Annotated in this window: 56 protein-coding genes and 1 pseudogene (1 of these 57 cut by a window edge); 31 read left to right on the top strand and 26 right to left on the bottom strand. The window is 72.7% G+C overall.

What is annotated here, in order from left to right:
• The 5 genes from OC439_RS25400 to OC439_RS25380 all read right to left on the bottom strand — a co-directional run.
• Positions 1 to 642 carry the 5' portion of a hypothetical protein gene (locus OC439_RS25400; RefSeq protein ID WP_262015680.1) on the bottom strand. It extends 507 nt beyond the left edge of the window, so the window shows 642 of its 1149 coding nt (coding positions 1–642); the start codon lies at positions 640 to 642; its stop codon lies beyond the left edge, outside the window.
• Between the two features lie 142 nt (positions 643 to 784).
• On the bottom strand, positions 785 to 1534 hold the full coding sequence (locus OC439_RS25395; RefSeq protein WP_194802106.1) for a ZIP family metal transporter: 750 nt from the start codon (positions 1532 to 1534) through the stop codon (positions 785 to 787).
• A 39-nt stretch (positions 1535 to 1573) separates the two neighbouring features.
• Positions 1574 to 2773, bottom strand: a complete 1200-nt coding sequence (eis, locus tag OC439_RS25390) for an enhanced intracellular survival protein Eis (RefSeq protein ID WP_262015635.1) — start codon at positions 2771 to 2773, stop codon at positions 1574 to 1576.
• A gap of 52 nt (positions 2774 to 2825) precedes the next feature.
• Positions 2826 to 3545 carry a PP2C family protein-serine/threonine phosphatase gene (locus tag OC439_RS25385; RefSeq protein WP_262015634.1) on the bottom strand — a complete coding sequence of 240 codons (720 nt, stop codon included), beginning with the start codon at positions 3543 to 3545 and terminating at the stop codon, positions 2826 to 2828.
• Positions 3546 to 3638: 93 nt separating this feature from the next.
• Complete coding sequence (locus tag OC439_RS25380) at positions 3639 to 4202, bottom strand: helix-turn-helix domain-containing protein (protein ID WP_262015633.1); 564 nt, start codon at positions 4200 to 4202, stop codon at positions 3639 to 3641.
• A 58-nt stretch (positions 4203 to 4260) separates the two neighbouring features.
• On the opposite strand from OC439_RS25380, the gene OC439_RS25375 reads away from it, so the two are divergent.
• Positions 4261 to 5472 carry a benzoate/H(+) symporter BenE family transporter gene (locus OC439_RS25375; RefSeq protein WP_262015632.1) on the top strand — a complete coding sequence of 404 codons (1212 nt, stop codon included), beginning with the start codon at positions 4261 to 4263 and terminating at the stop codon, positions 5470 to 5472.
• A gap of 101 nt (positions 5473 to 5573) precedes the next feature.
• On the opposite strand, the gene OC439_RS25370 is transcribed toward OC439_RS25375, so the two are convergent.
• The 7 genes from OC439_RS25370 to OC439_RS25340 form a co-directional block, all read right to left on the bottom strand.
• Positions 5574 to 7478, bottom strand: a complete 1905-nt coding sequence (locus tag OC439_RS25370; RefSeq protein WP_262015631.1) for an EAL domain-containing protein — start codon at positions 7476 to 7478, stop codon at positions 5574 to 5576.
• Positions 7465 to 8088 carry an RNA polymerase sigma factor gene (locus tag OC439_RS25365; RefSeq protein ID WP_262015630.1) on the bottom strand — a complete coding sequence of 208 codons (624 nt, stop codon included), beginning with the start codon at positions 8086 to 8088 and terminating at the stop codon, positions 7465 to 7467. The genes OC439_RS25370 and OC439_RS25365 overlap by 14 nt, the downstream gene beginning before the upstream one ends.
• Entirely contained in the window at positions 8085 to 8378 is a 294-nt protein-coding gene (locus tag OC439_RS25360) for a hypothetical protein (protein ID WP_262015629.1), read from the bottom strand. Before OC439_RS25360 ends, OC439_RS25365 begins: the two co-directional genes overlap by 4 nt.
• A gap of 236 nt (positions 8379 to 8614) precedes the next feature.
• The gene (locus OC439_RS25355) at positions 8615 to 8980 is read right to left on the bottom strand and encodes a hypothetical protein (protein WP_262015628.1); all 366 of its coding nucleotides are present in this window, start codon (positions 8978 to 8980) and stop codon (positions 8615 to 8617) included.
• A gap of 29 nt (positions 8981 to 9009) precedes the next feature.
• On the bottom strand, positions 9010 to 9258 hold the full coding sequence (locus tag OC439_RS25350) for a hypothetical protein (protein WP_026268772.1): 249 nt from the start codon (positions 9256 to 9258) through the stop codon (positions 9010 to 9012).
• A gap of 77 nt (positions 9259 to 9335) precedes the next feature.
• Positions 9336 to 9806 (bottom strand): large conductance mechanosensitive channel protein MscL, encoded by a 471-nt coding sequence (mscL, locus tag OC439_RS25345; protein ID WP_262015627.1) that lies wholly within the window; start codon positions 9804 to 9806, stop codon positions 9336 to 9338.
• 40 nt (positions 9807 to 9846) lie between these two features.
• Positions 9847 to 10530 carry a FadR/GntR family transcriptional regulator gene (locus OC439_RS25340; RefSeq protein WP_262015626.1) on the bottom strand — a complete coding sequence of 228 codons (684 nt, stop codon included), beginning with the start codon at positions 10528 to 10530 and terminating at the stop codon, positions 9847 to 9849.
• A gap of 49 nt (positions 10531 to 10579) precedes the next feature.
• Between OC439_RS25340 and OC439_RS25335 the strand changes: the two genes are divergently transcribed.
• On the top strand, positions 10580 to 11848 hold the full coding sequence (locus OC439_RS25335; RefSeq protein ID WP_262015625.1) for an MFS transporter: 1269 nt from the start codon (positions 10580 to 10582) through the stop codon (positions 11846 to 11848).
• A gap of 10 nt (positions 11849 to 11858) precedes the next feature.
• Here the strand turns inward: OC439_RS25335 and OC439_RS25330 are convergent, their stop codons facing one another.
• A complete protein-coding gene (locus tag OC439_RS25330; protein WP_135242831.1) occupies positions 11859 to 12215 on the bottom strand; it encodes an STAS domain-containing protein in 357 nt (118 codons plus the stop codon).
• A gap of 159 nt (positions 12216 to 12374) precedes the next feature.
• Between OC439_RS25330 and OC439_RS25325 the strand changes: the two genes are divergently transcribed.
• The 6 genes from OC439_RS25325 to OC439_RS25300 are packed head-to-tail and all read left to right on the top strand — an operon-like array spanning position 12375 to position 17955.
• The gene (locus OC439_RS25325; RefSeq protein WP_262015624.1) at positions 12375 to 13235 is read left to right on the top strand and encodes an STAS domain-containing protein; all 861 of its coding nucleotides are present in this window, start codon (positions 12375 to 12377) and stop codon (positions 13233 to 13235) included.
• The gene (locus tag OC439_RS25320; RefSeq protein WP_262015623.1) at positions 13235 to 13645 is read left to right on the top strand and encodes an STAS domain-containing protein; all 411 of its coding nucleotides are present in this window, start codon (positions 13235 to 13237) and stop codon (positions 13643 to 13645) included. Before OC439_RS25325 ends, OC439_RS25320 begins: the two co-directional genes overlap by 1 nt.
• Positions 13642 to 14061, top strand: a complete 420-nt coding sequence (locus OC439_RS25315; RefSeq protein WP_252451931.1) for an ATP-binding protein — start codon at positions 13642 to 13644, stop codon at positions 14059 to 14061. The genes OC439_RS25320 and OC439_RS25315 overlap by 4 nt, the downstream gene beginning before the upstream one ends.
• Positions 14058 to 15071, top strand: coding sequence for a SpoIIE family protein phosphatase (locus OC439_RS25310; RefSeq protein WP_262015679.1), 1014 nt, complete (start codon positions 14058 to 14060; stop codon positions 15069 to 15071). Before OC439_RS25315 ends, OC439_RS25310 begins: the two co-directional genes overlap by 4 nt.
• Positions 15068 to 16414, top strand: coding sequence for a sensor histidine kinase (locus OC439_RS25305; protein WP_262015622.1), 1347 nt, complete (start codon positions 15068 to 15070; stop codon positions 16412 to 16414). The genes OC439_RS25310 and OC439_RS25305 overlap by 4 nt, the downstream gene beginning before the upstream one ends.
• Positions 16415 to 16416: 2 nt before the next feature.
• A complete protein-coding gene (locus tag OC439_RS25300; protein ID WP_262015621.1) occupies positions 16417 to 17955 on the top strand; it encodes a SpoIIE family protein phosphatase in 1539 nt (512 codons plus the stop codon).
• 26 nt (positions 17956 to 17981) lie between these two features.
• On the opposite strand, the gene OC439_RS25295 is transcribed toward OC439_RS25300, so the two are convergent.
• Complete coding sequence (locus OC439_RS25295) at positions 17982 to 18770, bottom strand: helix-turn-helix domain-containing protein (RefSeq protein WP_262015620.1); 789 nt, start codon at positions 18768 to 18770, stop codon at positions 17982 to 17984.
• 31 nt (positions 18771 to 18801) lie between these two features.
• Between OC439_RS25295 and OC439_RS25290 the strand changes: the two genes are divergently transcribed.
• The 4 genes from OC439_RS25290 to OC439_RS25275 all read left to right on the top strand — a co-directional run bounded on the left by OC439_RS25290 (position 18802) and on the right by OC439_RS25275 (position 22182).
• Positions 18802 to 19368, top strand: coding sequence for a TIGR03086 family metal-binding protein (locus tag OC439_RS25290; RefSeq protein ID WP_262015619.1), 567 nt, complete (start codon positions 18802 to 18804; stop codon positions 19366 to 19368).
• Between the two features lie 71 nt (positions 19369 to 19439).
• Positions 19440 to 19976, top strand: coding sequence for a PadR family transcriptional regulator (locus OC439_RS25285; RefSeq protein ID WP_262015618.1), 537 nt, complete (start codon positions 19440 to 19442; stop codon positions 19974 to 19976).
• Entirely contained in the window at positions 19973 to 20674 is a 702-nt protein-coding gene (locus OC439_RS25280) for an ABC transporter ATP-binding protein (RefSeq protein ID WP_262015617.1), read from the top strand. Before OC439_RS25285 ends, OC439_RS25280 begins: the two co-directional genes overlap by 4 nt.
• Positions 20671 to 22182 carry an FtsX-like permease family protein gene (locus OC439_RS25275; RefSeq protein WP_262015616.1) on the top strand — a complete coding sequence of 504 codons (1512 nt, stop codon included), beginning with the start codon at positions 20671 to 20673 and terminating at the stop codon, positions 22180 to 22182. The genes OC439_RS25280 and OC439_RS25275 overlap by 4 nt, the downstream gene beginning before the upstream one ends.
• Positions 22183 to 22186: 4 nt before the next feature.
• Here the strand turns inward: OC439_RS25275 and OC439_RS25270 are convergent, their stop codons facing one another.
• A complete protein-coding gene (locus tag OC439_RS25270; RefSeq protein ID WP_262015615.1) occupies positions 22187 to 22330 on the bottom strand; it encodes a hypothetical protein in 144 nt (47 codons plus the stop codon).
• Positions 22331 to 22352: 22 nt separating this feature from the next.
• Between OC439_RS25270 and OC439_RS25265 the strand changes: the two genes are divergently transcribed.
• On the top strand, positions 22353 to 23300 hold the full coding sequence (locus tag OC439_RS25265; protein ID WP_262015614.1) for a threonine/serine dehydratase: 948 nt from the start codon (positions 22353 to 22355) through the stop codon (positions 23298 to 23300).
• Between the two features lie 14 nt (positions 23301 to 23314).
• On the opposite strand, the gene OC439_RS25260 is transcribed toward OC439_RS25265, so the two are convergent.
• Entirely contained in the window at positions 23315 to 25411 is a 2097-nt protein-coding gene (locus OC439_RS25260; protein WP_262015613.1) for a S9 family peptidase, read from the bottom strand.
• 100 nt (positions 25412 to 25511) lie between these two features.
• On the opposite strand from OC439_RS25260, the gene OC439_RS25255 reads away from it, so the two are divergent.
• Positions 25512 to 26942, top strand: a complete 1431-nt coding sequence (locus OC439_RS25255) for an FAD-binding oxidoreductase (RefSeq protein WP_262015612.1) — start codon at positions 25512 to 25514, stop codon at positions 26940 to 26942.
• 185 nt (positions 26943 to 27127) lie between these two features.
• On the opposite strand, the gene OC439_RS25250 is transcribed toward OC439_RS25255, so the two are convergent.
• Positions 27128 to 29188 carry a SpoIIE family protein phosphatase gene (locus OC439_RS25250; RefSeq protein ID WP_262015611.1) on the bottom strand — a complete coding sequence of 687 codons (2061 nt, stop codon included), beginning with the start codon at positions 29186 to 29188 and terminating at the stop codon, positions 27128 to 27130.
• 170 nt (positions 29189 to 29358) lie between these two features.
• Here OC439_RS25250 and OC439_RS25245 point away from each other — a divergent pair, with 170 nt between their 5' ends.
• Both OC439_RS25245 and OC439_RS25240 read left to right on the top strand, forming a co-directional pair.
• Positions 29359 to 33723 carry a HAMP domain-containing protein gene (locus OC439_RS25245; RefSeq protein ID WP_262015610.1) on the top strand — a complete coding sequence of 1455 codons (4365 nt, stop codon included), beginning with the start codon at positions 29359 to 29361 and terminating at the stop codon, positions 33721 to 33723.
• The gene (locus OC439_RS25240; RefSeq protein WP_013283536.1) at positions 33720 to 34277 is read left to right on the top strand and encodes a two-component system response regulator; all 558 of its coding nucleotides are present in this window, start codon (positions 33720 to 33722) and stop codon (positions 34275 to 34277) included. Before OC439_RS25245 ends, OC439_RS25240 begins: the two co-directional genes overlap by 4 nt.
• Before the next feature lie 4 nt (positions 34278 to 34281).
• Here OC439_RS25240 and OC439_RS25235 read toward each other — a convergent pair whose 3' ends face one another.
• Positions 34282 to 34806 (bottom strand): GbsR/MarR family transcriptional regulator, encoded by a 525-nt coding sequence (locus OC439_RS25235; RefSeq protein WP_262015609.1) that lies wholly within the window; start codon positions 34804 to 34806, stop codon positions 34282 to 34284.
• A gap of 53 nt (positions 34807 to 34859) precedes the next feature.
• Between OC439_RS25235 and OC439_RS25230 the strand changes: the two genes are divergently transcribed.
• Both OC439_RS25230 and OC439_RS25225 read left to right on the top strand, forming a co-directional pair.
• Entirely contained in the window at positions 34860 to 35801 is a 942-nt protein-coding gene (locus tag OC439_RS25230) for an ABC transporter ATP-binding protein (protein WP_262015608.1), read from the top strand.
• Entirely contained in the window at positions 35798 to 37390 is a 1593-nt protein-coding gene (locus tag OC439_RS25225; RefSeq protein ID WP_262015607.1) for an ABC transporter permease, read from the top strand. Before OC439_RS25230 ends, OC439_RS25225 begins: the two co-directional genes overlap by 4 nt.
• 93 nt (positions 37391 to 37483) lie before the next feature.
• On the opposite strand, the gene OC439_RS25220 is transcribed toward OC439_RS25225, so the two are convergent.
• Positions 37484 to 37816 (bottom strand): STAS domain-containing protein, encoded by a 333-nt coding sequence (locus tag OC439_RS25220; protein WP_262015606.1) that lies wholly within the window; start codon positions 37814 to 37816, stop codon positions 37484 to 37486.
• Between the two features lie 146 nt (positions 37817 to 37962).
• Here OC439_RS25220 and hemL point away from each other — a divergent pair, with 146 nt between their 5' ends.
• The 6 genes from hemL to ccsB are packed head-to-tail and all read left to right on the top strand — an operon-like array spanning position 37963 to position 43954.
• Entirely contained in the window at positions 37963 to 39300 is a 1338-nt protein-coding gene (gene hemL / locus OC439_RS25215; RefSeq protein WP_262015605.1) for a glutamate-1-semialdehyde 2,1-aminomutase, read from the top strand.
• 2 nt (positions 39301 to 39302) lie between these two features.
• Positions 39303 to 39950 carry a histidine phosphatase family protein gene (locus OC439_RS25210; protein ID WP_116503393.1) on the top strand — a complete coding sequence of 216 codons (648 nt, stop codon included), beginning with the start codon at positions 39303 to 39305 and terminating at the stop codon, positions 39948 to 39950.
• Positions 39950 to 40525, top strand: coding sequence for a TlpA family protein disulfide reductase (locus OC439_RS25205; RefSeq protein WP_262015604.1), 576 nt, complete (start codon positions 39950 to 39952; stop codon positions 40523 to 40525). Before OC439_RS25210 ends, OC439_RS25205 begins: the two co-directional genes overlap by 1 nt.
• Positions 40525 to 41361, top strand: a complete 837-nt coding sequence (locus OC439_RS25200) for a cytochrome c biogenesis CcdA family protein (protein ID WP_194802080.1) — start codon at positions 40525 to 40527, stop codon at positions 41359 to 41361. Before OC439_RS25205 ends, OC439_RS25200 begins: the two co-directional genes overlap by 1 nt.
• On the top strand, positions 41361 to 42980 hold the full coding sequence (locus OC439_RS25195) for a cytochrome c biogenesis protein ResB (protein ID WP_262015603.1): 1620 nt from the start codon (positions 41361 to 41363) through the stop codon (positions 42978 to 42980). Before OC439_RS25200 ends, OC439_RS25195 begins: the two co-directional genes overlap by 1 nt.
• A complete protein-coding gene (gene ccsB / locus OC439_RS25190) occupies positions 42980 to 43954 on the top strand; it encodes a c-type cytochrome biogenesis protein CcsB (protein ID WP_262015602.1) in 975 nt (324 codons plus the stop codon). Before OC439_RS25195 ends, ccsB begins: the two co-directional genes overlap by 1 nt.
• On the opposite strand, the gene OC439_RS25185 is transcribed toward ccsB, so the two are convergent.
• Together OC439_RS25185 and OC439_RS25180 are read right to left on the bottom strand one after the other, a co-directional pair.
• Entirely contained in the window at positions 43923 to 44147 is a 225-nt protein-coding gene (locus OC439_RS25185; protein WP_262015601.1) for a hypothetical protein, read from the bottom strand. The genes ccsB and OC439_RS25185 overlap by 32 nt on opposite strands.
• Before the next feature lie 44 nt (positions 44148 to 44191).
• Positions 44192 to 44662 (bottom strand): MarR family winged helix-turn-helix transcriptional regulator, encoded by a 471-nt coding sequence (locus OC439_RS25180; protein ID WP_262015600.1) that lies wholly within the window; start codon positions 44660 to 44662, stop codon positions 44192 to 44194.
• A 63-nt stretch (positions 44663 to 44725) separates the two neighbouring features.
• Between OC439_RS25180 and OC439_RS25175 the strand changes: the two genes are divergently transcribed.
• From OC439_RS25175 to mqnP, 3 genes are read left to right on the top strand one after another with little or no spacing between them, the layout of a single operon-like run.
• The gene (locus OC439_RS25175) at positions 44726 to 45283 is read left to right on the top strand and encodes a carboxymuconolactone decarboxylase family protein (protein ID WP_262015599.1); all 558 of its coding nucleotides are present in this window, start codon (positions 44726 to 44728) and stop codon (positions 45281 to 45283) included.
• Between the two features lie 47 nt (positions 45284 to 45330).
• Positions 45331 to 46791, top strand: coding sequence for a menaquinone biosynthesis decarboxylase (locus tag OC439_RS25170; RefSeq protein ID WP_194802076.1), 1461 nt, complete (start codon positions 45331 to 45333; stop codon positions 46789 to 46791).
• Positions 46767 to 47693: a menaquinone biosynthesis prenyltransferase MqnP gene (mqnP, locus tag OC439_RS25165; protein ID WP_410054959.1), complete on the top strand. Its 927-nt coding sequence runs from the start codon at positions 46767 to 46769 to the stop codon at positions 47691 to 47693. Before OC439_RS25170 ends, mqnP begins: the two co-directional genes overlap by 25 nt.
• Before the next feature lie 20 nt (positions 47694 to 47713).
• Here the strand turns inward: mqnP and OC439_RS25160 are convergent, their stop codons facing one another.
• Positions 47714 to 48724: a terpene synthase family protein gene (locus OC439_RS25160; RefSeq protein ID WP_410054957.1), complete on the bottom strand. Its 1011-nt coding sequence runs from the start codon at positions 48722 to 48724 to the stop codon at positions 47714 to 47716.
• 97 nt (positions 48725 to 48821) lie between these two features.
• Here OC439_RS25160 and OC439_RS25155 point away from each other — a divergent pair, with 97 nt between their 5' ends.
• On the top strand, positions 48822 to 49466 hold the full coding sequence (locus OC439_RS25155) for a UbiX family flavin prenyltransferase (protein ID WP_262015597.1): 645 nt from the start codon (positions 48822 to 48824) through the stop codon (positions 49464 to 49466).
• Between the two features lie 57 nt (positions 49467 to 49523).
• Here OC439_RS25155 and OC439_RS25150 read toward each other — a convergent pair whose 3' ends face one another.
• The gene (locus OC439_RS25150) at positions 49524 to 49790 is read right to left on the bottom strand and encodes a BldC family transcriptional regulator (protein ID WP_013473529.1); all 267 of its coding nucleotides are present in this window, start codon (positions 49788 to 49790) and stop codon (positions 49524 to 49526) included.
• 257 nt (positions 49791 to 50047) lie between these two features.
• On the opposite strand from OC439_RS25150, the gene OC439_RS25145 reads away from it, so the two are divergent.
• The 3 genes from OC439_RS25145 to OC439_RS25135 are packed head-to-tail and all read left to right on the top strand — an operon-like array spanning position 50048 to position 52496.
• Entirely contained in the window at positions 50048 to 50506 is a 459-nt protein-coding gene (locus tag OC439_RS25145) for an Lrp/AsnC family transcriptional regulator (protein WP_030500728.1), read from the top strand.
• Between the two features lie 42 nt (positions 50507 to 50548).
• On the top strand, positions 50549 to 51391 hold the full coding sequence (locus tag OC439_RS25140; RefSeq protein WP_262015596.1) for an SDR family NAD(P)-dependent oxidoreductase: 843 nt from the start codon (positions 50549 to 50551) through the stop codon (positions 51389 to 51391).
• Between the two features lie 10 nt (positions 51392 to 51401).
• Entirely contained in the window at positions 51402 to 52496 is a 1095-nt protein-coding gene (locus tag OC439_RS25135) for a PLP-dependent cysteine synthase family protein (RefSeq protein ID WP_262015595.1), read from the top strand.
• Between the two features lie 16 nt (positions 52497 to 52512).
• On the opposite strand, the gene OC439_RS25130 is transcribed toward OC439_RS25135, so the two are convergent.
• The 3 genes and pseudogenes from OC439_RS25130 to OC439_RS25120 form a co-directional block, all read right to left on the bottom strand.
• Positions 52513 to 53133, bottom strand: a complete 621-nt coding sequence (locus tag OC439_RS25130; RefSeq protein WP_262015594.1) for a putative glycolipid-binding domain-containing protein — start codon at positions 53131 to 53133, stop codon at positions 52513 to 52515.
• Positions 53134 to 53228: 95 nt separating this feature from the next.
• On the bottom strand, positions 53229 to 55136 hold the full coding sequence (locus tag OC439_RS25125) for a DEAD/DEAH box helicase (protein ID WP_262015593.1): 1908 nt from the start codon (positions 55134 to 55136) through the stop codon (positions 53229 to 53231).
• Between the two features lie 190 nt (positions 55137 to 55326).
• Positions 55327 to 55768 (bottom strand): annotated as a pseudogene (locus OC439_RS25120) (hypothetical protein); the annotation flags it as partial.

Here is a 55768-nt window from a genome sequence, read left to right as displayed (position 1 = left end):
TACGAAGATCGCGCCGCCCCCACCGCCCTCGGTGCGATCACCCGTGGCGTCCGCGTCGGCGAACGTCAGGTTCTGCACGGTGAGCCGCGGGTGGTCCTGGTTCTGGCAGTGCGAGGTGGTCCAGCCCTGCGCCTCGTCGCACGTGTTCATGTAGAGGATCCGGCGTTTGCCGCCGCCGCTCAGCGTGACGGTGCCGCCGCCGTCCAGCACGACGCGCGGGCCGTGCGAGTTCACCACCTTCGCGGTGGCCTTCATCGTGATGGTGACCGGCGCGGGCCCGCAGTCGAACGTGATGACGCCGCCGGCCGCGACGGCCTTCACCACCGCCTCAGAGGTGCAGCTCGCCGGGGTGCCGCTGCCGACGGTACGGGTCGGGCGCGAGGTGTCCACCGGACGCGCCTCGGCCGGTACGGCGGCCCGGCCAGCCGGGTTGCCGGCGCGGAACGTGACGGTGGCCGCGCTGGGGCTCGGCCGGGCGCTGCCGAGACCGGCCCGCCCGCTCGACGAGGCCGCCGGGGCGGCTGCCGGACTGGCCGACGAGCCGGCGCCGGCGGCGGGCGCGACAGCCGGATCGTCGTCGCCGCAGGCGGGGAGCGTCGCCGTCGCCAGGGTGAGGACGAGCAGAGTGACAGCCGACTTCACGCGCACCGCCCGATGCTAGGAGGACCGCCCGCCCCGGCACGACTCCACAGCCGATCCTTACCCCGCCGCTAAGCCGGCGGCCGGCGACCGGGCGGAGGCAGCGCGGAAGCAACGCGGCGGCACCGGCGACCGAGCACGCCGGTCAGGCGTGCGAGAGCGCGAACGCGACCAGGAAACCGAGCACTGTGATCAGCCCGACCAGCAGGTGCGCGTCGGCGAACGCCTCCGGGACCATGGTGTCGGTGATCATCGCGAGGATCGCGCCCGCGGCGAGCGCGGTGATCGTCGCCAGCACCTCGGGCGGCGCGCCGCCCAGCAGCGTGTACCCGGCCAGCGCCGCCGCGCCGGAGATCAGCGCGATGGCCGTCCACAGCCCGAACACGTAGCGCCGGGTACGCCCGGCCTGCCGCATGCCCGCCGCGCTGGACAGCCCCTCCGGCACGTTGCTGAGGAACACCGCGATGACGGTGACCAGGCTGACCGGGCCGCCGGCGAGCAGGCTCGCGCCGATCACCACCGATTCGGGTACGCCGTCGAGCAGCGCGCCGACAGCGATGGCCGTACCCGAGCCGGGCTGCTCCTGCTCGGAGGGCTGCTCGTCGCCGGAACGCTTGCGGTGCCGCGCGCCGTGCCGGGCCAGCAGCACGTTCGCCCCGGTGTACGCGAGCGCGCCGATCGCCGCGCCGATCACCACCGGCCGCAGGCCGCCCTGCTCGTGCGCCTCGTCGATCAGCTCGAACGAGACGGCGGAGAGCAGCACGCCCGCCCCGAACGCCATCACCGAGGCGGTCATCCGGCGCGGTACGCGCGCGAAGAACCCGACGGCCGCCCCGATCAGCAGGGCCGACCCGGCGAGCAGGCCCCAGAATCCCGCTTCCAGCCACTCCGGCACGCGCTGGACCCTACCCCCGGACGCGTGCCGCCAACCGGGTCAGAAGTCGGCGAACAGGTGCGGAAGTTCGCGGGGGAAGAGGCGGCGCAGCTCACCGGCCGCGTCCACGGGCACCTCGCCCAGTCCGCGTACCACCACCTCGGCCGGGTCGAGCACCCCGTACGCCAGGGCGGACAGCCCGGCGGCGGTGAGCCGCGCGGTCGGCACGCTGCCCTCGGCGGCGGTCTGCGCCGGCAGCACCGTGAGCTTGCCCGTGCTGCCGTCGAGCAGGTGGCGACCGGCGAGCCACCGGTCGCCTACCACCTCGACCAGTACCCGGCCGACCCCGACCGGCTGCTCGGCGAGCGCGTCCAGGCTGAGCAGCCGGGCCATCGGCGCGGTCGGGTCGGGCCGGGCCACCCGCGCCTCCACCTGCACGTCGAGGTCGGTGAGCCACAGCTCGGGCAGTTCGTCGGGGGTCACCTGGACGCTGATCCGGGCCACCTGGTCGACGTGCCGGGCGAAGAACTGGAGCACCGACGCGCGGGCGTACGCGTCGTCGACCAGCAGGTCGTCGGCGAACAGCGTGCCGGCGTGGTCGTCGATGCGGTAGGTCACCGCGCCGACCGTCTCGCCGCCGCGCACCACGCTGACCAGCCAGCGGTCGTCGCGGTCGCGCAGCCCGACCGCCCGGAAGTCCGGGAAGACCGCGAAGCCGTGGCGTTCGCGCAGGCACCGCTCGGTGTACGCGCGCCACCGCGGATACCCCGCGCCGATCCGCTCCCAGACCAGCTCGTCGGGCAGCTCGGCGCGCAGCAGCGGCGCCAGGTCCGCCGGGTTGAAGATCGCGGTACGCCGCCGGGGCAGCCCGATGTAGCCGAAGCGCTCGTAGAACGAGGCGCGGAACGGGTGCAGCGCGGTGAGCTGGTGGCCCTCCTCGCGCACGCCGTCGAGGAGCTGCTGCATGAGCGTGCGGACGTGGCCGCGCCGGCGGGCCAGCGGATGAGTGGCCACGCCGGCGACACCGGCCATCGGCAGCACCGCGCCGCGCAGGTTCTGCCGCATCGGTATCGCCGACACGGCCGCCGCGGTGACCCCGTCCTCCTCGGCCACCAGCGTCGTGTTCCCGGCGTTGTACGGCAGGTACGCGCGGAACTGGTCGGTCCGGGTGGCGCCCATCGGCGAGGCCTCGAACGCGTACGCCTGGAGCGGGAAGCTGGTGGTCAGTCGTTCATCGGCGGCCAGCCGGCGAATGTGCATCCGTTCATCCCAACCGCACCCGCCGTGGTCCGCAACCGGAAAGGGCGCCCGCTCACGCCTGGGTGACGTCCGAGATGACCACAGTCACGTTGTCCGGCGCGCCGGCCTGGTGGGCCAGTTTCACCAGTTGCTCGCCGCACTGCTGGCGGTCCCCGTAGGTGGCGAGTGCCGCCGCGATGGCGGCGTCCTCCACGTAGTCGGAGAGGCCGTCGCTGCACAGCAGCAGCCGGTCGCCGGGGAAGACGGTGAGCGCGCCGACGGCGGGCGGCGCGTCGGAGCCCTGCACCGCGCGGGTGACGAGCGAGCGCTGCGGGTGGTGCCGGGCCTGGTCGCGGGAGAGCGCGCCCTGGTCGACGAGCGCCTGCACGAACGTGTCGTCGCGGGTGAGCTGGGTCAGCTCGTGGTCGCGCAGCAGGTAGCAGCGGGAGTCGCCGACCTGGGCCAGGACCAGGGTGTCGCCGGCGAGCAGGGCGGCGGTGAGCGTCGTACCCATGCCGTCGCGGGCCGGGTCCACCGTGATGGCCGCGCGGATGCGCTGGTTCGCGGTGCTGACGACGGCGCGCAGCGCGTCGGCCGCCTCGTCGGCGCCGGTGGGCGGCGTCAGCTCGTCCAGGATCCGGATGACGATCTCGCTGGCCACCTCGCCGGCGGGGAGCCCGCCCATGCCGTCGGCCACCGCCACGAGGCGGTCACCGGCGAGGGCGGAGTCCTCGTTGTTGGTCCGGACGAGGCCGACGTCGTTGAGGATGGCCGAGCGGAGGATGAGCGTCATGACGACAAGCTTGCCAAGAAGAACGGGTCCGCGTCTGCACGCGCTGGCGGGTCTGCTGAAAGAAATGTCATCAGCTTGCATCCTGGGTATGCGTCAACTGTCCGGTGTGGACGGACGAGGATAGCGCAGCAGGAGGCTCGCGTGGACCTCCTCCTCGCCCACCGCCGCGTAGGTGTGCGGCACGTCGGAGGACCACCGCAGGTAGCCCCCGGGACCGGCGGTCAGCGGGGCGTCGGCCGGGCCGGCGCGGAGCACGCCGGAGAAGACCGTCACGTGTTCGGTCACGCCGTCGGAGTGGGCGGGGGAGAGCTGCGCCGGTCCCGGCGCGACCCGCATCCGGTACAGCTCGTATGTCGCCTCCCGGTCGTCGAACACCTCCAGCAGCGTGGCGCCGACCGCGGCCCCGCGTACGGTCGGCGCCTGGTCGGGCGCGGAGAGCACGGCGGTCAGCGGTACGCCGAGCTGCGCGGTGATCGCGTACAGGGTCTCCAGCCGGGGGTTGCGCACACCGTTCTCCAGGCCGGAGAGCGTGGCCTTGCCGACGCCCGCGAGGCGGGCCAGCTCGGACAGGGAGATGCCCCGCTCGGTGCGGAGCGAGCGGATGCGCCGGCCCACCTCCAGGGCGCCCCGGTCGTCGGCTGGTGCGGCGGCTGTCATGGGGGCTATCGTGCTACACCGTGCCGTTCCGTAAACGGAACGGTCGGAGGAGGAGAGCATGGGTGGTCGGCTCCAACCCGTCCTGGCCGGCGTGGTGACCGCCCTGGTCGGCTTCGCCAGCTCGTTCACAGTCGTCCTGGCCGGGCTGCGCGCGGTCGGCGCCGAACCGGACCAGGCCGCCTCCGGCCTGCTCGCGCTCTGCGTCGCCAGCGGCGCCTGCGCGGTCTGGCTCGGCCTGCGGCACCGGTTGCCGCTCGCCATCGCCTGGTCCACGCCGGGCGCGGCGCTGCTCGTCGCCACCGGACCGGTCCCCGGCGGCTGGCCCGCAGCGGTCGGCGCCTTCCTGGTCGCCGGATTGCTGATCATCGCGGCCGGGCTGATCCCCGCGCTCGGCCGCGCGGTCGCCGCGATCCCGGCCCCGATCGCCTCCGCCATGCTCGCCGGGGTGCTGCTGCCGCTGTGTACGGCGCCGGTACGCGCCCTGGTCGAGGTGCCCCGGCTCGCCGGGCCGGTGGTGCTGGTCTGGCTGCTGCTGCACCGGTTCGCCCGCCGCTGGGCGGTACCCGGCGCGCTCGCCGTGGCGGTGGTCGCGATCGCGCTCACCACCACCGGGCCGGCCCGGCTGGACGCCGCACCCGTCGTCGCGCTGACCGCACCGGCCTGGACGCTGCCCGCCGTCGTCGGGCTCGCGCTGCCGCTGTTCCTGGTCACCATGGCCGCCCAGAACGTGCCCGGCACCGCAGTGCTCGCCGGGTACGGCTACCGGGCCCCGCTGGGCTCCGCGCTGCGGGTGACCGGGCTCGCCACCGTGCTCGGCGCCCCGGCAGGCGGCCACGCGGTCAACCTGGCCGCGATCACCGCCGCGCTGGCCGCCGGCCCGGACGCCCACCCGGACCCGGAGCGGCGCTGGATCGCCTCGGTCACCGCCGGGATCGGCCTGGCCCTGCTCGGTCTGGGCGCGGGCGTGGCGACCGCCCTGGTGCTGCTCTCCCCGCCGGTGCTCGTCGAGGCCGTCGCCGGGCTCGCCCTGCTCGGCGCGCTCGCCGGAGCGGTCACGGCGGCGGTCGCCCAGCCGGACGCGCGGGAGGCGGCGGTGGTGACGTTCGTGGTCACCGCCTCCGGGGTGAGCCTGCTCGGGGTGGGCGGCGCGTTCTGGGGACTGGTCGCGGGCTGGCTGATGCTGCTGCTGTTCCGCCGCCGGGCCGCACCCCCGCCGGTCGAGCCGGCCGAGCCGGAACCCGCCCCGTCGGTTCCCGCCCGCTCAGGGTGACAACTGTTAGCGTGACGTACGCAGGAGGCCCGCGAGGGTTCCCGCAACCGCCTCAGGGCCCGCTCTCACGCGGGCCCTTTGTGCCTCACCCACCCGGTTGCTCAGCCCATCGCTGTCTGCTGAGGCGGAAACCGCAGTTCGAGTTCGACCGTCTGAACATTCTCCTGACTCACTGTTATCGGTGCTGGCCGCCCGATGTGGTAGCCCTGAGCGAAGTCGACCTCGGCCGCGTGCAGAAGGTCCATCGTCTCCTTGTCCTGGACGTACTCGGCGGCGACACGGATGCCGAGCGTGTGACACAGTTCGACAAGCGCCGACACCACAGCCTGGTCTGCCGGGGATCGGCAGAGGTCGACGATGAACGCTCCGTCGATTTTGACGAGGTCCACCGGCAGGTACTTCAGTTGAGCGAGAGCGCCGTAGCCGGTGCCGAAGTCGTCGAGCGCGAGGTGGCACCCGATTTCCCTGATTCCCGTGGCGAAGGTCAGGGCCTCGTTCCGATTCTCGATCAGCGCGGTTTCGGTGATTTCGAATGTCAGGCACTCCGGCTTGACGCTGTGCCGATTGATCGCCTCGGTCACGAAGGTGAGTAGACCCGGGTCGGCGAGCGATTTTCCGGAGACGTTCACTTGATAGTGGGAGGTCTGGGCTCCGCGGCCGATCAGTTCCAGAGCATGATCGATGACCCATTTGTCGACGGACAGGATCTCACCCACACGCTCGGCCATGTCGAGGAAGGCCCACGGCGCGACCGGTTCGCCGGTGTCACTCCGTATCCGCAGCAGAATCTCGTGACGGGCGATCTGGTTGAGTGCGAGATCGGTGATGGGCTGGGCGTACAGGGCGAAACGGTTCGTCGAGACAGCGCCGAGAATCCGCGAACGGCAGCGCTCCGTCCGCTCCCTCTCGGCGGCCGGATGCTCCAGGACCTTGACGTCGGTCGCGCTCCGGCGTGCGTCGCGGGCCGCGTGCTCGCCGTCGATGAGAAGGTCGAAGCCGGTGTCCGGGATGTCGCTGCCGAAATGGACCACACCGGCTGAGATGTTGAGCCGCAGTGGCTTCTGGCGGACGCTGAAGAGATGATTCCGGAACTTGTCGACGATCCGCGCAGCCAGGCTCTCAGCCGCCCCCGCTTGTTCCTGTCGGGCAAGTAGCAAGCCCCACGAGCCGGAGCCCACCAGGCCGCTGGTCACGTCATGCCCGACGACTGTGCGCAGGGTCCGGGCGATGTCAGCCGTCAGTTGGTCCCGGTCCTCGTCGGTGAGCGCGTCAGGCATGCGGGTGGCGGGCTCGGTCGTGACGACGATCAGGGCGCCGCCGGTCGTGCGACGCGCCCTGTCGACCTCGTCGATGACATAGCCCCGGGTCTGTAGTCCGGTGAGCACGTCCCGTACGGCCAGATCGGCGCCGAGCATCTGACGGCGGATGGCGAGCCGACGCTGCTCCTGGCGAGCGAGCTCGAGCGCGGTGACGTCCTCGCCCGTGGCGATGACGCCGACCGGCCGGCCCGCCTCGGTCAGGATCTCGAGGTGGCAGGACACGTGGCGGATGCTGCCTCCGGGTTGGACCACCCGGAAGCCGATCTCGTCGGGACGGCTCTGCTCCCACGCCGTCCTCACCACGTCGAGGACACGCTCGACATCAGCGGGATGGACGAGTTCGAAGAGCGTCCGCGGGGTGAGGCGGAGCGTTCCGGGCGCGTGGCCGACGATCATCGCCATCTCGTCGGACCAGGAGAGCCGCTCGGAATGCTCCGTCTGGCCGGCGCCGAGCAGCCAGGTGACCGTGCCCCGCTTCGCGAGCTGGGCGGCGCGCGCCACCCGGGTGGCCTCGTCGGCGTCCCACGTCAGCGGGTCGACGAGGTCGGCATCCACGATGATCTTGTAGCCCTCTGTCAGGGAGAGGTCGTACTGACTCTGCACCGTCCGTGCGACACGTCGGGCGCGGGCGAGTTCGAGAGGGCTGGGCCTGGTCTCGGCCAAGGTCAGGATGTCATCGAGGTCCACGGCCCGCCCCCTGACGCCGGTCGCGCTCCGAACGGGTGAAGCCTGCTTCCTCGGCCAGTTCGCCCAGCCTCTTCTTGGCGGCGGTCTTGTAGGAGCGGACACTGTTCTCGGTCAGCCCGAGAATGCTTGCGATCTCCTGGTTGGAGAAGCCCTCCCGCGACATCTGGAACACTTCGGCGTGCCGTGCCGGTAGCTGGTGCAGCCAGCCTCGCAGCGTCTCCTGCGCCTCCCACACGTCCGCGATGTCCGAGTGGGACGACGGTGGCAGGTCTTCCGGTGCCACCGCGGCTTCCCGCTGGCGCCGATCGTGGTCCTTCAGCATCTTGAAACGGGCCGTGCTGATGATCCAGCCGGCCGGTTTGACGTGCTCGCGAAGCTTGGGCCACTCGACTCGGCCGTGCAGATACGCTTCCTGAAGGGCGTCGTCCACCGCTTGACGGTCTCGACACGTCGCCCTGAGGATCCGTTCGACCCGGTAGTAGGAGCCCTCGGCGAATTCGGCGAACTCCCGGTCGTGGAGCGCTTTCAGGCGGGCTGCCTCCGCCTCGCGCAGAGCGTCGCTGTCGGCGGGGCCCGGTGTCAGAGCGGCCGTGCCCTTGATGTCGGTCACGCCGCCTCCTCGACGGCCTCGGGCTTCGACGCGCTGCGTCCGCCCAGCTCGACCTCTCGATGCCCGTCGCGGTCGCGTTCCACGATCCGCACGACGTCATGGTCGGCCTCCGCGAGCCGAATCAGCCATGTCACCCGGGCTGTGGTGCGTGTCGTCGCCTCGCGTTCCTCGTTTATCCGGGCCCGGTATGCCACATAGGCTCGCACCAGGCCGGCGACCACTCCGGCGACTGCTGCAGCCACGGCCACCACCTGGTATCCGGTGAGCGGTTCCGCCAGCGCTTCGTTCATCGTTCCCCCTCGACCCCCTTGGTTCGCCAAATAACTATCCGTGGCGGAGGGTCGATGTAGATACGTGAGCGCGCGCAATGTTTTTGAAGATCAATGATCAAGGCATTCATCTGCGATTAGAGCGCAAAGTCACGCCATTGGGACTCTGTGCAAGCGGATTGGTGAGCGCCTTTTCGGGGCAACTTGCATTGATCATTGATTACCGTGGGTGATAAATGCATCACCTCTGCCGGGGCTCACTCCTCGGCGGGTAGCTCCGTGACCGGGACGGTGAGGCGTACCGCGCCGTCGCTCACCGCGGCGATCCGGTCGGCCAGCACGTAGACCGCGCCGGTGCGGACCAGTTCGGTGGAGACCTTGAGGTAGCCGTCGCGCAGCAGCCGGGCGGCCAGGTCGGCCGGTACGTCGGGCTCCTCGACCGCCGCCGACTCGATCAGCTCGTCCAGGCTGCTGCCCGGGTCGACCGGGGCGGGCGCCTGCACTGTCACCGCGGCCGGGTCGCCACGCTGCACGAGATCGACTGTGCCCACCTCGACGCCTGCGGAGTCGACCACCCGCATGCCGGTGGTGACCCGGGAGACGGTGTCCTGCTGCTGGCTCATGCAGAAGCGGTTCCCGGGGCGCGCGGGCGCTAAACGGACGGGGCCCAGCCGCCCGGCGGGCGGGGGGACAGCTCGCGCCAGGTGTCGGTGCCGTCCAGCAGCGCGCGGACCGTCTCCTCGGCCTCCTCGACGCTGGCGTGCTCGTAGAACCGGGAGACCCCCTCGGCGCCGCCGGCCCGCTGCTCCACGTGCCAGCGGTCGCCGTCCACCCGGAGGAAGACGTCACGCCGGGCGAGGCGTCCCCATTTCCCGTTCCACCAGTGCCTACGCTGCTCCATGCCCGGACTCTATCGAACATGTGTTCGATAGACGTCGGCCCCCGCGGGATTCCCGCGAGGGCCGATCGGCTATGGCGTCAGCGCGGCGCGGGCGGCTCCTGCCGGCGGCCGAGCGCGTCGTCCAGGGCGCTGCGCTGGCCGGGGGTGCCGTGGTTGCCGGCGAGCAACGCGTCCCGGATCTCGGTGAGCAGCTTGACCTCCTCGCTCGGGGCCGACGGCGGCGGCTCCTCGCCGCGCTTGCGCCGCTCGGCGAGCCTGTTCATCGGGTAGACGACGAGGAAGTACAGCGCCGCCGCGGTGAGCAGGAACGTGATCGCCGCGTTGACGAAGGCCACCCAGTCGAACGGGATCTCACGGAACGTCGGCGTCGAGCCGGTGAGCCCGTTCTTGCTGCCGGTGATCAGCGCGATGAACACCCGCACCAGCGGTTCCAGGAACGACTTGGTGAGCTGGGTCACCACGCCGGTGAACGCGGCACCGATGACGACACCGACCGCCAGGTCGACGACGTTGCCGCGCATGATGAAGTCTTTGAAGCCCTTGAGCATCCGTACTCCCGTGCCCTGATGAGTCTGCGTCGGGGACAACCTATGCCTCGGCGGGCCCTTCGAGAAAAGCACCGGCCTCGATCGCCGCCCGCTGCGGGTCGCCGTCCCGGATCGCCTCGACCAGCCGCCCGTGGTCCACGTACCGCTCCGGGGTCAGCGCCTCGCCCATCGCCTGGGCCACGGTGCTGCGCAGTGCGGCGCCGACCGACGCGTACAGCTCGGCGAGCATGGCGTTGTGCGCGGCGGCCACCACGACCGTGTGCAGCGCGGCGTCCGCCTCGACGAACTCGTCCACCCGGCCGCCGCGCCACGCGGCCTCGCGGGCCGCGAGCGCGCCGTCGAGCGCCGCCAGGTCCTCGGGGGTACGCCTCAGCGCGGCGAGCCGGGCGGCCTCCACCTCGAACGCGCGCCGGACCTCGATCACCTCGGTCATCCGGTCGTCGGTGAGCCGGCGGGCCACCACCGGCGCCAGTTCGTCGGTCGACACCACGTAGGTGCCGGAGCCCTGCCGGCACTCCAGCACCCCGGCGTGCACGAGCGCCCGGACCGCCTCACGAACGGTGTTCCGCCCCACACCGAGCGCGGCGACCAGTTGCGGCTCGGTGGGGATGCGCCCGCCGACCGGCCACTCGCCGCCGAGGATCCGTTCCCGGAGCTGCTCGATCGTCTGCCGGACCCGGTGACCGCGCGGAGGCACGGCGACGGAATCCCGGGCGGGTGTCACCGGTTACACCTCGTGCCGAAATTCATCCCATGATTGTAGGTTCGAGATCATGACTCCGCCACCTGCGCCCGCCGCGACAGTGCCCGCCCCGGGCGTCACCGCCGCGTCGGGCCGATCCCCGGCGGCCGGCCCGGTCCGGGGCGGTCTGCTCGTCCTGGCCGGGATGCTGCTCGTCGCGCTGAACCTGCGGGCCGCGGTGACCAGCCTCGGTGCCCTGCTCGACGAGATCCGGGTCGGGCTGGGGCTGTCCGGCGCGATGGCCGGCCTGGTCACCACACTGCCCACCATCGCGTTCGCCGGACTGGGCGCGCTCACCCCGTGGCTGGTCCGCCGCTGGGCCGCGCCCCGGGTGCTGGTGCTGGCCATGCTGGCGCTCACCGCCGGGCAGGTGCTGCGCGCGGTCACCGGCTCGGCTGCGGTCTTCGTGCTCACCAGCGCGCTCGCGCTCGCCGGCATCGCGGTGGCGAACATCCTGCTGCCGATGCTCGTCAAGCAGCACTTCCCGCACCGCACCGGACTGGTCACCGGGGCGTACACGATGGCCCTGACGGTGGGCACGACGGTGGCCGCTGCGGCAGCCGTGCCGGTGGCGCACGCGTTCGGCTCCTGGCGGGCCGGACTCGGCATCTGGGCCGGGCTGGCCGCGCTGGCCGTAGTCCCGTGGGTGCCGCTCGCGCTGCGGGCCCGCGCCGCGCGACGGAACGCGCCCCCGGCGGTGGCCGTCGCCACCCCGGCCCGGGTGCAGCCCGCCCGGACCCGGCTCGGCTGGGCCATGGCGGTGTACTTCGGGGCGCAGTCGCTCAGCGGGTACGCGATCATGGGCTGGCTGGCCCAGCTCTTCCGGGACGCCGGCTACCGGCCGGAGGCGGCCGGGCTGCTGCTCGCCGGCGTGACCGCGCTGGGCGTGCCGGTGGCGCTGATGATGCCGACGCTCGCCGGCCGGCTGGCCACGCTGCGTCCGTTGGTGCTGTCGCTGACCGTGTTCTCCGCCGCCGCGTACACCGGTCTGGCGCTCGCCCCGCACGGCCTCGCGCCGCTGTGGGTGCTGCTGCTGGCGCTCGGCCAGGGCGCGTTCCCGCTCATCCTGACCACGATCGGGCTGCGCGCCCGGACCGCCGAGGGCACCGTGGCGCTGTCCGCGTTCGCGCAGAGCACCGGGTACGTGATCGCGGCGCTCGGGCCGCTGCTGGTGGGCATCCTCTACGAGGCGACCGGCGGCTGGACCGCCCCGCTCGGTTTCCTGCTGGTGGCGCTGGCCGTGCAGACGGCGGCGGGCATGGTGATCGCTCGTCCCCGCTTCATCGAGGACGAGCGCTGAGCGGGATCGGTCAGGAGGAGGCTGGGGTGGGATCGCCCGCGACGGCCTGCTCGACCGTCGGGTACGTGTGCAGCACCTCGACCAGACCGCTGACCTCGAGGATGCGCAGCACGCCGCGCTGCGGTGCGGCCAGCCGGACCACGCCGCCGACCTCGTCACAGTTGTTCTTCGCCCGGACGAACACCGACAGGCCGGTGGAGTCGCAGAACGACACCTCGGCCAGGTCGAAGACGAGGCGGCTGCGCCCCTTGTCCAGCAGATCCGTGATCTGGTCCTGGAGCTGCGGTGCCGTGGCCATGTCCAGCTCGCCCGCGACCGACACGACGACCACGTCGCCGCGCTGTTCCGTGTGCACCGTCAAGGACATTCGTCGACCTCCTGTGTTCGGGGGAAACGGTATCCCACGATGGGCGCGCCGCGCAGAACGGGAGCGGTCACGGGTGCGGTCGATCATTCTTTGCTCCGCGACAAGTACCGCGTCAGCCTCCGGTGATAGAGTCCGCCCGTCCAAATCAGGGAGGTCAGCATGGCGTTGAGCGCCGAACAGGGTGGTCGGCTCGCCCACCTGCTCAGTCAGCACGCGGACCGGCTGACCAACCGCTGGACGGAGATCGTCGCCAGTTCGCTGCGCGGTCGCCTGAGCCGGGCCGAGCTGGCCCGGCAGGTCCAGGAACTGCACCGCGCGCTGATCGACGCCGGTCGCCAGGGCGTCTCCGACCTGGCCGGCGAGCACGGCGGTGAGCTGCGGGCGGTGCTGTCCGAGCTGTCCACCAACCGGGCCCGCCAGGGATTCTCCGCCACCGAGACCGCGATCAGCGTGTTCGCGTTCAAGGACGCCCTGCTGGAGCTGATGGAGGAGGAGAAGGGCGACGAGACCCTGCGCGACTTCGTCTCCATCTCCGCGCTCGTCGACCAGATGGGCCTGTTCACCTTCGAGACGTTCGTCCGCGCCCGGGAGAGCCTGATCGCCGACCAGGCGGAGCAGCTGCTGGAGCTGTCCACCCCGGTGGTCAAGCTCTGGGAGGGCGTCGTCGCCGTCCCGCTGGTCGGGACGCTGGACTCGGCCCGCGCCCAGGTGGTGATGGAGCGGCTGCTGCAGACGCTCGTCGACACCGGCTCGCCGTACGCGATCATCGACATCACCGGCGTGCCGGCGGTCGACACGCAGGTCGCGCAGCACATCCTCAAGACCGTGGTGGCCGCCCGGCTGATGGGCGCCGACTGCATCATCTCCGGCATCCGCCCGCAGATCGCCCAGACGATCGTCGCCCTCGGCATCGAGTTCGGCGACATCGCCACCAAGGCGAGTCTCGCCGACGCGCTGCGCCACGTGCTGCGCCTGACCGGGGTCGAGACCACCGCTCGCCGCCCGCGGCGGGAGTCCTGATGGAACGGGTGCCGATCCTCAAGATCGGCGACATCCTGCTGGTCTCCATCCAGGTCGACATGTCCGACCAGACGGCGATCCAGTTGCAGGAGGACCTCGCCGAGCGGATCGTCGCCACCGGCTGCCACGGCGTGATCATCGACATCACGGCGCTGGACATCGTCGACTCCTTCGTCGGCCGGATGCTGTCCACCATCGCGTCCATCTCGAAGGTGCTGGACGCCGAGACGGTGGTGGTCGGCATGCGCCCGGCCGTCGCCATCACCCTTGTCGAGCTGGGGCTGTCGCTCAACGGCATCCGTACCGCGCTGAACGTCGAACGCGGCATGGAGCTGATCGCGGTCAGCCGCGCCGACGAGTGGGACCAGGCGGCCGACGACGAGGACACCGAGACGACGGCGACGGCATGACCACGGGCGTCGACCTGGGTGTGCCGGCGACCCAGGCGATCCGCAGCGACGAGGACGTGGTGCGGGTCCGGCAGTTGGTGCGTACCACAGCCGTCGCGGCCCGGCTCTCCCTGGTCGACCAGACGAAGCTCGTCACCGCCGCCAGCGAGCTGGCCCGCAACACGCTGATCTACGGCGGTGGAGGCAGCGCCGAGGTGAGCACCGTCTCCGACGGCCGCCGGCGCGGCGTGCGGATCGTCTTCGCCGACGAGGGACCGGGCATCCCCGACCTCGACCTGGCGCTCACCGACGGCTACACCACCGGCGGCGGGCTGGGCCTGGGACTGAGCGGCGCCCGCCGGCTCGTCGACGACTTCGACATCCGCACGGCTGTCGGCGAGGGGACGCGGATCACCGTCACCAAGTGGTCGCGATGATCGCCGACGTGGTACCCGACCACGGCATCTGGTTTCGGGTCGACACCGGCGCGACAGCCGGCAGCGTACGCCGGGCGGCCGAACGTCTCGGCCGGCAGCTCGAACTGAGCGCGCCGCGCGTCGCGGACCTGGCCATCGTCACCGCCGAGCTCACCAGCAACCTGGTCAAGCACGCCCGCGAGGGCACGCTCCTGATGCGCCCCGCGCGCCGGGGCGGGCAGGCCGGGGTGGAGCTGGTGGCCATCGACTCCGGTCCCGGCATGGCCGACCTGACGCTCTCCTCCGTCGACGGCCACTCCACCGCAGGCACGCTCGGCATCGGGCTCGGCGCGATCACCCGGCAGTCGAGCCGGTTCGACGGCTACTCGACGCCCGGCCGGGGCACTGTCCTCGTCGTCCAGGTCTGGGACGCCGCACCGCCGGAGCCGGACTGGGCAGCCGGACTGGCCCGGCCGATCACCGGCGAGCAGACCAGCGGCGACGGGTACGCGGTCCGCCAGGTCGACGGCCGGCGGCAGGTGCTGGTCTCCGACGGGCTGGGCCACGGACCGCTCGCCGCCGCCGCCACAGGTGCCGCCGTGTCCGCGTTCCGCTCCGCGCCGGACGGTCCGCCGGACGTCGTGGTACGGCACCTGCACGCCGCCATGTCGCACACCCGGGGCGCGGCGCTCGCGGTGGCCGAGCCGGATCCGGCTGCCGGACTGCTCCGCTACGCCGGGCTCGGCAACATCGCCGCGATGATCGTCGCGCCGGGCGAGCGGCGCCGCGGCCTGGTCTCGCTGCCGGGCATCGCCGGGCACCAGCGTCCGGCGATCCGCGGGTACGACTACCCCTTCTCGCGCGACGCCACCCTGGTCATGCACAGTGACGGGGTGGTGGATCGCTGGGACCTGGACGACTATCCCGGGCTCGCCGGGCGCAACCCGCTGCTGGCCGCCGCGACGCTGCTGCGTGACGCCGGCGTCCGCCGCGACGACGCCTGCGTCCTGGTGGCCCGGGGGGCGGCATGACCGGACCCCTCCTGCACCTCGCGCTCCGGGTGGAGCAGGACATCTTCCTGGTCCGGCAGCGGGGCCGGGAGGTGGCCGCGGCGGTCGGGCTGGAACATCAGGACCAGGTCCGGATCGCCACCGCGCTGAGCGAGGTGGCCCGGGAACTGCTGCACGGGGCAGACGGCGCGGACGTCACGTTCGCCCTCGACCGCGACGCGGTGGGCCGCCCGGTCCTCCAGGTGGACCTGTCGCCGCTGCGTCCGCTCCCCGGTGGACGGTACGAGCCGCAGTCCGGCGCCGTCGCGCGTCTGGTGGACACGTTGCGGGTGGTGGCCGTCGATGGCGATACGGTCGTGAGGATGTCCCGACGAGTGCCCGACCACGCCGAGGAGCTGACGGCTGATCGCGCCGCCGAGCTTCGCGCCGAGCTGGCCGAGCGCGCGCCGGGTTCCGCGCTGGACGAGTTGGCCGCCCAGAACGCGCAGCTCATCGCCGCCCTCGACGAGGTACGCAGCCAGCGCGACGAGCTGGCGGTGCTCAACTCCGAACTCCAGGAGACCAACCGGGGCGTGATGGCGCTCTACAACCAGCTCACCGAGGAGCTGGAGGAGACCAACCGCGGTGTGGTGGCGCTCTACGCCGAGCTGGACGAGAAGTCCGCCCAGCTACGGGCCGCCAGCGAGTCGAAGAGCCGGTTCCTGGCGAACGTCAGCCACGAACTGCGCGCCCCGGTCACCGCGATCATCGGCCTGGCCCGGCTGCTCGCCGACTCCGCCTCCGATCCGCTCACCGGTGAGCAGGCCCGCCAGGTGGGGCTGATCCGCTCCTCGGCGGGTGACCTGCTGGGGCTGGTCAACGAGCTGCTCGACCTGGCCAAGGCGGAGTCGGGCCGGATCGAGCCGGACTGGTCCGAAGTCGACCTGCGCGCCGTGTTCGGGCAGTTGCGCGGCACGCTGCGGGCACTCGCCACCCGCCCCGAGGTGGAACTGGTGGTCGAGGAACCGCCGACGCCGGCCACCGTGCGCTCGGACGAGGTGCTGCTCGCCCAGGTGCTGCGCAACCTGCTGCACAACGGGCTGAAGTTCACCGAGCGCGGCGAGGTACGCCTGCGCGCCGAGCGCCGCGGCGACCAGTGGACGCTGTCGGTCACCGACACCGGCGTGGGCATCCCGCCGGAGCTGCACGAACGGGTCTTCGAGGAGTTCTACCAGGTGCCCGGCACGACCCGGGTCGGCGGCACCGGGCTCGGCCTGCCGTACGCGCGACGGCTGGTCACGCTGCTCGGCGGGACGCTGGTGCTGACCAGCGAAGCCGGCCGGGGCAGCACGTTCACAGTGGCCCTCCCCGTGGGCGGAGCGTGACGGTGGACGGCGGGCCGGTGACCGTGCTTGTGGTCGACGACAGCGGCCCCAAGCGATATCTGCTGGTCAACTGGCTGACCCGGGCCGGCTTCGTCACCGTCGAGGCGGAGACCGGCACGGCGGCGCTGGACCGGGTGGCCCGGGAACACATTGACCTCGTGGTGCTCGACGTCCGGCTGCCCGACATGAGCGGCTTCGAGGTGTGCGAGCGGATCAAGGAGGCGTACCCGTCGATCCCCGTCATCCACGTCTCCGCGCACGCCGTCGACGTGGTGGACCGGGCGCAGGGCCTCACCCGCGGCGCGGACGCCTACCTGGCCGAGCCGATCGAGCCGGAGGAACTGGTCGCCACCGCCCACGCGGTGCTGCGCTACTACCAGGCCCGGCGCCGGGCCGAGCAGCTCGCCGAACGGCTCGCCGCGCTCGCCGACGCCACAGTCGAGATGCACGCGACACCGAACTTCGTCCGGCTGCTGGAGGCGGCCGCGAGCGGCGCGGCACGGATCTTCAACGCCCCCGCGGCGGTCGTCGCGGAGACGTTCGACGGGGACTGCCTGGCCGGAGTGGCGGTCGACCCGCACACGCCGGCCACCATCGTGCCGTGGGTGGTGGACGACACCGGAGTGCCGATCGGCACCCGGGTACGCGTCGACGAGCCGGCCAACTGGGCGCTGGCCGGCTGGCCGGACGGCGACACCGTGACGGTTGCCGCGTCCCGGCTGCGCGAGGACCGGGCCCCGCTCTACGTGGTGGTGCCGACCGCCACCCAGACCGTACGCACGCCGGTGCTGGTGCAGCTCGCCCAGGCGGTCGCCTCGGCGGTGGAGGCGCAGCGGTCCTTCGACGAGGAGCACCGGATCGCTGTGACGTTGCAGCGCAGCCTGCTGCCGCAGCGGCTGCCGGACGTGAACGGCCTGGACCTGGCCGTCCGGTACGAGCCGGCGAGCGCCCAGACCGAGGTGGGCGGCGACTTCTACGAGCTGGTGATGCTCGACGGGCACCTGCTGGTGGCGATCGGTGACGTGGCCGGGCACTCGCTGCACGCCGCCACCGTGATGGCCGAGCTGCGGCACGCGGTGCGGGCGTACGCGGTCGAGGGGCACCAGCCGGGCGTGATCCTGGACCGGGTCAACGAGCTGATGCGCACCCTGCTGCCGACCGAGCTAGCCACCATCTGCGTCCTGCTGCTCCACCCGCCGACCGGGCTGGTCCGGCTGGCCAGCGCCGGGCACCTGCCGGCACTGCTGAGCCGGGACGGGCGGGTCGAGTTCGTGACGCAGTCCGCGCCGCTGCTCGGCGTACGCGCGCCGCGCCCGCCCGACCTCGAGTTCGTGCTGCCCGCCGGGGCCACGCTCGTGCTCTACACCGACGGGCTGATCGAACGGCGGGACGCCACGATCGACGACGGCATGGCGGCGCTCGGCGTGGCCGCCACCCGGGTGGACGACGACCTGGACGAGTTCTGCCGGCGGCTGCTCGTCGAGCTGGCACCGCCGGAGATCCACGACGACGTGGCGGTGGTGGCGGTCCGCCGCCGCTGACCCGCATCGGCGCGGCCCGCCCCGCGTCACTGTCGCAGGGCGGCCAGCGAGCGGGCGTACGCCGCGGGTGACACCCCGGCGACGGCGGTGAACTCGCGGACCAGGTGGGCCTGGTCGGCGTACCCCAGATCGGCGGCGACCCGCGACCAGTCGAGCGGCCCGGCGGCGGCCTGTTCGATCGCCTCCTGGAGCCGGTAGCGGCGGATCACCCACTTCGGACCGACGCCGACGTGGTCCAGGAAGAGGCGCTGGAGCCGGCGGACGGAGACGGCCCGCCGCCGGGCGAAGTCGGTCACCCGCAGCACGGTCCGGTCGGCGCGGATCTCCTCGACCAGGGCGGTGGCCTCCGCGTTGAGCGGATCAGCGACCGGCGACCACGAGGTCAGCAGGGCGTCCAGGCTCGCGCAGCGCTCGTCGTCGGTGCCCGGGCAGACCGGCCCGTCCGGGATCGGTACGCGCCGGCCGGTCAGCTCGGCGACCGGGCGCCGCCAGAACGGCCGGAAACCGCCCGGGCGGAACTGGACGCCGGAGACCCGGCCGGCGCCGTGCAGCGTGACGGCGAACAGGCCGGTGTCGACGCCGGCGATCTCGCCCTGTTCGGGCGCGCCCTCCTGCGCCTGGAACACCACGTTCACGGCGGGATGCGGCACCACCCGTTGCTCGAACGGCTCGTCCAGGTCCCAGTCGATCAGCCAGTAGTGCTCCACCCACTGGCGCAACGCCGGGGCGGCCATCCGGCGCCGGAACCGGACCTGCTGCCGAAGCCGGACGGGATCGAGGATGCCCCGGTTGTCACGCCGCGGTTCGTGTCGCATTTCTTCAAGACCGCCCTCATACGCTGCCACTATGAGCACGAAGACTAGTGAGCTGCTCGCCGTCGCGGCGCCGCGTACGGCGGCGGTGGTACGGGGCATTTCGGACGACCAGCTCGCCCTGCCCACGCCCTGCCCCGACTACACAGTGCGCGACCTGCTCAATCACCTGTTCGACGTGGTGGTCAACTTCCAGGCGCTGGCGCGTCGGGAGGAGGTCGACTGGTCCGGCAAGACCGATCATCTGACCGACGGATGGCGGGACCGGTTCGCGACCGAGACGATCCGGCTCACCGAGGCGTGGTCCGATCCGGCCACGCAGGAGGGCGTCTCGCCCGGCATGGGGTTGCCGCAGGAGACGGTCGGCTCGATGGCGCTGATCGACCTCACCGTTCACGGATGGGATCTGGCGCGGGCCACCGGCCAGGAGTTGACAGTGGACCCCGCGGTGGTTGCGGCGGGGCACGAGTTCATGGACCGGATGGGCGACACGGGCCAGAAGATGGGCGCGTTCGGCCCGCCGGTGCCCACCGACGCGGCACCGGACGGCATGGACGCGCTGCTCGGCCGGGCCGGACGTGATCCGGCCTGGACCCGCTGATCCGAACGGCCCGCGTTGTCCCGCGCGGGCCGTTCTTGACAGCGCTATTCACTCAGCGAATAGTAAGGGAGGTGTCCACTCAGCACGTCCTGCTCGGGCTGCTCGCCGCCGGGCCACGCCACGGCTACGAGCTGAAGCGCGCGCACGACGAGCGCCTGCCCCGGGCCCGGCCGCTCGCCTTCGGGCAGGTCTACGCGACGCTGGCCCGCCTGCACCGGGACGGCCTGGTCGTGCCGGCCGGCCAGGAACGCGACGGCGGTCCGGACCGGACCGCCTACGCGCTCACCGACGACGGGCGGGCGGCGCTCGACCACTGGCTGGGCACCGTCGAACCACCCATGCCGTACGTGGCGAGCACGCTGTTCGCCAAGGTGGTCGTCGCGCTCCTGGTGGCAGACGCCGCCCAGGCCCGCGGCTACCTGATCGCCCAGCGCCGGGCGCACACGCAGCGGCTGCGTGAGCTGACAGCGCTCAAGACCGCCCCCGGTGCCCGCCTCGACGAGGTGGTCGCCGCCGATTTCGCCGTCGCCCACCTCGACGCCGACCTCCGGTGGCTGCACACCACCCTGGACCGGGTCGTCGACTGGCACCGGGAGGTGCACTCGTGACGTTCCTGCAAGCGCGCGGCGTGGTCCGCGCGTACGGCCACACGCCCGCGCTGCGTGGCGTGACGCTCGACGTGGCCGAAGGCGAGATCCTCGCGGTCACCGGGCCGAGCGGATGCGGCAAGTCCACCTTGCTGCACTGCCTGGCCGGCATCCTGCGTCCCGACGCCGGTCAGGTCACCTGGCGCGGTGAACGGATCGACACGTGGCCGGAGGCGGCCCGCTCCCGGCTGCGCCGTACCGAATTCGGGGTGTTGTTCCAGTTCGGCCAGCTCGTCGCCGAGCTGACCGCGGCGGAGAACGTCGCCCTTCCGTTGTTGCTCGCCGGCACGGGGCGGCGAGCGGCACGGACGGCGGCACTCTCCTGGCTGGACCGGCTCGGTGTGGCCGACGTCGCCGACGTCCGGCCCGGCGAGATGTCCGGCGGGCAGCAGCAACGGTGCGCGCTGTCCCGCGCCCTGGTCACCGAACCACGGGTGATCTTCGCCGACGAACCGACCGGCGCGCTCGACACGCTGGCCGGTGAGCAGGTGCTCACCCAGATCGTCCGGCTGGCCCGCGAGCAGCGCACCACAGTCGTGCTGGTGACCCACGAGCCGCGCATCGCCGCGTACGCGGACCGGGAGGTGAGCCTGCGCGACGGCAGGGTCGACCACACCGGCCTCGGGCTCGACCCGGCGCTGCCGGGCGGATCACGGTGAGGCCGGGCACGCTGCTGCGGCTCGCGCTGGCCGGCACCCGCACCGACATCGCCCGGGTGGTGCTGACCGCGGTGAGCGCCGCGCTGGCGACGCTGGCCGGGCTGGCCGCGCTGACAGTGCTGGCGGTGGTGAAGCCGCCCGGCGATGCCTGGACGCAGTCCGACCAGTACACGAACGCCCTGCTGCGGGAACCCGGCCTGCGTCCCGGCGTCGCGTTCGCGGTGCTGCTGCTCTGCGTACCGGTGCTGGGACTGGCCGGGCAGTGCGCCCGCCTCGGTGCGCCCGGCCGGGACCGGCGGCTCGCCGCGTTCCGGCTGGCCGGCGCCACCCCCGGGCAGGTCACCCGGGTCGCGGTTGCCGAGACCGGCGTGGCGAGCCTGCTCGGTACCCTCGTCGGCCTGGCCGTCTTCCTGGCCGGGCGCCGGCTGCTGCACCGGCCCGACGCCGACGGGCGGCTGCCGCTGCCCACCGACGTGCGTCCGGCGCCGGTCGCCGTGGCCGCCGTGGTGCTCGGCCTGCCGCTGGTGGCCGCGCTGGTCAGCGCGCTGCTGCTGCGGCGGGTCACCACCACCCCGTTCGGCGTCGTACGCCGGGTCCGCACCCGGGCGCCCTGGCCGTGGCCGGGCGTGCTCGTCCTCGCCGCGCTGGCGATGTTCGCCGCGATCCGCCCGCTCCTGCTCTGGTACGAACGGCGTGGCGCGGTGGCCCCCGACTGGCTGGTGCCGACATTGCTCGTCGTCGGCGGGCTGACCGCGATGATCGGCGTGGTGTCGGGCACCGGCTGGATCTCGTACCACACCGGCCGGCTGCTGCACCGGCACGGACGCGGCCCGGCCGCACTGCTGGCCGCCCGCCGGCTGGCCGCCGACCCGTGGGCCGGCAGCCGCACGTTCGCCGCGCTGCTGGCCGCGCTGATCTTCGGCGCCGGTGCCGCGGGACTGCGTGCCGACTTCCAGGCCGAGGCCGAGGTGACCCGCCGCACCGGCTCCGGACTTGCCGACCCGGGCTTCTACCTCGGCGCGATGGACCTGGTCGACCTCGCGGTCGTGGTGGCGATCGCGATCGCCGGCGGCGGGCTGCTCGTGGCGGTGGTCGAGGGGATCACCAGCCGGCGGCGGGCGTACGCGGCGCAGGTGGCGACCGGCGTGCCACGGGCCACCATCGGCCGGTCGCTGCTCTGGGCCGCGCTCGCCCCCGCCGTACCCGCGATCGGGCTCGCGCTGACGGTCGGCTACCTGCTGGTCCGGGGCGTCATGCCGGCACCGAGCAACGGCGGCTTCACGCGGACGATCTGCGACGCCGGCACGGAACTGTGCGGCGACCCGGCCACCGCGGCGCGGTACACCCGTACCGAATGGGTGCCGAAGACGACTGTTCCGCCGGACGTACCGTGGGATCAGCTGGCCTGGCTCGCGGCGGGCGGGCTGGCGGCGGTGCTGTGCACGGTCGTGGCCGGCCTGCTGTTCCTGCGCACCGCGACCTCGGTGGAGGAACTGCGCGCGGGCTGAGCGGTCAGCGGCCGAGCAGGCCGGCGGAGCCGGCGACGGTCAAGCCGATCACCGTCGAACAGCAGCAGACCACGAGCGCGGCGGCGACCACCACGAGGATCAGCCAGGTCGGTCCCCGTCGCGCCGCCGCGGGCTCCTCCGCACTCATGCGGGCAGTCTAGGTTGGTGCGATGGAGCTGATCTCGATCGCCGATGTCCGCGCCGCCGCAGAGGACGTCGCCGGCACCGTGCTGCGGACTCCGCTGGTGCCGGCGCTCTGGGACGATCAGCTGTGGCTCAAGCCGGAGAACCTGCAACCGGTGGGGTCGTTCAAGCTGCGCGGGGCCACCCACGCGGTGGCCCGGCTCGACCCGGCGACCCGGTCGCGGGGCGTGGTCACCCACTCGTCGGGCAACCACGGTCAGGCGCTGGCGTACGCGGCCCGCGCGTTCGGCGTGCCCTGCACAGTGGTGGTCCCCGAGGGCGCGCCGGAGGTCAAGGTGACCCGGATGCGGGCACTCGGTGCGGACGTGCGACTGGTGCCGCCGGCCCGCCGGTTCGCCGAGGCGGAACGGATGGTGGCGGAGACCGGCGCGACGCTGGTGCCACCGTTCGACCACCCGGCGGTCATCGCCGGGCAGGGCACCATCGGGCTGGAGATCGTCGCCGACCTGCCGGACGTCGACGTGGTGCTGGTGCCGGTCGGCGGCGGCGGGCTGGGCTCGGGCGTCGCCACGGCGGTCAAGGCGCTGCGCCCGTCGGCCGCCGTGATCGGCGTGGAGCCGGCACTGGCCGCCGACGCCCAGGAGTCGCTCGCCGCCGGCGAGGTGGTGGTCTGGGACGTGGAACGCACCTACCGGACCTGCGCCGACGGGCTGCGTACGAACCTGTCCGCGTTGACGCTCGCCCACCTGCGCGAGCGGCTCGACGGCATCGTCACGGTCACCGAGGACGAGATCATGGCGGCCACCGGCCGGCTGCTGCGGGACGTGCGGCTGGTGGCCGAGCCGAGCGGCGCAGTCGCCCTGGCCGCCCGGCTGTTCCACAGTGGCGAGCTGCCGACCGGCCGTACCGTCGCGGTCGTGACCGGCGGCAACGCCGACCAGCACGTGCTGTCCGCCGCGCTCGCCCAGGTGTAGGGAAGGGCCCCTCCTTACACGGCGCGGCCGACGCGGTCGAGGATCCAGGCGTTGACGAACGCCTCCTCGCGCCACGAGTCGTAGCGGCCGCTCGGACCGCCGTGACCCGCGCCCATCTCGGTCTTGAGCAGGTAGTCGCCGGCCGGCGCGAACGACCGCAGCCGGGCGATCCACTTGGCCGGCTCGTGGTAGAGCACGCGGGTGTCGTTGAGGCTGGTCACCGCCAGGATCGCCGGGTATTCGACGGTGGTCACGTTCTCGTACGGCGTGTACGACTTCATGTACGCGTAGACCTCGGGGTCGTCGAGCGGGTTGCCCCACTCCTCCCACTCGGTCACGGTCAGCGGCAGCGACGGGTCGAGGATCGAGGTGAGCGCGTCCACGAACGGCACCTGCGCGACGATGCCGGTGAACGCGTCCGGGGCGAGGTTCGCCACCGCGCCCATCAGCAGGCCGCCGGCCGAGGCGCCCCGGGCGACCAGCCTGTCGCTCGCCGTCCAGCCCGCCTTGACCAGGTGCCGGGCGCAGGCCACGAAGTCGGTGAACGTGTTCTTCTTGGCCAGCAGCTTGCCCTCGTCGTACCAGCGCCGGCCCAGCTCACCGCCGCCCCGGATGTGCGCCACCGCGAAGATCACGCCGCGGTCGAGCAGGCTCAGCCGGGCGATCGAGAACCACGGGTCCATGCTCGCCTCGTACGAGCCGTAGCCGTAGATGACGGCGGGCGCCGAACCGTCGCGCGGCGTGTCGCGGCGGCAGACGAGCGAGATCGGTACGCGGGTGCCGTCGTCGGCGAGCGCCCAGTCCCGGTGCTGCTCGTAGTCGGCCGGGTCGTACGCCCGCCCGTCCGGCCCGGGAAGGACCGGCTTCTGCCGGCGCAGCGTCAGCTCACGGGTCACCAGGTCGTAGTCGTAGACCGAGTCGGGGGTGACGAGCGAGGTGTAGCGCAGCCGTACCTCGTTCGTGCGGTACTCCGGGTTCGCGTCCAGCCCCACGCTGTAGATCGGCTCGGGGAAGTCGATGTCCCAGCTGTCGTCGCTGCCCACCGGCAGCACCCGCAGGCCGGTCAGCCCGTTGGTGCGCAGCGACACCACGAGGTGGTTCTCGAACGCGTCGACCGCCTCCAGCCGGGTGCCGGGCGTGTGCGGGATCAGCGGCTCCCACTCGCCCGGCGCGTCCGCCGAGGTGTACGCCAGCGCGAAGTCTTCCGCGCCGTCGTTGTGCAGGATCAGGAAGCGGTGGCCGTGGTGCTCCACCGCGTACTCGATGCCCTGACGCCGCGGGGCCACGACGGCGGGCGCACCGGTCGGGTTGGACGCCGGGATCACCCACACCTCGCTGGTGATCTTGCTGTGGATGTCGATGACCACGAAGCGCTCGGAGCGGGTCAGCTCGACGCCGACCCAGAACCGCTCGTCGTCCTCCTGGTGGACCACCACGTCCTCGGTGGACGACGTGCCGACGGTGTGCCGCCAGACCCGGTTCGGCCGCCACGCCTCGTCCACCGTCACGTAGAACAGCGTGGACGCGTCACTGGACCAGGCCGTGCCGTAGAACGTGTCCGGCACCTCGTCCGGCAGCGACTCGCCGGTGGTCAGGTCCTTGATCCGCAGCGTGAAGCGCTCGTCGCCGGAGAAGTCGGTGGAGTAGGCCAGCCAGCGCCCGTCCGGGCTGACGTCGAACGCCCCGAGGGAGAAGAAGTCGTGCCCCTCGGCGAGCTGGTTGCCGTCGAGCAGCACCTCCTCGCCGTCGAGCGGGGCGCCGTCCACGCTGACCGGGGGCGCCGTCTCGCCCGCCCGCACCGCGCGGCGGCAGTGCACGCCGTACTGCTGCCCCTCGACCGTACGGGTGTAGTACCAGTAGCCGTCCTTGCGCGTCGGCACCGACAGGTCGGTCTCCTGGGTGCGCCGGCGCGTCTCCTCGAACAGCTCCGCGCGCAGCCCGGCCAGGTGGGCGGTGCGCGCCTCGGTGTACGCGTTCTCGGCGTCCAGGTACGCGATCGTGTCCGGGTCGTCCTTGACGGCGAGCCAGGCGTACTCGTCGATCACGGTGTCACCGTGGTGGACGCGCTCGGACGGGACGCGCTTGGCGACGGGCGGTGGGGTTTCGGTCACGGCGCCACGTTACCGGTCGCCGGGCCGCCGCCGGGCTCGCCCGCCGACCGAATCCCACGACTCGCCGCCAGGTCTTTCGAACATGTGTACGATAACCGCCATGGCGGATGCGGCACGTTCCACCCCCCGGCTCGGAGCCCTCGACATCACCCGGAAGCTGGCCGCGATCTGCGGCGACCCGTTCGCCCGCTTCGCCGGCCCGGCCGACGAGGTGGCCGGCCGTACCGCCCGATGGGTGGCAGTGCCGGGCGGCCCGCACGCCGCGGCGGAGGTGTTGCGGCTGGCCGCCGCGTACGACCTGACAGTGGTGCCCCGCGGCGCCGGCACGAAGATCGACTGGGGTGCCGCGCCGGAACAGGTGGACATCATGCTCGACACCGGCCGCCTCGCCGGGGTCTGGCACGAGCCGCGTGACGCGGCGGTGGCCGAGATCGGCGCCGGTACGCCGCTGCGCGCGGTCCAGGCCACGCTGGCGCGCACCAACCGGCGGCTGCCCGTCGACGCGCCCTCGCCGGGCGCGACGCTCGGCGGGGTGCTCGCCGCCGACGAGTCCGGTCCGCTGCGGCACCGGCACGGCAGCCCTTGCGCCCAGCTCGTCGGGGTGCGCTACCTCGACGCCGACGGCGAGTTGGTCAGCGTCGGCGAGTCCGGCACGGAGGCGCTCGGCCGGGCCGCCCCGGGCAGCGGCGCCGGCCGGCCGGGTGGCGGGGACGCGATCCTCGGCCGGGGCGAGGTGCCCGGGCTCGACGTGGCCCGGCTGCTCTGCGGCTCGCAGGGCGGGCTCGGCGTGCTCGTCTCGGCCACCATGCGGGTGCACGCCGTGCCGGCCGGGCGGCTCTGGGTGTCCCGTCCGGTGTGGACGCCGCTGGAGGTGCACGACCTGGTCCGGGCCGTCCTGGCCGCCGACGTCGACCCGGCCGCCGTCGAACTGGACCTGCCGGTGCCGGTGCCGCTGCCCCGGCGTCGCATCCCGGCCACGCACCCGTCGGTGGTCAACCGCCCCGACCACCCGGCCGTGACCGGGCGACCGGCGGCGGGCAGCCTGGTGGTGCTGCTGGAGGGCGGCCCGGCCGACGTGACCGAGCGGGCCGAGCGGCTCACCGCGGTCCTCGGCGCCGAGGCGATAGTCGGTCACCACGCGCCGGAATGGTGGGGGCGCTACCCGTTCGCGCCCGGCGACACGGCGCTGCGCATCGAGGTGCCGATAGGCGACCTGCACGCCGCCGTCTACGCGTTGCGCGACGCCACCGGCGGCCCGGTGCCGGTACGCGGCTCGGTCGGCTCGGGCACCGTGCACGCCGCCCTGTCCGGCGCGCTGCCCCCCGAGCGGGTCGCCTCGATCCTCACCGCCGTCCGCAGCGTGCTGATCGCCCGGCGGGGCCGGTGCGTGGTGGTGGCCGCGCCGGCGGCGGTACGCCGTGCCGTGGACCTCTGGGGCGAGTTGCCCGCGTTGCCGCGCCTGCGTAGCGCCAAGGCCCACCTGGACCCGCACCACCGCCTGGCTCCCGGTCGCCTCCCCGGCGGCCTCTGACCGCCTCGCCCTCCCCGGCACCAGCCGGCCCGCGCGCCAACGGGCGGCCTGAGGCGCGTCAGTGGCGTGCCGAAGTGGGTTGACCATGAAGTTGACGGGGAGGAAACGGGCGAATTGAGCGGCTAAGTTCATGATCGACGGGGCGCGTGTCCGGACGCGGGCCCGCCCCGCGCGGGGTGGGAGGGCTAGGGGGTGTCGTTTCGGAGGACCAGGATGGCTATGTCGTCGCGTGGGGGCTCGACCGAGAACGCGATGGTGGCGGCGCGCAGCCGGGCGGCCACCACGTCGGCCGAGTACCCGGCCAGCGGCGCCGCCGACTCGCGCAGCCGGTCGGTGCCGAACAGCTCGCGTCCGCGCCGCCGCTCGGTGACCCCGTCGGTGTAGAAGATCAGCGCGTCCCCGGGCTTGAGCGTCAGCTCGGCGGTCGGTGTGGTGATCGCGTCGAGCAGGCCCAGCGCCGTACCGCCGACGCCGACGAACGTCGCCCCTCCACCGCCGTGCAGCAGCACCGGGCGGTCGTGGCCGGCCAGGTGCAGCGAGACGTCGAGCTGGCCGCCGTCGCCGGGTGCGACAGCCGCCAGCGCCAGCGTGCAGTAGCGTCCGCCGCCGCGCTCCACGAGCGTCTCGTTGAGCCGGCCGAGCACCTCGGGCAGCGGTTTGCCGTCACCGACGAGCACCCGGATCACGTCCCGGACCAGGCCGGTCACGGCGGCGGCCTGCACGCCCTTGCCTGATACGTCGCCGACCACCACGAGCCAGCGGCCGTCCGGCAGCGGAAGCACGTCGTAGAAGTCGCCGCCGACCTCCGCGTCGTCGCCGGTCGGGACGTACTCGGCGGCGAAGCCGATGCCCTCGACCACCGGCAGCACCGGCGGCAGCAGCGACTGCTGGAGCGTCTGGGCGACCCGGCGGCGCTCGGCGTGGATGCGGGCGTTCTCGATGGCGAGGGCGGCGCGGCGGGCCACGTCCTCCAGCACCGACACCTCGTCCGGGTCGTGCCGGTGCCGCTGGTGGCGGCCCACGGCGAGGGTGCCGAGCCGCTGGCCGCGGGCGATAAGCGGTACGGCGAAACCCTCCATCGGTCCGCCGAGCGGCACCTGGGCGGCGTTGCGGGACGCCTCGCGCAGCCGGGACTGGATCGAGTCCGGGCCGGTCTCCTGGAGGATCCGGTGCAGCTGCGGCAGCATCGCCTCGTCGGCGTGGCTGGACGCGGCGAGGCGCAGCCGGCCCCACTCGTCGGTGGTGTGCACGGCGCACCACTGGCCGAGCCGGGGCACCACGAGCTGCGGGACGAGTGCCATGGTCAGCTCGACGTCGAGCGACTGGGCGAGCAGTTCGCTGGCCTCAGCCAGGAACGTCAGCCAGGTGGACCGGCGTACGTCGGCGCGGCGCAGCCGGTCGTTCTCCAGGTGCAGCGACAGCCGCTCGGCGGCCAGCACGGCGAGTGGCCGCGCGTACGCCGAGGGCGCCGCGTCCAGCTCCAGCTCACCGGCGTACGGGCGGTGCACGGCCAGCGGTACGCGCAGCAGCTCGCTGCCGTCGCGTGGCGGCCGGCCGTACCTGGCGAAGACCTGGGTGCCGAGTCCGTCGCCCCGGTCCAGCCGTACCGTGCCACCGGCGGCGCCCACCATCTCGCCGACCCGGGTCAGCAGTCCGGTGGCGAACTCGGGCAGCGGCTCGTCGGCGTACGCGTCGGGGGTGAGCTGCATCAACTCGCTCATGGCCGCGGCGCTCGGCGTACCGTCGCCGTTTCGGTCCGGTTCGGCGACGCGCAGTGGGCCGGCCGACGGCCGGGCGGACCCACCCGGGCCGGGCCGGTCGAGGCGGAACCAGACGCCCTTGCCGGTGGGCAGGTACGTGGTGCCCCACCGGCTGGAGAAGTGGTCGACGAGCAGCAGGCCGCGCCCCCGGGCGGCGACCTCGGTGATGTCGGACGTGGTGTTGCGCACGCCCACGATCAGCTCGTCGACCGGGCCGGAGGCGAAGTCGGTGACTGTCACGGTGAGGCCGTTGTGGTCGGTGTCGACCTCGATGTCCAGTTCGGTACGCGCGTGCTCGACGGCGTTCGTGGTCAGCTCGGTGGTGAGCAGCAGCGCCTCGTTCAGCAGTTCGGGCAGCCGCGCTTCGAGCAGCATGGTGCGGACCAGTGCGCGGGCCGCCGCCGGCGTGCGGCGGTCGGCGGGGAGGCGGACCCGGCGGACGCGCTCGTCCGCGCCCCCGCTAGCAGGCCCTGCCTCCGCTGACACCTTCGTATCCTCCACCGCCTCCACCCCGGGTGCCAAGCGTCCCGGTGAACCCACCACCCGGGTCGATACCGCACGTGACGCGCGATCACACGCGGTGACCTCGACGGATCGCGCGGCACAATGATGGGATGGCCCGTGTGACCGCACGAGCCCGAGCGGAGCGAGGAACGATGGCCACGGTGAATCAGTCGGTGACCGCTGACCCGTCCGCGTCCGACCACGAGGCGCTCCTCGGCGAACTGGTCGAGGCGTTGCGTCGGGTGGGGCGCGGCGATCTGCGGGTGCGCCTGCCCCGGCGGGCGGGTCTGCCCGGTGAGGTCGCCGACGCCTTCAACGACGTGGTGTCGTTGCAGGAGCGGCAGCACCTGGACCTGCGGCGGATCAGCCGGATCGTCGGCCGTGACGGCCGGCTCACCGAGCGCCTGGACGACGAGGGCCTGGACGGCTCGTGGGCGGAGGGGCAGCGGGCGGTCAACTCGCTCATCGACGACCTGGGCCGGCCGACCACCGAGATCGCCCGGGTCATCGTGGCGGTGGCCGACGGCGACCTGTCCCAGCACATGGCGCTGGAGATCGACGGTCGCCCGCTCCGCGGTGAGTATCTGCGCATCGGCCGGACCGTGAACACGATGGTGGACCAGCTCTCGTCGTTCGCCGACGAGGTGACGCGTGTGGCCCGCGAGGTGGGCACCGAGGGCAAGCTGGGCGGCCAGGCCGACGTGCGCGGGGTGGCCGGCACCTGGAAGGACCTCACCGACTCGGTGAACACCATGGCGTCGAACCTCACCGGGCAGGTCCGGTCGATCTCCCAGGTGGCGACGGCTGTGGCGAAGGGCGACCTGTCGCAGAAGATCACGGTCGGGGCGCGCGGCGAGGTGGCCGAGCTGGCCGACACGATGAACTCGCTCACCGACACGCTGCGGCTGTTCGCCGAGCAGGTGACCCGGGTGGCCCGCGAGGTGGGCACCGAGGGCAAGCTGGGCGGCCAGGCCGAGGTGCCGGGCGTGGCCGGCACCTGGAAGGACCTGACCGACAACGTCAACTCGATGGCGTCGAACCTGACCGCGCAGGTGCGCAACATCGCCCAGGTGTCGACGGCGGTGGCGAAGGGTGACCTGTCGCAGAAGATCACGGTGGCGGCCCAGGGCGAGATCCTGGAGCTGAAGGACACCGTGAACACGATGGTGGACCAGCTGTCGTCGTTCGCCGACGAGGTCACGCGGGTGGCCCGCGAGGTGGGCATCGAGGGCAAGCTGGGCGGCCAGGCGCAGGTACGAGGCGTCTCCGGCACGTGGCGCGACCTCACCGAGAACGTCAACCAGCTCGCCGGCAACCTGACCAGCCAGGTCCGCAACATCTCCCAGGTCTCCACGGCGGTCGCCAAGGGCGACCTGGGTCAGAAGATCACTGTGGACGCGCAGGGCGAGATCCTGGAGCTGAAGAACACAGTCAACACGATGGTGGACCAGCTCTCCTCGTTCGCCGACGAGGTGACCCGGGTGGCCCGTGAGGTGGGTACCGAGGGCAAGCTGGGTGGTCAGGCCCAGGTCAAGGGCGTCTCGGGTACGTGGCGCGACCTGACCGACAACGTGAACTCAATGGCGTCCAACCTGACCAGCCAGGTGCGGAACATCGCCTCGGTCACCACCGCGGTGGCGAAGGGTGACCTGTCGCAGAAGATCACAGTGGACGCGCGAGGCGAGATCCTGGAGCTGAAGTCCACTGTCAACACGATGGTGGATCAGCTCTCGTCGTTCGCCGACGAGGTGACCCGGGTGGCGCGCGAGGTGGGTACCGAGGGCAAGCTGGGTGGTCAGGCGCAGGTGCGCGGCGTCGCCGGCACCTGGCGCGACCTGACCGACAACGTGAACTCGATGGCGTCGAACCTGACCGCGCAGGTGCGCAACATCGCCCAGGTGTCGACGGCTGTCGCCAAGGGTGACCTGTCGCAGAAGATCACAGTGGACGCGCAGGGCGAGATCCTGGAGCTGAAGTCCACAGTCAACACGATGGTGGACCAGCTCTCGTCGTTCGCCGACGAGGTCACGCGCGTGGCCCGTGAGGTGGGTACCGAGGGCAAGCTGGGTGGTCAGGCCCAGGTCAAGGGCGTCTCGGGTACGTGGCGGGACCTGACCGACAACGTGAACTCGATGGCCTCGAACCTGACCAGCCAGGTGCGGAACATCGCCTCGGTCACCACGGCGGTGGCGAACGGCGACCTGGGTCAGAAGATCACTGTGGACGCGCAGGGCGAGATCCTGGAGCTGAAGAACACAGTCAACACGATGGTGGACCAGCTCTCCTCGTTCGCCGACGAGGTCACACGCGTGGCGCGTGAGGTGGGTACCGAGGGCAAGCTGGGCGGTCAGGCCCAGGTCAAGGGCGTGTCCGGTACGTGGCGCGACCTCACCGAGAACGTCAACCAGCTCGCCTCCACCCTGACCACGCAGTTGCGCGCCATCGCGCAGGTCTCCACGTCGGTGACCCGCGGCGACCTGACCCAGCGGATCAACGTGAAGGCGCAGGGCGAGGTCGCCGAGCTGAAGGACAACATCAACCAGATGATCGTCACCCTCCGGGAGACGACGAAGAAGAACGCCGAGCAGGGCTGGCTGGACTCGAACCTGGCCCGGATCGGCGGTCTGCTCCAGGGCCAGCGCGACCTGGGCGAGGTCTGCCGCATGATCATGCAGGAGGTGACCCCGCTGGTGGACGCGCAACTCGGCGCGTTCTTCCTGACGGACAGCTCCGAGGGCAGCATGCGGCTGCGGCTCACCGCCTCCTACGGGTACGTGGCACGCGGCCACGACGTCACGTTCGGCCCGGGTGAGGGGCTGGTCGGGCAGGCCGCCCTGTCGCGTCGGACGATCCGGGTCAAGGCGCAGCCGGACGGGCGCCTCGTCGTACGGTCCGGGCTGGCCGACACGCCCCCGGCCGACCTGGTGGTGCTGCCGGTCCAGTTCGAGGGCGAGCTGCTCGGCGTCATCGAGTTCGCCGGCGTGGCCACGTTCTCCGAGCTGCACCTGGCGTTCCTGGAGCGGCTGGTGCTCACCATCGGCGTCGCGGTCAACACCATCCAGGCCAACCGGCGTACGGAGGAGCTGCTGGCGCAGTCGCAGCGGCTGGCGCACGAGATGCAGGACCAGTCGGCCGAGTTGCAGCGCACCAACGCCGAGCTGGAGGACAAGGCGAAGCTCCTGTCCGAGCAGAAGGCCAACATCGAGACGCAGAACCGGGAGATCGAGCTGGCCCGCCTCGGCCTGGAGGAGAAGGCGCAGCAGCTCACCCGCGCGTCGGCGTACAAGTCGGAGTTCCTGGCGAACATGAGCCACGAGCTGCGTACGCCGCTGAACTCGCTGCTCCTGCTGGCCCGGCTGCTGGCCGAGAACCCGGAGCGCAACCTCAGCGCGAAGCAGATCGAGTTCGCCCGGACCATCCACGGCGCCGGGTCGGACCTGCTGTCGCTGATCGACGACATCCTCGACCTGTCCAAGATCGAGGCGGGCCGGATGGACGTGGAGCCCACCGAGATCCAGTTCGCCGAGATCCGCGGCTACGTCGAGCAGGCGTTCGCGCCGCAGGCCGAGGAGAAGGGCCTGGACTTCCAGGTGCGGGTGAGCCGCGACCTGCCGCCCGCGCTGGTCACCGACGCCCAGCGGTTGCAGCAGATCCTGCGCAACCTGCTGTCGAACGCGGTGAAGTTCACCGACAACGGCGCGGTGACGCTGCGGATCGGCCCGGCGGCCGAGAACGCCGTCTTCGACGTGCCGGCGCTGACCAACGCGCAGCGGGTGATCGCGTTCACCGTGATAGACACCGGGATCGGGATCTCCGACGACAAGCTCTCGCTGATCTTCGAGGCGTTCCAGCAGGCGGACGGCACCACCAGCCGCCGCTACGGCGGCACCGGGCTCGGCCTGTCCATCAGCCGTGACCTGGCCCGCCTGCTCGGCGGCACGATCACCGTCTCGTCCGCGCCCGGTCAGGGGTCGACGTTCACCCTCTTCGTACCCGATGTGCTGGCGCCGGACGCGGTGGTGGCACCGGCGCCACCGTCGCCGAGCCGCGCGGGCCTGCCGTCGTCGCTGCTCATGCCGATGGAGTTGCCGCAGCCGCAGGAGACGCCCGCGACCCGGCGCCTGGACGGCGTGACCGTGCTGATCATCGACGACGACGTCCGGAACGTGTTCGCGCTGACGTCCGCGTTGGAACTGCACGGGATGACCGTGTTGTACTCGGACAACGGGGCGGACGGTGTCCGCCAGCTCGCCGAGCACCCGGAGGTGGACATCGTCCTGATGGACGCCATGATGCCGGACCAGGACGGGTACGAGACGACAGCGCAGATCCGCCGCAACCACCGGTTCGCGGACCTGCCGGTCGTGTTCCTGACCGCGAAGGCGATGCCCGGCGACCGGGAGTCGGCGCTCGGCGCCGGCGGCAGCGACTACATCACCAAGCCGGTGGACCTGGACGAGCTGATCGAACTGATGGCGTCCTGGATCGGCCGGAGCCGAGGCGAGGAGAACGCGTGACGCAGACGGCCAAGGCCCTGCTGGTGGACGACCGGCGGGAGAACCTGATGGCGCTGGAGGCGATCCTCCAGGGTCTCCCGGTGCAGTCGGTCGCGGTGGAGAGCGGCGAGGCGGCGCTCAAGCAGCTCCTGGTGGACGACTTCGCGGTGATCCTGCTGGACGCCCAGATGCCGGACATGGACGGGTTCGAGACCGCCACCCACATCAAGCGGCGCGAGCGCACCCGGCACGTACCGATCATCTTCCTGACCGCCGCGGACAAGGACGCGCAGCTCGCGCTGCGCGGCTACGCGGCCGGCGCGGTCGACTACCTGACCAAGCCGTTCGACCCGTGGGTGCTGCGCGCCAAGGTGACGGTCTTCGTCGACCTGTGGGTGAAGACGCGGCAGCTCGCCGCCCAGTCGGATCTGGTCCGGGAGCGGGATCTCCAATGGCGGCACCTGACCGACGCGGTGGACGAGGCGACGGCGCTGCTGCGTGCCGACGACGACCCGTCGACCCGGGAACGCGCGGTGGAGCTGCTGGAGCAGGCGCGCTGGGGCAACACCCGCTGACGGTTCAGCCGCCGGCCGGGCCGCCGTGCCCGGTCGCGGCCCGCCGGGCCCGCCAGCGGTCGCCGAGCGATTCCAGTTCCTCCTGTACGAAGAGGAAGAAGTCGCGCATCTCGGCGACCCGCTCACCGGCCGGTGTGTTTCGCCCGTGCAGCGCGTCGACCCCGCCGGCGGCGATGTCGATGAAGTTCTTGTAGATCGTGGTCTTGGTGATGGTCGCCTCGTACCACGGGTTGTCGGGCATCCGGTAGCGGTCGCTCCGGGAGCCCTTGACCGGCTCGCGGACCAGCATGGCGAACTGGGTCAGGTAGCGCACCGCGCCGCTCACCGCCGCCGCGCTGACGCCGAGCCGGCCGGCGATCTCGCCCGCGGTGAGCGGGTCGTCGGCGCTCATCACTGTGAACAGGACCCGGGCGGCCATCCGGGGGAAGCCCACGTCGGCGAAGGCCATCGCCATCCGCTCGACGAAGAGGTGGACCTCTTCCTCGTCGTGCTGGGGCGGCACGTTCATGGTCGGCTCCTCGACACTCACCCCGTGACCCTACAGTCTTCACAAGTTTGTGAAACAAGCGTAGCTTCTGAAGTATGGAAACGGCAATCGATGTGTCCGGCCTGGTGAAGACCTTCGGCCGCACCCGGGCCCTCGACGGGCTCGACCTGACTGTTCGCACCGGAGAGGTGCACGGCTTCCTGGGCCCGAACGGCTCCGGCAAGTCGACCACCATCCGGGTGCTGCTCGGCCTGCTGCGGGCGGACGCGGGGGCCGTCCGACTGCTGGGCGGCGACCCGTGGCGGGACGCGGTGGCGCTGCACCGCCGCCTCGCGTACGTGCCCGGCGACGTCACGCTCTGGCCCCACCTCAGCGGCGGCGAGGTGATCGACCTGCTCGGCCGGCTGCGCGGCGGGCTCGACCCGAGACGCCGCGCCGAACTGCTGGAGTCGTTCGAGCTGGACCCGCGCAAGAAGGGCCGCACCTACTCCAAGGGCAACCGGCAGAAGGTCGGCCTGGTCGCCGCGCTCGCCTCCGACGTCGAACTGCTCATCCTCGACGAGCCGACCTCCGGGCTCGACCCGCTGATGGAGGAGGTCTTCCAGCACTGGGTCCGCCGGGCCCGGCAGGACGGGCGCACCGTGCTGCTGTCCAGCCACATCCTCGCCGAGGTGGAGGCGCTCTGCGACCGGGTGACGATCATCCGGGCCGGCCGGACCGTCGAGTCCGGCACGCTCGGCGACCTGCGCCACCTCCACCGCACCGCGATCGACGCCGAGGTCACCGCGCCGCTGGACGGCCTGGCCGACCTGCCGGGTGTGCACGACCTGCGGGTGGACGGGCAGCGGGTCCGCTTCGACGTGGACACCGCGTCGCTCGACGCCGCGCTGCGCCGGCTCACCGAGCTGGGCGTACGCAGCCTGGTCAGCACGCCGCCCACGCTTGAGGAACTGTTCCTGCGGCACTACGAGGCCGCGTCCCCCGCGTCGGCGCCCTCCTCCGGCGTGGCGCGTTCCGAGACGGCGGACCGGTCATGAGCACGCTCACCGGCACCCGTCACCTGGTCCGGCTGATCATGCGCCGGGACCGCCTCCTGCTGCCGCTGTGGGTGCTCGTGCTCGCGGTACTGCCGATCACGTACGCGGCCAGCTTCTTCGAACTGTTCCCCACCGCCGCCGAGCGGGTCGCGTACCTGGAGGGCACCGCCCGCAACCCGTCGATCGTCGCGCTGCTCGGCCCGGCGTACGGCGACAGCGTCGGCGCGCTCACCGCCCAGCGCAGCGGCTTCCTGCTGCTCATCGTCGCGCTGGCGAGCCTGCTCACGGTCATCCGGCACACCCGCACCGAGGAGGAAGCCGGGCGGCGGGAACTGCTCGGCGGCAGCGTGCTCGGACGGCACGCCGGACTGACCGCCGCGCTGCTCGTCACGTACGGCGCCGACCTGGTGCTCGGGCTGCTCACCGCCGCCGGGCTCGTCTCGACCGGGCTGCCGGTCGGCGGCTCGGTCGCGTACGGGCTGGTCACCGTGCTGACCGGCGCTGTCTTCGCGACGCTCGGCGGGCTGGCCGCCCAGCTCACCGAGACCGCGGGCGGGGCGCGGGGCGTCGGCCTCGCCGGTCTCGGCGCCGCGCTCGGGCTGCGCCTGGCCGGGGACACCGCCGGCAACGACTGGCCGAGCTGGCTGTCCCCGCTGGGCTGGGGCGCGCGCGTCCGGCCGTACGAGGGGGAGCGGTGGTGGGTGCTGCTGCTGCCGCTGGCCGCGACGGTGCTGCTCGCCGCGCTCGCGTACCCGATCTCGGTCCGCCGCGACCTGGGCGCGGGCGTGCTGCCGCCCCGGCTCGGCCCGGCCGGCGCGGGCGGCGCGTTGTCCGGGCCGTTCGGGCTGGCCTGGCGGCTGCACCGGGGGCAGATCCTCTGGTGGTCGGTCGGGTTCGGCCTGCTCGGGCTGATCCTCGGTGGCGCCGCGGAGGCGGCCGGCCGGTCCGTCGAGGGGAGTCCGCGGATGGAGGAGATCGTGGCCCGGCTCGGCGGGGCGTCCGGGATGGCCGACGCGTACCTGGGGGTCACGCTGAGCCTGGCCGGGCTCGCCGCCGCCGGGTACGGCATCCAGGCCGCGCTGCGGATGCGCGCCGAGGAGTCCGCCGGGCACGCGGAGCCGGTGCTCGCCACCGGAACGCGGCGCTCGACCTGGCTGCTGTCGCACGTGGCGTTCGCGCTGCTCGGCCCGGTGGTGGTGCTCGCGGTGACCGGGCTCGCGACCGGCCTGACGTACGGGCTGAGCACCGGTGACGTGCCCCGCCAGCTGGGCCGGATGCTCGCCGCAGGCCTGGCCCAGGTGCCGGCGGCGTGGGTGCTGGCCGGGCTCGCCGTGCTGCTCTACGGCCTGCTGCCCCGGCTCGCGTCCGCCGCATGGGTGGTGCTGGCGGTCTGCGTGCTGCTCGGGCAGCTCGGCGCGGTGCTGGAGCTGGACCAGTGGCTGCTGGACGTGTCCCCGTTCACGCACACTCCGCAGGTGCTGCGCGCCACGTGGACCGCAACCCCCCTCTACGTGCTGACGGCGTTGGCGATGACCCTGGCCACAGTCGGCCTGCTGACGTTCCGCCGCCGCGACATCCCCGTCCTCTAGCGCCGTTGATCTTGCACTTGTGGCCCCGACAAAAGGTGTGAATCACCCGAGTGAAGGGCCGCAAGTGCAAGATCGCGGGGAGAACCCCGAGGGTCAGGGGGTGGCTTCGTTGCGGATCATCAGGGCGCTGCGGAGGCCGGTGATGTCCAGGACGCGGATCAGGAAGTCGCCGACGTTTGTGAGCATCAGCACGCACTGGGCGTGACTGGCCTTGCGGCTGAGCACCACGAGCGTGCCGAGCCCCTGCGAGTCGCAGAACGTGACCCCGGCCAGGTCGAGCACGATGCGCGGGGGCGGATCCGCCAGCACCTCGTTCACCACTGTCGAGAGCTGGGCGGCCGTGAGCATGTCGATCTCACCGGCCAGGCGAAGCACTGCTTCGTCACCCGTCCGGTGTACGGTGATGGACAGTTCGGCACGATCCACCCGGTCAGCCTATCGCGATCTCGACCAACGGGCCTGTCGAGCGGATCGCCGTCGGCCCGTCGCGCCGCTCAGGCGGGTGAGCCTGGTAACCCCCGTCGCGGGGTGCCTGCCAGGCAGCACTCCGGCGCTGACACAATGGCCCCATCGTGACCGAGACCTTTTCCGCCGGATCCGGCCGCTACCCGGCCGACGCCCCGGCCTCCGAGGCCCTGTTCGACCGCGCCAAGGCCGTCGTGCCCGGCGGGGTCAACTCTCCCGTGCGCGCGTTCCGTGCCGTCGGCGGCACCCCGCGCTTCATGGTCCGGGGGGAGGGTCCGTGGCTCTTCGACGCCGACGGTCGTCGCTACGTCGACCTGGTCTGCTCCTGGGGCCCGCTGATCCTCGGCCACGCGCACCCGGCGGTGGTGGAGGCGCTGCGCGAGGCGGCGCCGCTCGGCACCAGCTTCGGCACGCCGACGCCGGGTGAGGTCGACCTCGCCGAGGAGATCATCGCGCGGACGCCGGTGGAGCAGGTCCGCCTGGTCAACTCCGGCACCGAGGCGACCATGTCGGCGATCCGGCTGGCCCGCGGCTTCACCGGCCGCGCCAAGATCATCAAGTTCTCCGGCTGCTACCACGGCCACTCGGACGCGCTGCTCGCCGCCGCCGGCTCCGGCGTGGCCACGTTCGGCCTGCCCGACTCGCCCGGCGTGACCGGCGCGGCAGCGGGCGACACCATCGTGCTGCCGTACAACGACCTGCGCGCGGTCGAGGAGGCGTTCGCCGCCGAGGGGCAGCACATCGCCGCGATCATCACCGAGGCCGCAGCCGGCAACATGGGCGTGATCGCGCCCCGCGACGGCTTCAACTCCGAGCTGGCCCGGATCGCCCACGCGAACGGTGCGCTGCTCATCGTCGACGAGGTGATGACCGGGTTCCGGGTGTCCCGCGCCGGATGGCACGGCCTCGACCCGTCGGACGCGGACCTGTGTACGTACGGGAAGGTCATGGGTGGCGGCCTGCCCGCCGCGGCGTTCGGCGGGCGCGCGGAGATCATGGCGAAGCTCGCCCCGGCCGGCCCGGTCTACCAGGCCGGCACGCTCTCCGGTAACCCGCTGGCCTGCGCGGCCGGTCTGGCCACGCTGCGGCTGGCCGACGACGCGCTCTACCGGCGGCTCGACGAGACCGCCGCCGCGCTCGGCAAGCTCACCACCGAGGCGCTGTCCGCGGCCGGCGTGCCGCACCGCCTCTCCACCGCGGGCAACATGTTCTCGGTCTTCTTCACCGACGCGGACGTGCACGACTACGACAGCGCCCGCACCCAGGTGGTGCCGGCGTTCAAGGCGTTCTTCCACGCGATGCTCGCCGGCGGCGTCTACCTGCCGCCGAGCGCGTTCGAGTCGTGGTTCGTCTCGACCGCGATCGACGACGCCGCGTGGGAGCAGATCGCCGCCGCCCTGCCGGTGGCGGCGCGGGCGGCAGCGGCGGCGGGAAGCGGGGGGTAAAGATGGCGGAGACCGTGGTGCACGTGCTGCGGCACGGTGAGGTGTACAACCCGGACGGCATCCTCTACGGCCGCCTGCCCGGGTTCCGCCTCTCCGAGCTGGGCGTGCAGATGGCCAAGGCGGCGGCGCAGGCGCTCGCCGACCGGACCGTGGTGCACGTGGTGGCCAGCCCGCTGGAGCGCGCCCAGCAGACCGCCGAGCCGATCGCGGCGCAGTTCGGCCTCTCCGTCGGCGTCGACGAGCGCCTGATCGAGAGCGCGAACTGGTTCGAGGGCAAGAAGGTCTCGCCCGGTGACGGTTCGTTCCGCGACCCGCGCAACTGGTGGGTGCTGCGCGACCCGGTGACCCCGTCGTGGGGCGAGGCGTACCGGGCCATCGCGGAGCGCATGTTCGCCGCGCTGCACGCCGCCCGGGTCGCCGCCGAGGGGCGGGAGGCGGTGCTCGTGTCGCACCAGCTCCCGATCTGGACGCTGCGCCGGCACGTCGAGCGCAAGCGCCTCTGGCACGACCCGCGCCGCCGCCAGTGCGGCCTGGCCAGCCTCACCTCGTTCCACTTCGACGGCGCCAAGATCGTCGGTATCGGGTACTCCGAGCCGGCCGCCCACCTCGTCTCGATCTCGCCGACCGCCCGGACGGCCAAGGGGGCCTGATGCTCACCCGGAGGCTCGCCGCCGCCCTGCTCGCCGCCGTCACCGCCGGTACGGCGCTGGTCGGCTGCTCCTCCGGCAGCCAGGAGAGCCGGTGCGCGGCCGACGGCTCGACCGTCACCTGCGCCCCCGACCAGCGCTCCAAGACGCCGAAGGTGAGCGGTGAACTGCTCACCGGCGGCAGCTACGACATCTCCCGCGACCGCGGCCAGGTCGTCGTGGTCAACTTCTGGGGCTCCTGGTGCGCGCCCTGCCGCGCCGAGGCGGACGACCTGGAGGCCACGTACCAGGCCACAAAGGGCTCCGGCGTGACGTTCCTCGGCATCAACGTGCAGGACAGCAAGGACAAGGCGATCGCCTTCGAGGAAGGCCGGGTCACGTACCCGAGCATCTTCGACCCGGCCAGCCGGCAGGCGTTGAACTTCGACATCCCGCCGAACACCACCCCGGCCACCGTCGTGCTCGACCGCGAGGGCCGGATCGCCGTGGTGATCCGCCGGGCCGTCACCCGTGACGAGCTGCGGCCGATCGTCGAGGACATCGCGGCCGAGTCGCCGGCGCCGAACGGCGCCCGCTGATGGGCGAGACGTTCCGGCAGCTCGCCGAGTCCGGCCCGCTGCTGCTCGCGGTCGGCGCGGCGGCGCTGGCCGGACTGGTCAGTTTCCTGTCGCCGTGCGTGCTCCCGCTGATGCCCGGCTACCTGTCGTACGTGACGGGCCTGGCCGGCTCCGACCTGGAGGGCCGCCGCCCGGGCGCGCCGCAGCCACCGGACCCACCGTCGACCGGGGGCGGCGTCGCCGTGGCGGAACGGACGCAGGCCCGGACCACCGCCGCCGTCAAGGGCCGGGTGCTCGCCGGCACGCTGCTGTTCATCGCGGGCTTCACCGTCGTGTTCGTCGCCACCGCGATCCTCTTCTCCGGCGTCGGCAAGCTCTTCTTCCGGTACGAGCGCACGCTGGAGATCGTCATCGGCGCGCTCGTGGTGGTGCTCGGTCTCGGCTACCTCGGGGTGATCCCCGGCATGCAGCGGGAGTTCCGCATCCGCTGGCTGCCCTCCGCCGGGCTGCTCGGCGCACCGGTGCTCGGCGCGGTCTTCGCGCTCAGCTGGCTGCCCTGCACCGGCCCGACGCTCGGCGCGGTGCTCGGCATGGCGGCCACCGAGGGCGGGACCGACCGGGCCGTGGTGCTCGCCGTGGCGTACTGCCTCGGATTGGGGATACCGTTCGTCGTCTTCGGGCTGGGCTTCCAGCGCCTGCTCGGGGTGTTCCGCGCCGTCCGGCGCAACAGCCGGTGGGTCACCCGGATCGGCGGCGCGCTGCTGATCGCGATCGGCCTGGCGCTGATCACCGGCGGCTGGGTGAACGTGGTGATCTGGTTGCAGACGAACGTGGGCGTGGGCGAGGTGAGCATCTGATGACGACCGTCGACGACCGGCCGTCGACCCCACCCGCGCAGGCGCCCCGGCGGCGGGTCAACCCGGTGCTGGCCCTGCTGCGCAACTCGTGGCGGCAGCTCACCAGCATGCGTACGGCGCTGATCCTGCTGTTCCTGCTCGCCATCGCGGCCATCCCCGGCTCGGTGCTGCCCCAGCGCGGCGTCAACCCGGAACGCGTCAACCAGTGGTTCGTCGACCACCCCGACCTCGCGCCCCGGCTGAACCAGATCGGCGCGTTCGAGGTCTTCGGCTCGGTCTGGTTCTCCGCGATCTACCTGCTGCTGTTCACCTCGCTGATCGGCTGCATCCTGCCCCGCGCCCGCGACCACGTCCGCGCGCTGCGGATGAGGCCACCGGCCGCGCCGAGACGGTTCGACCGGCTGCCGCAGCACGCGGTGCTGGAGGCCCCGGCCGCCGCCGATCCCGAGGCGATCGCGGCGGTGCTGCGCGGCCGCCGGTGGCGGGTCACCGTGCGCGGCAACGAGGTCTCCGCCGAGAAGGGCTACCTCAAGGAGACCGGCAACCTGCTCTTCCACGTGTCGCTGGTCGCCGTCCTGCTCGGGGTGGCGCTCGGTTCCTGGTACGGATGGCACGGCAACCGCATCCTGGTGGCCGGCGAGGACAACGCGTTCTGCAACACCCGCCAGCAGTACGCCGAGGCGTCGCTCGGCCCGCGCGTGGACAGCTCCGACCTGCCGCCGTTCTGCCTGACGCTGGAGAAGTTCGAGGCCGACTACCTGCCGTCCGGGCTGGCGTCCCGCTACTGGGCCACGGTGACCGTGGACGAGCCGGGCGGCACGGAACGGACCGCCGGGTTCTCGGTCAACTCGCCGCTGCGGCTCGGCTCGGCGAACGTCTACCTGCTCGGCAACGGCTACGCGCCGCTGCTGAAGTACACCGACAAGTACGGCCGCAGCCAGACCAGCGAGGCGCCGTTCCTGCGTACCGGGGACTCCAACGCGACCGAGGAGGGCGTGGCGATCTTCCCGGACGCCAACGTCGACCCGAAGACCGGCGCGCGTGCCCCGGACCAGCAGATCGCCTTCGACGGGCTCTACCTGCCCACCGCGCCGGAGAGCGCGCCGTACGTCTCGTCGCAGTACCCGGCCGAGCGGAACCCGGCGGTGAACCTGACCGCGTACCGGGGCAACCTCGGGCTGGACGCGGGCATCCCCGGCTCGGTGTACGCGCTGGACCGGCGGCAGATCGACGACGGCAAGCTCAAGGAGATCGGCACCAAGCTGCTGCGGCCGGGGGAGAAGTGGGCCCTCGACGACGGCAGCACGCTGGAGTTCGTCGGCACCAAGCCGTACATCACGCTCGCGGTCCGGCACGCGCCCGGGCAGACGTTGCTGCTGGTGGCGAGCGGCACGCTGCTGCTGGGCCTGATGGGCTCGCTGTTCGCCCGGCGGCGCCGGGTCTGGTTCCGGGTTTCGCCCCCCGAGGGTGGATCTCCGACGAGCGGTAGTAGCTTGGTGGAGGCCGGTGGGCTGCCGCGCACCGAGCACCCTGGGTTCGCCGACGAGTTCGCGCAGCTCGTCGCCGCGGTGAGCGGTGACGCGCCGGACGCGCGGCGGGCGCGAGAAGGAGACGACTGATGTCCGCACTCTCCGACCAGCTGGTCGCGTTCGCGATCCTGGCGTACCTGATCGCGATGATCAGCCACGCCGTGGAGTTCGCGCTGGGCAACGCGCGGAAGGTGCCCGCGGCCGCACCGGCGCGGGAGCTGGTCGGCGCGGGCGTCGGCGGAGCCGGCGGCACGATCGACGAGCCGGCCGTCGCGGCGACGCCGCCGCGCCCGGACCGCACCGGCGCGCGGGCCGTGCTGGCCGGCCGGATCGCCACCTGGCTCACCGTGCTCGCCGCCGCCGTGCACCTGGGCGCCGTGGTCACCCGGGGTCTCGCCGCCGACCGGATGCCCTGGGGCAACATGTACGAGTTCGTGCTGACCGGCACCTGGATCGGTGTGGCGGCCTGGCTCGTGGTGCTCTGGAAGCAGCCGTGGCTGCGCCGGCTCGGGCTGTTCCTGACGCTGGTCATGGTGCTGCTGCTGGCCTTCGCCGAGCTGAAGCTCTACGTGCCGATCGAGCCGCTGATGCCGGCGCTGCAGTCGTGGTGGTTCATCATCCACGTCTCGACGATCATCTTCGCCTCGGGCATCTTCCTGCTGGGCGTGGTGCCCGCCGCCGCGTACCTGATGCGGTCCGGCTGGGAGCAGGGGCGGCGCAGCTTCCCGTACACCCTGGCCCGCCGCCTCCCGGAGGCGGCCGGGCTGGAGCGGCTGACCTTCATGCTGCACGCCTTCTCGTTCCCGATCTTCACCTTCGCGGTGATCGCGGGGGCGATCTGGGCCGAGGCGGCCTGGGGTCGCGCCTGGGGCTGGGACCCGAAGGAGACCTGGGCGTTCATCTCCTGGGTGGTGTACGCGGGCTACCTGCACGCCCGGGCCACGCCGAGCGTGAAGCGCAACGTGGCGACCTGGATCTCCATCGTGGGCTTCCTGACCGTGATGATGAACCTGTTCGGCGTGAACTTCTTCTTCACCGGTCTGCACTCGTACGCCGGGGTGTAGTGACCGGGCGCGCGCTCAGCACCTCGTCCACCCGGCGCGTGATCTGGTAGGCCACCTCCGGCAGGTCGGCCAGTTCGAGGCGGTCCGCCCGCAGCGCGAACTGGGCGTGCAGTTCGCGGGCCACCGCGTCGCGGATCTCGGCCTGGAGCGGGCTGAGGCCGTCGGGGTCACCCACCACGTATGCGTCGTCCATCCGTCGATGATGAACCGCCGCCGGCGACCCTGTCAGTGACGAAGTCATCCGCCGAACCAGCCGGGGACGTCGAGGCGGAACACGTCGGCGGGGACCATCCGGCGCAGGTCGTCCTCGATGGCGGCGACCCGGTCCGCGCCGAGTGTGGCCGCCCAGCGGTCGCGTAACTCGTCGAAGACCTCAGCCGAGCGGTGCAGCCCGTCGCGGCCTTTCGCTGTCGTCCGGACCAGCTTGCGGCGGGCGTCGGCGGGGTCGTCCACGCGTTCCAGGTAGCCGAGCGCGACCAGCCGGTCCACCGTCTTGCCCGCTGCCTGCTTGGAGACGCCGAGGCGTTGCCCGAGGTCGGAGGCGGTGGTGCCGGCCGGGCCGACGGCCTGGAGGACGAAGCCGTGGGCGGGGCGCAGCTCGGGGTGCCCCTGGCGGGCCAGTTCCGCGTGCAGGTCGTCGACGAGCGTACGGAAACCGGCGAGCAGGAGCAGCGGCAGCGCGAACCCGGGGCGGTCAGGCGTTGCCATGTTCGACAACCACGTTTACTATTTCGTCAACCACGTTGACCATCTTACGAGAGGGGTCCTGTCATGTCCCGCTTCACCGCGTACGAGCCGGACACCGCGCCCGCCGCCGCCCGCCCGGTCATGACCGGAGTACGCCGCTCGCTGGGCCACCTACCCGCCGCCGTGAGCCTGATGGCCGGCTCGCCCGAACTGCTCACGGGCTTCCTCGCCGCCAACGCCGCGTTCGAGGCCACCGACCTGGACCCGGTCGCCCGGGAGGTGGTCGTGCTGACCGTCGCCACCCGCAACGGTTGCCACCTCTGCGTGGCCATGCACACCGCGACGCTGGTCCGGCACGGCGCCGCGCCCGAGCTGATCGAGGCGCTGCGTACCGGCTCGACGCTGCCCGATTCCCGGCTGGAGGCGCTGCGCCGCTTCACCGTCGCCGTGCTCGACCACCGGGGCGCGGTCCCCGACGCCGACCTGGACGCGCTGCTCGCCGCCGGATGGCAGCCCCGGCACGCGCTGGACGTGGTGCTCGGCGTCGGCACGTACACGATCTCCACGTTCGCCAACCGGCTCACCGAGGCGCCGCTCGACAAGCCGCTGGCCGCGTACGCCTGGACGCCCGCCGCCAGTTGACCGGGGGCGCGCCCGGCCCGAGGAAGGGAGTGCGGGAGGATGGGGGCATGGCGGCTCGCTTTCCGTACACCGATCTGAAGGATTTCCTCGCGGCGCTGGAGCGTGCGGGCGAGCTGCGGCGGGTGAGCGCGCCGGTCGATCCCACGCTGGAGATCAGCGAGATCGTCACCCGCACCGTCCGGGCCGGCGGGCCCGCGCTGCTGTTCGAGCGCCCCACCCGGGGTGAGATGCCGGTGGCGATCAACCTGTTCGGCACCGAGAAGCGGATGGCGATGGCGCTCGGGGTGGAACACCTCGACGAGATCGGCGAGCGGATCGGCGACATGCTCAAGCCGGAACTGCCGCAGGGCTTCTCCGGGATGATGGGCGGCCTGGGCAAGGTCATGCAGCTCAAGTCGATGCCGCCGAAGAAGGTGAAGACCGCCCCCTGCCAGCAGGTGGTCTACCGGGGCGACGACGTCGACCTGAACCGGCTGCCCGGCTTGCAGGTGTGGCCCGGTGACGGCGGGATCTTCCACAACTTCGGGCTGACCCACACCAAGCACCCGGAGACCGGCAAGCGCAACCTCGGGCTCTACCGGCTCCAGCAGCACTCGCACAACACCATCGGCATGCACTGGCAGATCCACAAGAACTCCACCGCGCACCACGCGGTCGCCGAGCGGCTCGGCCAGCGGCTGCCGGTGGCGATCGCGATCGGCGCCGACCCGGTGGTGGCGTACTCGGCCAGCGCGCCGCTGCCCGCCGACATCGACGAGTACCTGTTCGCCGGGTTCCTCGCCGGTGAGCGGGTCGAGATGGTGGACTGCCTGACCGTCCCGTTGCAGGTCCCGGCGCACGCGCAGATCGTGCTGGAGGGCTACATCGAGCCGGGCGAGCGCCTGCCCGAGGGTCCGTTCGGCGACCACACCGGCTTCTACACGCCGGTCGAGCCGTTCCCGGTCATGCACATCGAGTGCATGACCATGCAGCGCGACCCGGTCTACCACTCGATCGTCACGTCCCAGCCGCCGCAGGAGGACCACGGCCTCGGCAAGGCCACCGAGCGGATCTTCGCGCCGCTGCTGCGCTTCCTGATCCCGGACATCGTCGACTACGACCTGCCCGCCGCCGGTGTCTTCCACAACTGCGCGATCGTGTCGATCCGCAAGCGCTACCCGAAGCACGCGCAGAAGGTCATGAACGCGATCTGGGGCGCGCACATGATGTCGCTGACCAAGCTGATCGTGATCGTCGACGAGGACTGCGACGTGCACGACTACAACGAGGTCGCGTTCCGCGCCTTCGGCAACGTCGACTACGCCCGCGACCTGATGGTCACCGAGGGGCCGGTGGACCACCTCGACCACGCCTCGTACCAGCAGTTCTGGGGCGGCAAGGCGGGCATCGACGCGACCCGCAAGCTGCCCGAGGAGGGCTACAGCCGGGGCTGGCCGGAGGAGATGCGCATGTCGCCCGAGGTGGTCTCGCTCGTCGACAAGCGCTGGAAGGAATACGGGATCCGATGACGGCGGCAGTACAGGAACGACCCGGCCGGGTCTCGTCCTTCCTCAAGCTCGTCGCCATCGAGCACTCGGTCTTCGCGCTTCCGTTCGCGTACCTGTCGGCGCTGACCGCCATGCAGCTCAACGGCGGCCGGGTGGATTGGCTCGACCTGCTGCTGATCACCGTGGCGATGGTCGGCGCGCGGACGTTCGCCATGGCCGCGAACCGGATCCTCGACCGGCGGATCGACGCGCGGAACCCGCGTACGGCGAACCGGGAACTGGTCACCGGCGCGGTGAGCGTGCGGACGGCCTGGACCGGCGCGGCGGTCGCGCTCGTGGTGTTCCTGGCCGCCGCCGCCCTGCTCAACCCGCTCTGCCTGGTGCTCGCGCCGCTCGCCGTGGTGCCGCTCGTGGTCTACCCGTACGGCAAGCGGTTCACCAACTGGCCGCACGCCATCCTCGGGGTGGCGCAGGCGGTCGGCCCGGTCGGCGCCTGGCTGGCCGTCACCGGCACGCTCGACGGCTCCGGCCCGGCGTGGCTGCTCGGCGCCGCCGTCGGCCTGTGGATCGGCGGCTTCGACCTGATCTACGCCTGCCAGGACTCGGAGATCGACCGGGAGATCGGCGTGCACAGCGTCCCCGCCCGGTACGGCCGGCGCTTCGCGCTGCACGCCTCCACTGTCGCACACGTGGTGACGTTCGCGCTGTTCATCTGGTTCGGCGCGTGGGTCGGCTTCGGCTGGCTGTGGTGGATCGGGCTGGCGCTCACCGCTGTGGCCTTCGCCTACCAGCACATGGTGGTCAGTCCCACCGACCTGAGCAAGGTCAACCGGGCGTTCTTCACCGCGAACGGTTTCGTCGGCATCGCGTTGTTCGTCCTCGCGCTGCTCGACCTGATGATCCGGCTCGGCCTGCGGCCGTAGCGGCGACGCCGGGCACCGGCTCAGGACGCCGCGGCGACCGGGTAGCGGGCGCTCTCCAGCGTCCAGTCGACGGTGCCGCGCACGGCGGCGGCCAGCCCGTCGAGGTGGATCGCGACCGCCTCGTCGAGCGTCGGGCCGAACGACGGCGCCGCCGCCAGGAGTGCCGCGAAGCGGTCCATCTCGGCCCGCCAGTGCCCGGCCACCAGGTCGACCGCCGCCGGCAGCGGCACGCCCCGCTCGGCGGCCGTCGCCAGCACCAGGTTGTGCCCGCCGCCGGTGGCCCGGTCGCGCTCCAGCGAGGCGATGTCGTTGAACCAGGAGAGCAGGTCGTTGGCGAGACCGGCGAGCCGCCGCAGCGCCGGATGGTGGTAGACCGCGTCGGGCAGCGGACGCCCGGATGCGAACTCGATCAGCGGGTACGACACGTAGGCCGCCGACGTGGCCCGGCGCAGCCGCACGTACTCGGCGACGCCCGGTGGGCGGCCGGACGTGGTGGCGGTGGCCTCCCGGTGGACCCCGTCGAGGTGGTCGGCGACCGCGTCGGCGAAGCGCAGCCGCCACCGGGCCGGCATCCGGCGGCGGGGTTCCCGCCACGCCTGTACGAGCAGCCGCCGCAGTGGGCCGGAGAAGCCCGGGTGGCGGGCGCGCGGACCCTCGCGCAGCAGGGCGAGCGCACCGTCGCGCAGCGCGCGGATCTGCGGCGGGGTCAGCCCGTCCCGCCCGTCGCAGGCGTCGTCGACGAGGAAGAACCAGGTGAACAGTGCGGTCAGCACCCGCAGGTCGGGCTCGGTGGCGTCCGGGTAGAGGCGGCCCGCGTACCGGGCGAAGCCGGCCCGCGCCAGCCGTCGCCGGGTCACCGGGTCAGCCGGCAGGCCGAGCCGGTCGACCTGCTCCACCAGCCAGCCCTGCACGTCGTCGGCGTACGGGGAGAGGCGGGGCGGGATGGGGCAGCCGGAGCGGAGCGCCCGCAGCACCGCCGCCGTCATCACCGGCCCTTCCGTGGACGTCGATCGCCGATCGAAGAATTTCATGCCGTGGGATGTTCCGTGAACCCACTGGACATCCCGGACGGGCCGACCGAACGGGGGTCGACGCCCGCCGCCGGCGGCGACCAGGCACGCTTGGGGCATGCGCGAACCATGGGTGGTGGGTGTCTCCGGCGCGTCCGGGACGCCGTACGCGGCGGCTGTCGTCCGGGGACTGCTCGACGCCGGTCAGGCGGTGGACCTGATCGTCTCCCGGGCGGCCCGGCTGACAGTGCTGGACGAGACCGGCCGGCCCTTCCGGGACGCGCACTGGACCGAGGACCTGGCCGCCTGGCTCGACCGCGACCTCACCGGCGCGGACCTGCGGCACTGGCCCGCAGGTGACCTGGCCGCCGGCCCGAGCAGCGGCTCCTACCCGGTACGCGGCATGGCGGTGGTGCCGGCCAGCACCGCCGCGTGCGCGGGCATCGCGATCGGGTTGTCGAAGGACCTGCTCCAGCGTGCCGCCGAGGTGAACCTCAAGGAGCGCCGCCCGGTCGTCGTGGTGCCCCGGGAGACGCCGGTGACCCGTAGTCACCTGGAACATCTCATCGCGCTGCACGACGCGGGCGCGGTGGTGCTGCCGGCCAGTCCGGGCTTCTACGGCGCCGGGGCGTCGGCGTCCGCCGGGCAGCTCGTGGACTTCGTGGCCGGGAAGGTGCTCGACGCGCTCGGTGTCGAGCACACACTGTTCCGGCGGTGGTCCGGCGAACTGGCCGCCGGTCGCCGGGAGACGGACCCGCGCTGACGGATCCGCTGGGCGACGTCCGGGGCGCGGCCCTCGGCAGGACCGCGCCCCGCACGTTCAGTACATGCCGGCGTTCGCCGGTCCGGGGCCGGTGGAAGCGGTCGGGCCCATGTTGCGGGCCTTGCCCATGTCCTCCGCCTCGTCCAGCATGCCCTCCCCCTCGAGCAGGGCCCGCACCTCGGATTCCCGAAACCGGCGGTGCCCTCCTGGAGTCCGGATACTGCCGATCCGGCCGGCCGCTGCCCATCTGGTCACGGTCTTCGGGTCCACCCGAAACAGCGCAGCGACCTCACCCGGTGTCAGCAGGCGATCTCCAGTGTCCACAGCCCCCTCCTCGCGTCGACGAAGCCCCCGGCTGAACACACTGCCCCCGGCCGGTGCGAGCCCAGAGCCGTCATGAGGGACGTATGGCAATTACAGCACCGGCTACCGGACGTGTCCGCCAAACGCGAAAAACGCACACACTGGGAAGGATAGGAAATGGTACCGGCGGAGAACCCCCGTGATCGTACGTTTGTGAAGGGCCGGTGCACCGGTACCGACAGTGTTCGGTGGCCGCCGAGCGGATAGGGTCACTCTCCGTGGACACGATCGACCTGAGCCTCGTGGAGTTGTTGCGGGGCAACGCCCGTCTGTCGTACGCCGAGCTGGCCCGTCAGGTCGGCCTCTCCGCCCCGGCCGTACACGAGCGGGTCGGCAAGCTGGAGTCCAGCGGCGTGATCCGGGCGTACCGGGCCGAGGTCGAGCCGGAGTCGATCGGGCTGGGCGTCACCGCGCTCATCGGCATCATCGAGGACTCCGACGCCGACACCGACGACGTGCTGGAGGCGTTCCGGCGCATCCCCGAGATCGAGTCCTGCTACTTCATGGCCGGCGTCGAGTCCTTCCTGCTCAAGGCGCGCGTCGGCACGATCGCCGAGCTGGAGCAGCTGATCGTCCGGCTGAACCGGACTGCTGGTGTGGCGTCCACCCGTACCAGCATCGCCCTGTCGACCAAGTGGGAGAACCGCCCGCAGCCGCTGGAACCGCCCACCGCCTGACGCCTCTGGCCCCGGGGCGGGGGTTGCGGTTACCGTGCGCCGATGACGAGCTCGGAGCGCGGTGCCGCAGTGGTGACAGGTGCGGCCGGTGGGCTGGGACGGGCGATCGCCGCCGCGCTGCACGCCGACGGGTGGAACGTGCTGCTCACCGACGTCGACGCCGGGGCCGTGTCGGCCGCCGCCGCGCCGCTGGGCGGCTGGTCGCGCGCCCTCGACGTACGCGACGAATCCGCCTGCGCGGACGTCGCCGCCGAGGCGGCGGCCGCGCCCGGCGGCCTCGGGCTCTGGGTGAACAACGCGGGCATCCTGGTCACCGGGCCGTCCTGGGCGCACGACGCCCCGGCCCGGTGCGCGGTGGTCGAGGTCAACGCGCTCGGCGCGATGAACGGCACGCTCGCCGCCGTCGCGGTGATGCGCGAACAGGGCCGCGGCCACGTACTGAACGTCGTCTCGCTGGCCGGGCTGATCGCCGCACCGGGCGAGACGGTGTACGCGGCCAGCAAGCACGCCCTGCTCGCGTTCAGCCTCGGCACCCTGAGCGACCTGCGGATGGCCGGCGTCCGGGGCGTACACGTGTCGTGCCTGTGCCCGGACGGGATCTGGACGCCGATGCTGCACGACAAGCTGGACGACCCGGGAGCGCTGGCGTCCTTCACCGGCTCGCTGCTCACGCCGGAGCGGGTGGCCGCGCGGGCCGTCCGGCTGGCCCGCCGCCCCCGGCCGGTGGTCAGCCTGCCGCGCTGGCGCGGCGCCCAGGTACGGCTCCTGGACGCCTTCCCCCGGCTCGCTCTGGCCCTCACGCCGGTGATCCGGGCCACCGGCCGGGCCGGTCAACGGCGGCAGGCCCGCCGGGTCCGGGAGAACCCGAGCCCACCTCGCTTGTAACGTTGCCGGCGTGACTCACTTCGACAGGTGCGACGAGGCCAGCCGGCGCTGGGTGACCGAGGCGATCGCCACTGTCGAGGCGGACGCCAACCGCTCCGCCGACACCCACCTGCTGCCGTTCCCGCTGCCCCGGGAGTGGGGGATCGACCTCTACCTCAAGGACGAGTCGGTGCACCCCACCGGCTCGCTGAAGCACCGGCTCGCCCGGTCGCTGTTCCTCTACGGTCTCTGCAACGGCTGGATCGGCCCGGACACCACGATCGTCGAGGCGTCGTCCGGTTCGACGGCGGTCTCCGAGGCGTACTTCGCCCGGATGCTCGGGCTGCCGTTCATCGCCGTCATGCCCGCCTCCACGTCGCCGGAGAAGATCGCCCAGATCGAGTTCCAGGGCGGGCGCTGCCACCTGGTGGACGACCCGTCGAAGGTCGTGGTGGAGGCGCGCTGGCTCGCCGAGGACAGCGGCGGCCGGTTCATGGACCAGTTCACCTACGCCGAGCGGGCCACCGACTGGCGGGGCAACAACAACATCGCCGAGTCGATCTACGCCCAGCTCGCGCTGGAACGGCACCCGGTGCCCGCCTGGATCGTGGTCGGCGCCGGCACCGGCGGCACCAGCGCCACCATCGGCCGCTACGCCCGCTATCGGCGGCTGCCCACCAAGCTCTGCGTGGTGGACCCGGAGAACTCCGCGTTCTACCCCGCCTGGCAGGCCGGTGACTGGTCGGTCCGCACCGACCGCGGCTCCCGGATCGAGGGCATCGGGCGGCCCACCGTCGAGGCGTCCTTCCTGCCCAGCGTGGTGGACCGGATGGTGCAGGTGCCGGATGCCGCGTCGCTCGCCGCCATGCGGGCCGGCTCGGCCGTGCTCGGCCGCCGTGTGGGCGGCTCCACCGGCACCAACCTGTGGGGCGCGTTCGGGCTGATCGCGCAGATGCGCGCGGCCGGGCGTACCGGCTCGGTGGTCACGCTGATCTGCGATCCGGGCGACAGGTACGTCGACACCTACTACTCCGACGAGTGGGTGGCCGCGCAGGGCCTCGACCTCGCCCCGCACCTCGCCACCATCGACCGGTTCCTGACCGACGGCACCTGGCCGACCGCCTGAGCCGGGCCCCGGCCGGTCAGAGCGGGTCGACCCGCTCGGCGAGCCCCGGGTAGCGCACCACGAAGCCCTCCGGGTCGACCTCCAGGTCGGCGGTGAACGTGCCGCTCGCGTATTGGACCCGGCCCGGACCCAGCGAGGTGTAGACCTGCTCGGCGGGCACCACGGCCAGGCCGGGCAGCAGCACCCACGCCACATTCACGGCCGTGGCCAGGTCGGCGGGCAGCCGCCCCAGCCCGATCCGGCGGATCGGCAACGTGTTCGTCAGCGGGGAACCGCCCAGGTCCACGTCGAGCGCCTCGGCCAGCCGGCCCGGGTCGTCGGTACCCGGCAGGCCCGCCGGTGGGTGGCCCGCCGCGCTCAGCGCCGCGTCCAGGTCACCCTCCTCGCCGGTACGCACGCGCCACCCGTCCCGGCCCCGCTCCAGGCGTACGCTCCGCGACCAGCCGGCGCCCTCGGACTCGACCTCCAGCCGGTTCGTCGACCAGTCCGGGCCGACGGTCAGGCGATACCGGCACGTGTACGGGATCGGATCCACGGCGAGCGCCACACCCTGCGCGGTCAGCCCCGGACCGTCGTCGAGCACGACGTGCTCGGAGCCGGCGGTGTCGGTCCGGGCCCAGAAGAGCGACTTCGGCATGGTCCGGACGTTACGCGACCCGGCCGTCGGCGGCAGCGTATGCGCGAACGCCGCCGCCGAGCGGATGCTCGGCGGCGGCGGTGGGTGCGCTCAGATCAGTGGGTACGTGCCGGCGGGCGCCCGCCGAAGCCGCGCCTGTCGTCCCGGCCCCGCCCTTCGGCCCGGAAACCGCCGGCCCGGCGCTCGGCCGGACGCGCGTCGCCCCGGTCACCGAAACGCCGCTCGGCGTGCGGGCGGTCGTCCTGGCGCCGGTCACCGAAGCCGCGCGAGCCGCCCGGCCGGTCGTCGTACCGCCGCTCGTCGCGGTCGTACCCGCGTCCGGCCGCCGGCTGCTGCCGGTCGCCGTACGGCCGGTCGGCCCGCTCGCCGAAGCGCCGGTCGTCGCCGCGCTGGCCGCCGAAGCGCTGGCCGCGGTCGTCGGACCGCTGCTCGCCGAAGCTCCGGCCGTCGGACCGCCGGTCGCCGAAGCTCCGGTCGTCGCGACGCTCCGGCCGGCCGAAGCGGCGCTCGCCGCCGCCGGACCGCTCGCCCGAGTAGCGCTCACCCGCCGGCCGGTCGCCGAACCGGCGGTCACCGCCACGGTCCGCGAACCGGTCACCGGACCGCTCGCTCGCGGGCCGGTCGCCGAAGCGGCGCTCGCCACGACCGTCACGGTCGCCGAACCGGCGCTCGCCACGGTCGGAGAAGCCGCCCCGGCCGCCCCGGTCGAAGCCCCGGCCGTCGCGGTCGCCGAAGCGGCGCGAGCCGCCGCCGCGTCGCGGCTCCGGCTCGTCCCGCACCGGTACGCCGCTGGGCTCGCGCGCGCCGGTCAGCTCGGCCAGCGCCTCGTCGCCCGCCCGGACCCGGGTCTCGGCCGGCTCGACGCCCGCCTTCTCCATCATGGCCAGAGTGGTGCGGCGCTGCTTGGGCAGCACCAGTGTCGCCACCGCGCCCGACTCGCCGGCCCGAGCGGTACGGCCGGCCCGGTGCAGGTAGTCCTTGGGGTCCTTCGGCGGGTCCACGTGCAGCACCAGCGAGACGCCGTCGACGTGGATGCCCCGGGCCGCCACGTCGGTCGCGACCAGCACGGGCGTCCGGCCCTCGCGGAACTCGGCGAGCGTCTTGGTGCGCATGCGCTGGGTCTTGCCGCCGTGCAGCCCACCGGCCCGTACGCCGACGGCCGCGAGCTGCTCGACGAGCCGGTCCACGCCGAGCTGCGTACGGGCGAACAGCATGGTGCGGCCCTCGCGGGCGGCGATGGACGCGGCGACCGCGAACTTGTCGTGCGGCGGGATCAGCAGCAGGTGGTGATCCATCGTGGACACGGCGGCGGTGGCCGGCGCGGTCGAGTGGGTGACCGGGTCGGTCATGAACCGCTTGACGAGCGTGTCGACGTCGTTGTCCAGAGTGGCCGAGAACAGCAGCCGCTGCGCGTCCGCCGGAGTCTTCGCCAGCAGCCGGGTGACCTCGGGCAGGAAGCCCATGTCCGCCATCTGGTCGGCCTCGTCCAGCACGGTGATCTCGACGTCGTCGAGCCGGCACACGCCGCGCTCGATCAGGTCGCCGAGCCGTCCCGGGGTGGCCACGACGATCTCCACGCCGCGGCGCAGCGCGTCGATCTGCCTGTCGTACGGCACACCGCCGACGGCGGTCTTCAGGAACACGCCCACCGACTTGCCGAGCGGCACGAGGGCGTCGTTGACCTGCATGGCAAGTTCACGGGTGGGGACCAGGACCAGGGCGCGAGGGTGCAGCGGCCGGGCCCGGTTGCGGTCGGCGACCCGGGCGATCACCGGCAGGCCGAAGGCGAGCGTCTTGCCGGAGCCGGTCTGGCCCCGGCCGAGGACGTCGCGGCCCGCCAGCGAGTCGGGCAGCGTGGCCCGCTGGATCTCGAACGGGGTGGTGATGCCCTGCCGGGCGAGCGTCTCGACGAGCTGCCGGGGCAGGCCGAGCGAGGCGAAGTCGACGGTGTCGGGCGTCGGGTCGACGGACGGGGACGTGCTGGGTTCAGCGAACGTGGTCAAGAAATACCTCTCGAGCGGGGCGCATCTTCGCGATGGCCCGCCGCGGCCTGTCACGCCGCCGAATCGCCCGCAAGATCGCCCATGGGCGCGCGCAGTCGGGCGCGCCAGGTCAGTGATCGCAGTCAAGTGTACGGCGCATCGCCCACTCCGCCACGGCGACGCGAGAACGTAGTGGGCGGGCTCACCCCCGTCACTCGATGAGCATGGTCCCGGTCAGCCCGCTCAACGCGTCGTTGGCCAGGAAGACCACGAGCAGACTGATCGCGATCAACATGGTCAGCGCGACGGCCAGCACGATGAACACCTTCGTGTTGCCGCCCCGGGCCGCCGGGCCCTCCTCGGACCAGCCCTGGGCCAGGATGTGCCCGGTCAGCGACCCGGAGTTCTCCAGCGGGTTGCCCTGCGGGAACGACACGGTGGCGAACCCGGGCCCGTCGGTGCCGCCGTACGCGGTGGTGGCGAGATCCGGATCGGCGGGCTGTGGGCGTACCGGACGGGTCGTGTCGGCGTCGCGGGCGGGCGTGGCCGGCGGCGGCCAGGTCGGCAGCGCCGGGGCCGGCACCACGGGCGGCGGTGGGTCCGACACGGGCGCGGCGGCCCACGACGGCTGCGCGGCGGCCGGCGGCGCGACG

Source organism: Micromonospora sp. Mcm103, assembly GCF_024519755.1.
GTDB lineage: Bacteria > Actinomycetota > Actinomycetes > Mycobacteriales > Micromonosporaceae > Micromonospora > Micromonospora aurantiaca.
The sequence above is the reverse complement of the archived record's forward strand: the minus strand, read 5'-3'. Positions and strand labels throughout refer to the sequence as shown.

Bases quoted from the DNA above. Each gene is read 5' to 3' on its own strand.
- eis (WP_262015635.1), bottom strand. From the start codon at position 2,773: ATGCACATTCGCCGGCTGGCCGCCGATGAACGACTGACCACCAGCTTC.
- OC439_RS25385 (WP_262015634.1), bottom strand. From the start codon at position 3,545: ATGACGCTCATCCTCCGCTCGGCCATCCTCAACGACGTCGGCCTCGTC.
- OC439_RS25380 (WP_262015633.1), bottom strand. From the start codon at position 4,202: ATGACAGCCGCCGCACCAGCCGACGACCGGGGCGCCCTGGAGGTGGGC.
- OC439_RS25375 (WP_262015632.1), top strand. From the start codon at position 4,261: ATGGGTGGTCGGCTCCAACCCGTCCTGGCCGGCGTGGTGACCGCCCTG.
- OC439_RS25360 (WP_262015629.1), bottom strand. From the start codon at position 8,378: ATGAACGAAGCGCTGGCGGAACCGCTCACCGGATACCAGGTGGTGGCC.
- OC439_RS25355 (WP_262015628.1), bottom strand. From the start codon at position 8,980: ATGAGCCAGCAGCAGGACACCGTCTCCCGGGTCACCACCGGCATGCGG.
- OC439_RS25350 (WP_026268772.1), bottom strand. From the start codon at position 9,258: ATGGAGCAGCGTAGGCACTGGTGGAACGGGAAATGGGGACGCCTCGCC.
- mscL (WP_262015627.1), bottom strand. From the start codon at position 9,806: ATGCTCAAGGGCTTCAAAGACTTCATCATGCGCGGCAACGTCGTCGAC.
- OC439_RS25335 (WP_262015625.1), top strand. From the start codon at position 10,580: ATGACTCCGCCACCTGCGCCCGCCGCGACAGTGCCCGCCCCGGGCGTC.
- OC439_RS25330 (WP_135242831.1), bottom strand. From the start codon at position 12,215: ATGTCCTTGACGGTGCACACGGAACAGCGCGGCGACGTGGTCGTCGTG.
- OC439_RS25325 (WP_262015624.1), top strand. From the start codon at position 12,375: ATGGCGTTGAGCGCCGAACAGGGTGGTCGGCTCGCCCACCTGCTCAGT.
- OC439_RS25320 (WP_262015623.1), top strand. From the start codon at position 13,235: ATGGAACGGGTGCCGATCCTCAAGATCGGCGACATCCTGCTGGTCTCC.
- OC439_RS25315 (WP_252451931.1), top strand. From the start codon at position 13,642: ATGACCACGGGCGTCGACCTGGGTGTGCCGGCGACCCAGGCGATCCGC.
- OC439_RS25310 (WP_262015679.1), top strand. From the start codon at position 14,058: ATGATCGCCGACGTGGTACCCGACCACGGCATCTGGTTTCGGGTCGAC.
- OC439_RS25305 (WP_262015622.1), top strand. From the start codon at position 15,068: ATGACCGGACCCCTCCTGCACCTCGCGCTCCGGGTGGAGCAGGACATC.
- OC439_RS25295 (WP_262015620.1), bottom strand. From the start codon at position 18,770: ATGCGACACGAACCGCGGCGTGACAACCGGGGCATCCTCGATCCCGTC.
- OC439_RS25290 (WP_262015619.1), top strand. From the start codon at position 18,802: ATGAGCACGAAGACTAGTGAGCTGCTCGCCGTCGCGGCGCCGCGTACG.
- OC439_RS25270 (WP_262015615.1), bottom strand. From the start codon at position 22,330: ATGAGTGCGGAGGAGCCCGCGGCGGCGCGACGGGGACCGACCTGGCTG.
- OC439_RS25265 (WP_262015614.1), top strand. From the start codon at position 22,353: ATGGAGCTGATCTCGATCGCCGATGTCCGCGCCGCCGCAGAGGACGTC.
- OC439_RS25255 (WP_262015612.1), top strand. From the start codon at position 25,512: ATGGCGGATGCGGCACGTTCCACCCCCCGGCTCGGAGCCCTCGACATC.
- OC439_RS25245 (WP_262015610.1), top strand. From the start codon at position 29,359: ATGGCCACGGTGAATCAGTCGGTGACCGCTGACCCGTCCGCGTCCGAC.
- OC439_RS25230 (WP_262015608.1), top strand. From the start codon at position 34,860: ATGGAAACGGCAATCGATGTGTCCGGCCTGGTGAAGACCTTCGGCCGC.
- OC439_RS25225 (WP_262015607.1), top strand. From the start codon at position 35,798: ATGAGCACGCTCACCGGCACCCGTCACCTGGTCCGGCTGATCATGCGC.
- OC439_RS25210 (WP_116503393.1), top strand. From the start codon at position 39,303: ATGGCGGAGACCGTGGTGCACGTGCTGCGGCACGGTGAGGTGTACAAC.
- OC439_RS25205 (WP_262015604.1), top strand. From the start codon at position 39,950: ATGCTCACCCGGAGGCTCGCCGCCGCCCTGCTCGCCGCCGTCACCGCC.
- OC439_RS25200 (WP_194802080.1), top strand. From the start codon at position 40,525: ATGGGCGAGACGTTCCGGCAGCTCGCCGAGTCCGGCCCGCTGCTGCTC.
- OC439_RS25195 (WP_262015603.1), top strand. From the start codon at position 41,361: ATGACGACCGTCGACGACCGGCCGTCGACCCCACCCGCGCAGGCGCCC.
- ccsB (WP_262015602.1), top strand. From the start codon at position 42,980: ATGTCCGCACTCTCCGACCAGCTGGTCGCGTTCGCGATCCTGGCGTAC.
- OC439_RS25185 (WP_262015601.1), bottom strand. From the start codon at position 44,147: ATGGACGACGCATACGTGGTGGGTGACCCCGACGGCCTCAGCCCGCTC.
- OC439_RS25180 (WP_262015600.1), bottom strand. From the start codon at position 44,662: ATGGCAACGCCTGACCGCCCCGGGTTCGCGCTGCCGCTGCTCCTGCTC.
- OC439_RS25175 (WP_262015599.1), top strand. From the start codon at position 44,726: ATGTCCCGCTTCACCGCGTACGAGCCGGACACCGCGCCCGCCGCCGCC.
- OC439_RS25170 (WP_194802076.1), top strand. From the start codon at position 45,331: ATGGCGGCTCGCTTTCCGTACACCGATCTGAAGGATTTCCTCGCGGCG.
- OC439_RS25160 (WP_410054957.1), bottom strand. From the start codon at position 48,724: ATGAAATTCTTCGATCGGCGATCGACGTCCACGGAAGGGCCGGTGATG.
- OC439_RS25155 (WP_262015597.1), top strand. From the start codon at position 48,822: ATGCGCGAACCATGGGTGGTGGGTGTCTCCGGCGCGTCCGGGACGCCG.
- OC439_RS25140 (WP_262015596.1), top strand. From the start codon at position 50,549: ATGACGAGCTCGGAGCGCGGTGCCGCAGTGGTGACAGGTGCGGCCGGT.
- OC439_RS25130 (WP_262015594.1), bottom strand. From the start codon at position 53,133: ATGCCGAAGTCGCTCTTCTGGGCCCGGACCGACACCGCCGGCTCCGAG.